Below are 57,671 nucleotides of genomic sequence, written 5' to 3'. Positions count from 1 at the left end.
CTGGAAGAATGGGGGAGTGAAGTAGAAGTTAGTTACGGTTATGATATTGAAGCTTATGAGATTAAAATAATTGCTGGTTCCAAATAAAGAAGGAGGAATTTTAAATGTTTAAGTTTTTCAAACGTGTTAAAACAGTAGTAGGTTCAGAGTTGAATTCGATGCTTGATAAAGCAGAAGATCCTGTGAAGATGCTGGACCAATTTATGAGAGATATGGAAAACGACATCCGCGAAGCTGAAAGTGCGGTTGCTAAACAAATTGCCAATGAGAAAATGCTGAAGCGCAAGTATGATGATTCCCAAGCAATTGTAGATAAACGTATGCAGCAGGCGGAGCAAGCCATAGAAGCAGGAAACGAGGATTTAGCCCGTCGTGCTCTTGAAGATAAAAAGAATCATCAGGATCAAGCAGATCAACTTAAAGCGTCCTGGGAGCGTGCCCAAACTGATTCCAGTAATCTACGCCAAAAATTGGACGAAATGAAGAAAGAATATCAGGAAATGAAACTGAAAAAAGATTCACTAAAAGCGCGTGCTGAATCCGCGAAGACTCGTACGAAGATGAATCGTACAATGTCCAATATCGGCGGGGATGAGTCGCGTCAGGGCTTTGAGCGCATGGAAGAGAAGGTGATGCAGCATGAAGCAGAAGCTGAAACAAGCGAAGATATGTCCTCTGAAAGCCGTTCACTTGATGACGAGTTTGAAGAATTGAATAATAATGACAGTGTTGATAATGAACTAGAAGAATTAAAAAAGAAGATGAATAAAGAATAACCAGTTTGCAAATGATACTCCGTGCCTGACACTGCGTCAGGCACGGATATTTTAGAGAAGAGGGGAGGAGCTGCATTGAGAGAATATGGAGGCATATTTGTCGTTGGTATAATTGCTATCGTTCTTTTGTTTAACGTGTTTGGAAATGGGAATCCAATGAGAGGTATTTCAGGATCAAATATAGAAGATACATATGGAGAACTGCCCAGTGAACCTGATCGTTCTGAAATTTTAAATAAAATAGAAAATTCGGAAGCAGATTCAATTGAAAATTTGATTCAACAAAACTTCCCTTTGTTAGACACTGTGCGATCTGACCAGGGAACTACTTCACGTATATACATGACCAGAGAATTGACTCTTACGGAAGTAGCTGACGCTTTAGCTGGTGCTATAACTCCCGAAGAAATCAGTGAAAGACAGGAGGATAAACAAGCACTCGTTTATCCGGACAACTTTGTAATTATTCAGGAAAGTGAAGAAGAGCCAGACGTTATCACTATTGAACTGGCTTCTGATCAGTTTGTTAGAAATCACTATTCACCAGGTTTCTTTAATGGGATGTTTACGGCTATCCTGTTAAACCGAATGCTGGGTTCAAACGACTGGTATAACCGAAGAAGCAATACATGCAGGCAATCAGGAAACTGCTATGGCGGATACGGGATGTACGGAAATTATAATACAGGAACTTCAGGGTCTCTTCGTGGGTCTTCAACTCGCGGTGGAGGGCCAGGAACAGGAAAATAAAGGAGGTAATCAGCATGGAACCGTTTTTAGCTACATTAGGATATTTTGTCATTGCTGTAATAGTAGTATTGATTGGACTTTTAGTATTTGAATGGTTAACACGACAGTATAAGGACTGGGATGAAGTAAAAAAAGGCAACCAGGCTATAGCCATGTCCATATCAGGGAAGATTATCGGGATTTGTATAGTTCTTTCGTTTGCTATTTATCACAGCTTAACTGTTTGGGATACATTAATTTGGGGAGCTTATGGAGTCATCCTTCAGATGATCGCTTATCTATTATTTGAAATGCTTACTCGTAAATTTTCAGTTGAAACTCAACTTAAAGCTAATAATACGGCAGTAGGAATCATTTCGATGGGTGTGTCCATAGGCCTTGCTTTTGTAATTGGGGCTTCAATTACATAGAGAACAATGGATATCTTAGTAAAGCCACTATGAGTACCAGCATAGTGGCTTTTTTGAGGGATAACAACAGAATCCGAAATTTACGGGTTGGAGTGAACAAATTTGGAAACAAACGGCATGAGAAAAAGTCATCTAATCTATTGGGCTTCGGGAATCGTTTCTATATGCGGAATTATATTTGAGGTTCTGTTCGGGGCACTTGGCTCCTATATCCTTGGAGACGGGGTGAAACAGTACACCCTGACCATCAGTTTATTTCTAACCGGAATGGGTGTAGGGGCTAGTATCAGCGAGCGTGTTATGAAAAACCTGATTATTACGTTTATATGGATTGAATTCATGGTGGCACTTATTGGTGGTTTTTCAAGCTTCACCATGTTTGGGATGACGGCATTCGCTCCCTCAGGAACTGATGCGTTGTTTTTATATCTCATAACTTTTACCATCGGGGGATTGACTGGTCTTGAACTGCCAATATTAATTCGAAAAGCTAATGAAATTGGAGTAGAGCTGAACCGGAGTACAGCCAGAGTGTTGTTTTCTGATTACGCAGGAGGCCTTATAGGAGGGCTGTTATTTGCCTTCTATTTGCGGCCCCAAATGGGTATGGTTAAAAGTGCCTTTTTTGTAGCGTGTATCAATTTATCGGTAGCTTTAGTAGTCTTATATTTATTTCGGTCTGAAATTAATCGCTTAGTTTTTCACACGAGTGCAGCTGTTGTTATTGCGATTCTTTTAATTGGCGGTTTATTCTTTGGGGAGGAACTAGCGTTTTCCTTCGAGCAGAAGCTATACAAGGACCCAATAATTCATATGGAAGAGAGTGCCTACCAAAAAATAGTTGTTACAAAAGAGCAGGGAGACACTCGTTTATTCTTAAATGGTTCGCTTCAATTTAGTTCCTCAGACGAATATCGCTACCATGAAACGCTAATCCACCCAGCCGTTGCAAATGCAGAATCTAAAGAAAATGTACTCGTTCTCGGCGGAGGAGACGGCATTGCCGTAAAGGAATTATTAAAGTATGAGAAAATCAAAAATATTACGGTGGTAGATTTAGACCCGGCTGTAACAACTTTAGCAAAGAATAATTATCATCTATTACAGTTAAACCAAGGATCACTATCAGATGAACGAGTTCAAGTGCGGAATGAGGATGCTTTCGAATTCTTAGAAAAGTCTGGGGATTGGTATGACATTATTATTTCCGACTTGCCAGACCCCAATAATGAGAGTTTAAATAAGCTTTACACCAGAGAATTTTATTCTTTGCTCCGGAACCATCTGGAACCGGGCGGCACATCAATGGTCCAGGCCACCAGTCCTGTTTTTGCTCCCAGTGTCTACTGGACGATAAGTGAAACAATAGAATCGACGGGATTACATACAGCAAATTTTCATGTGGATATCCCAAGTTTTGGAAACTGGGGGTTTGTTATGGCAAGTAGGGAGCCAATTAAAGTTGAAGATATTTCTATTCAAGCCGACACAAAATTTCTAACAGATGAAGTGTTAAAGTCTATGACAGTGTTTGGAAAAGATGAAGACCGGGAAATCGTAAACCGTGAAGGGGAAGTTGTTCCCTTAAAGCCAAATACATTAATAGATCCTCATTTAATACAAAAGTATGAAAGTGCTTGGCAAAACTATTAAACGAGGAATAATAATGATTAAGGAGTGGTAAAGTGAAAGTATCTTATCATGGACATTCTGTAGTAAAGGTAGAAGCGAATGGCAAAACGGTTTTAATTGATCCGTTTATTTCTGAAAATGGAAACACTGATCTTAATGCAGATGAAGTAAATCCTGACGTCATTTTACTTACACATGGTCACAATGATCATGTCGGAGACACCTTTGAGATTGCAAAACGCAATAATTGCCAAATTGTTGCTCCGTTTGAGCTCGCCACTTATCTTGGAAACAAAGAGTTAAACGCCCATCCCATGTATATAGGGGGAGGACATGAATTTGACTTCGGCCATGTGAAATTTACTCAGGCGTTTCATGGTTCATCCTATACAGAAGAAGATGGAACCATTGTTTATACAGGAATGCCAACAGGCATCCTCTTAACGATTGAAGGCAAAACTATTTTCCACGCAGGGGATACAGGGCTGTTCTCTGATATGAAAATGATAGGGGAACGTAATAACATCGACCTTGCTTTCCTGCCAATTGGTGATAATTTTACTATGGGTCCTGAAGATGCCCTCACGGCTGCTGAATGGCTGCAAGCTAAACAGGTAGTTCCCATTCACTACAACACTTTTGAATTGATTAATCAGGACGGGAAAGGTTTCGCTGAGCAAGTGAAGCCTGGTAAAGGGATGGCCCTCGAACCTGGTGACACTTTAGACCTTTAATATCAACTTATCGTAGCCTTCCGTCTATTACAGACGGAAGGCTTTTTAATGAAAAAAATCATATCCCAACAGAAATTGCGAAGTAACTGTATCACTTGTATAATAACAATAATAAGGTTAATAATTAGTACAGTTAGAAAGAATGGTGGGCGTATGGCTACAAAACATGAACAGATTCTGGAATATATTGAAACATTAGAGGTCGGAAGTAAAATTTCCGTTCGTCGTATCGCAAAAGCCTTGAATGTTAGTGAGGGAACAGCTTACCGTGCGATTAAAGAAGCTGAAAACCAAAATTTAGTTAGTACAATGGAGCGAGTTGGAACCATTCGAATTGAAAAGAAAAAGAAGGAGGATATTGAACGACTGACGTTCGCAGAAATCCTGAATATTGTGGATGGTCAGGTGCTTGGTGGAAGAGAAGGGCTTTATAAGACGTTAAGTAAATTCGTTATCGGAGCCATGAAGCTCGATGCAATGATGCGTTATACAGAAGCAGGATCCCTGCTTATTGTGGGGAACAGGACGAATGCACATGAATTAGCTATCAAAGAAGGCGCGGCTGTCCTCATAACTGGAGGTTTTGATACAACCGACCAAGTGAAGCAATTAGCAGATGAGAAAGAACTTCCTGTTATTTCAACCAGCTATGATACATTCACAGTAGCCACAATGATTAACCGTGCGATTTATGATCAATTAATTAAAAAAGAAATTGTTTTAATTGATGATATTTATACTTCTTTTCAAGAAACTAAGTTTTTAGTGGTAGATGATCAAGTGGAAAAATGGCATGAGTTTAATAATGAGACAAAGCATAGCCGTTATCCAGTCGTAGATAAACATAATCGAGTTGTCGGGATTGTAACGTCTAAAGATGTTATCGGAAAAGACAGCTCCATGAGAATTGACAAAGTTATGACTCGGAACCCAATGACCGTCCATGTTAGAACATCCTTAGCAAACGCTGCTCACGTAATGGTTTGGGAAGGAATTGAATTAATGCCTGTTGTGGATCCTTCTCATAAATTGCAGGGAATTATATCCCGCCAGGATGTACTGAAAGCTTTGCAGCAGATTCAAAGACAACCGCAAGTCGGAGAGACGATTGATGATTTAGCCACGAATCAACTTGAAATCGTAAAGAATGAAGAGGATGAACATGTGCTTAAAACTATGGTCACTCCGCAAATGACAAATCAGCTAGGCACTATGTCTTATGGGGTGTTTATTTCTCTAATAACAGAATCCTCAAGCAGACTGTTAAGAAAATATAAAAAGGGAGATCTTGTAGTAGAAAACATTTCTGTCTATTTTATAAAGCCCGTGCAAATTGAAAGTGAAGTCATTATTGCCCCTAATATCTTAGAAGTAGGACGTAAATTCGCTAAAGTAGACATAGAAGTTCACCATGAAGGATCTATTGTAGGGAAGGCCTTACTGATGGCTCAGTTGATTGATCGATAAAAAAAAGTCGCTGCAGTTTAGCAGCGGCTTTTGATTTAAGATTGAACACTAGCCTGATGTTTTTGAAATTCATTACGGTAATGTTTTGCGGCCTTCCATCCTTCTTTAGTTTGGAAAATTCCAAGTGCAAGAAATAGAATACCAATAAATAAAGAAAGTCTGGTTTCATAAAACATGTATTGGTTGATTCCAAAAAAGAAGATGAAACTTCCTAAAAATATTTTTGATTTACTATTCAAATAATCTTGGGTTAAAGGATCTTTGGTCCTCACGATCATAACTTTGTAATAAATATAAAGAACTAAGGACACCAAAATTAGAACAGGAAATATTATCACAATGTATCGACTCCTGAAGTAAAATTTTTTCTCCTTTATTGTAGCTTGTTTTCATTGAAATGGCTACCTGTCAAAAGAAATATATGATTTAATTATAAAAGGCTAAGTATAGAGAGGGTTTTGTTAATGAGTATAAAAGCTATTGCGGAAGCAATAAAAAAATATTCAACCATTATTATCCATCGGCATGTAAGGCCTGATCCGGATGCTTATGGGTCCCAGGCAGGACTAGCAGAGATGATTAAGGCAAGTTTCCCTGATAAGCATATCTTGATTGCAGGGGAAGAAGAACCTTCCTTACACTTTTTTGCGCGAATGGACTCCGTCCCTGATGAAGCTTATAAAGGGGCACTGGTGATTGTTTGTGATACCGCCAATCAGGCACGAATAGATGATCAAAGATACAAAGACGGAGATCTTCTCATAAAGATTGACCACCATCCAGAGGTGGATCGATATGGAGATATCCAGTGGGTAGATACATCGGCAAGCTCCACTTGTGAAATGATTTATCATTTGTACACTCAGTGGAGTGAGGAATTATTTACTTTAAATGAACCAGCTGCTCGATTAATCTATGGAGGAATTGTCGGTGATACTGGGCGTTTTTTATTTCCGAGTACTACAAACAGAACACTTACGTATGCTGCCGAGTTAGTAAATTATGGGTTTGACCGTCCAGCCCTCTATAATGAACTATATAAGACTCCTGTTAAAGTCGCTAAACTTAAAGGGTATGTACTACAGAACTTCACAGTCACCAAAGCTGGGTGCTCTACGGTAGCATTACCTAAGCGAGTGTTGGAAGATTTTGAGGTGACGGCTTCAGAAACTAGTATGCTTGTTGGGTTGTTAGGTGATATTGAGGGGGTAATTGCCTGGGCGTTCTTTGTAGAGGAAGACAATATTATAAGAGTTAGACTTCGTTCTAAAGGACCTATTATTAATGAAATAGCAGTGAACCATGACGGAGGAGGACATCCTATGGCCGCCGGAGCCTCAGCTTCCTCATGGGAGGAAACTGAAGATATTGCCAGAGAGCTTGAAGAGGTTTGTATGAACTATAAAAACTAGCAGGGTTCCCCCTGCTGGTTTTTGTTTAACGTACAAGTTTAATTTCCAGATGAATTTGTATGACCTCGGAGGCAATTAGCTTTGCTACTTTTAGTTCATAAGTGAAATCGTCAACTACATAATTTTTGTTTTCTATCGTTGATATCATTAGATCGACTTGATCAGCCACTACCGTCAAGTCTTTACCAGGTACTGATGTAAGCTGTTCCTTTACGAGTGTAGTCAGCTGATGTTGAGTCAGAAGGTCTATCTCTAATTTTTTTGCGTTTGTGTAAGAAACGGAAATATCCACTACTGTAAGTGGATGGTTTTCCGTTTCTTCTTTCTGATTATTAAGCATTCCTTCGTATTTAGCTTCCATTTCGCTTAATTTTGAATTAAGTTCGATATGTTCCTCTGTATATTTCTCTTGCAGTTGTCCATATATGAATAGAAAAAACAAGTATCCAATAACGGCTCCAAATACCATCCCTGCAAAAAAACGCCTCCACTCTTTCTTCCTATACAGTGGCGGGATATGCATCAGGTCACTTCCTCTCCAAGCAGCCACTCAAATAATAATAGTGCTGCTTTGACACCTCCCATAGCTGCTACGATGATCATTACTTGCTTGAATAAATCAAAAGTAGATCCATCAAAAATTCCTTTTTCAAAGTTGCTTATCGCATCGAACGTTCCACCTATAGCTGCAACAATCGCCCAGATTCTAAGCCCTTTTGCAATACGGAACATGGCAGTTAAGGGGGCTTCTCCTGTCACATAACTTCCAATACTTCCGATAATCGTACCTCCTACAATAACTCCAAAAGCAATAAAGAAGCATTGAGTCATGGATATAATTAAGCGGTCGTCCATCTTGTCCCTCATTTCGCCAGCTTGTTTTTATGTTGTTATTATGAAAATATGGTGTGTACACAGTAAATATGCAGGAGGCTTTTAAGTCGCCCCCCATCCCGCTATAATTGAGAAAGAAAGAAGGTGAAGACGGTGACTTTTACTCATCTAAATGTTCAAAGTGGATATAGTTTAATGAAGAGTACTGTGAAAATTGACTCACTGGCAGAGAGAGCAAGCGAGCTGGGGTTTCAAGCATTAGCTCTGACAGATGAAGAAGTGATGAGCGGAAGTGTGGCATTTTATCAAGCTTGTCAAAAGCGAGGTATTAAGCCACTTATAGGCATGAAGACCAGTCTGTTCTCGGACGGAGGAGATTTCCCTGTACTTTTTCTGGCTAAAAACTATAAGGGTTATCAGAATTTAATGAGATTGAGTTCTTACATACAAACACAAAAAGAGTCTCTGCCTTTATCCTATATGAATTCATATAAAGATGGTCTGGTCGCAATAATTTTGACCTCTTCTTCTCCCTGGGCTGAACCACTTTCCAGACGTGAGTTCAGTCAACTGGAACATGGACTGGAGCGCTGGATATCCATTTTTTCTTCAGATGACCTTTATCTAAGTATAAAAGACCGTGATCTTCATTCGGAAAGGCAAATTCACCAGCCATTAAAGGAGTGGACATCAAATAAACGGCTCTCAGTGGTTGCTGTAGGTGAAGTTAAATATTTACAACAAGAAGATGCAGTAGCTTATCAAGCGCTTCAGGCTATAGAAGAAGGGAAACGGCTATCATCGGAGGCAGAAGAAAGAGTTCAGCATGAATATTTAAAATCAAGTGATGAAATGGAAAATCTATTTAAAGACTGGTGGCCTGAAGTCATTGAGCAGTCTGCAAAGATTACTGAAAAATGTGATCTTCAAATGTCACTGGATCAGCAATTAATTCCTTCTTATCCAGTTCCTGAAGGTGAAAGCGCGGACGACTATCTAATGAAGCTGTGTTATGAGGCATTAGATGAAAAGTACCAACAATGGAGGGTAGAGGCCGAGGAGCGATTAAAGCATGAGCTAAATGTTATCACTTCGATGGATTTTAGTGATTATTTTCTAATTGTCTGGGATTTTATAGCTTATGCACGGCGTCAGGGAATTCATGCAGGGCCGGGCAGGGGATCGGCTGCAGGTTCTATCGTCGCTTATCTTCTGAATATTACTCAAATTGATCCTCTACAATATAACCTTTTATTTGAGAGGTTTTTAAACCCTGAACGGGTAACCATGCCGGACATAGATATTGACTTTCCCGATCATAGAAGAGATGAAGTGATAGAGTATGTTAGCCGTAAATATGGAGAAAAACATGTAGCTCAAATCTGCACGTTTGGTACATTCGCTGCAAGGAGTGTTTTAAGAGAGTTGTTTAAAGTGATGGCAGTAGATGAAAGCGACTCGGCTTATATACTGAAGCATATTCCGAAGGGCACGAATGACGGGCTCGTGCAGATTGTGCAAAGATCGGAACCTTTAAAAGAATATATAAGAAGTTCTGTTCCATTAAAAAAATTATTTCACATAGCCGCTAAACTTGAAGGACTCCCTCGTCATGTTTCCACACATGCAGCAGGAGTCGTCATTAGTCAAAAACCTTTAGTGAATTACACGGCCCTTATGAACGGCCAGGGTGAGGTCTATCTTACACAAATGGCTATGGGGGATTTGGAAAAGATAGGTTTATTAAAAATTGATTTTCTAGGGCTGAGAAACCTTACTTTTTTAGAAAAAATGGAAAGTAAAATAAGAAAATATGAAAATCATGACTTTTCTCTTTCTCATATTCCATTAACAGATGCACCTACTTTTCACTTATTAAAAGAAGGAAGAACGAATGGCGTTTTTCAACTTGAATCACAGGGCATGAAAAGTGTTTTGAGAAGGCTAAAGCCTTCCCATTTTGAAGATGTTGTTGCTGTTAATGCTCTTTATCGACCAGGTCCTATGGATTATATACCTGTTTATATTAATCGAAAGCATCATAAAGAAGAAATACAATACCCTCATCCTGATTTAAAACCGATTTTAGCCTCTACTTTTGGGGTATTGGTTTATCAAGAGCAGATCATGCAAGTAGCACAAAAAGTTGCTGGCTATAGTCTTGGTCAGGCGGATTTATTAAGAAGGGCAGTAAGTAAGAAACAGTCTCAGGTGCTGCAGCAGCAAAGAAATGAATTTATAGCAGGGGCTTTAAAGAATGGGTATGAAGAAAAAGTGGCTTACGAACTTTTTGATTGGATCGTAAAATTTTCTAATTATGGGTTTAATCGAAGTCATGCTGTTGCGTACAGCTTTATCTCCTATCACCTGGCCTACCTTAAGGCTCATTATCCCTCTTACTTCATGGCAGAATTAATTAATGCAAATAGCGGGGATCGTGATAAGCTGGATGCTTATATTCGTGAAGCTCGTGAGCTTAAGGTTTCCGTGAAGGCTCCTTCTATTAATAGAAGCTACATGTCTACCCAGAGTGAAGGCAGTGGGCTGCGGATTGGTTTGACGGCGATAAAAGGAGTGGGATATCAGGCTGCCCAGGCTATTCTCGAGGAAAGAAGAAATGGTGCTTATAAACATTTGAATGATTTTTGTTTACGTGTTATTTCCAGTTCAGTCAGCCGTTCTGTTATTGAATCACTCATTATAGCTGGGGCGTTTGATGAACTCAATACAAACCGGGCCAGCCTGCTTGCAAGTATTGACCAAGCCCTTGAGCAAGGAGAGCTTTTTAAAGAGTTTCAGGATCAGCCAGGGATGTTCAGTGAAGATATAGATATGAAGGAACCGGTAAGTGTAGCCCCATTTCCAATTTTAAAAAAATTAGCCATGGAAAAAGAGGTGCTTGGAACGTATCTATCCGAGCACCCGCTGGAATATCATCGCAAATCTCTTCGTGAAAAAGGGGTTCTGTCCTTACAGCAGTCATTATTGATAAGCAGGTCCCGGAAAATCGTAACAGCCGCCGTAGTAGAAGCTATAAAAGAAATTAGAACAAAACGGGGAGATCCGATGGCTTTTATGACGATTAGTGATGAAACAGCGGAAATGGAAACTGTACTCTTTCCAGAAGTCTACAGAGGTGCAAAAAATTGGCTAGCTGAACAAATGCTGATCCTCGTCTCAGGAAAAGTTGAAGAAAGAAATGAGCGTAAGCAGCTGCTCATTTCTGAAATTTCCAAGTTTGAGATAGAAAGTCTGCCCTCGGAAACAAAGGATCGCTTGTTTATTAAATTGGATAAATCCAAGGAATACCAGGCATTGGAGCACTTAATAGAAGCTGCAAAGTATTTCCCGGGTAATACCCCTGTGTTGTTATTCAGGGCAGAAGATAGAAAAACCTATCAGCTGGATGAAAATTATTCCTTGAATCCATCCAGAGAATGTCTTCAAATGCTGGAGCAATATTTTGGTTCCTCCTCAGTGGCTCTGCGTCGTAACAAGACATGAACATGTCTCAGTCCATGCTTTTGTATTTCCTTTACACTAGCAAGTCATCTGTTATAATTAAGAAGTTAATGGTGGTCTGACCACCTGGAGCGGTTTATACTAATTGGTTAAAGGAGCGTGTAGTCGTGTCGAATTTGCGAGATGAAGCACTGCATATACATCGTGTCAATAAAGGAAAACTGGAAACCCATTCCAAGGTCCCTGTAAGGAATGCTAAGGATTTAAGTCTGGCTTATTCACCAGGTGTTGCTGAACCATGTAAGGAAATTTATGACCATCAGGAAACTGTCTATGACTACACCATGAAAGGAAACATGGTTGCCGTTGTGAGTGATGGATCGGCTGTACTTGGTCTTGGTAATATTGGACCGGAAGCTGCTCTTCCTGTAATGGAAGGCAAAGCAGCGTTATTTAAAAGTTTCGCCGGGGTAGATGCTTTTCCAATCTGTTTAAACACAAGAGATGTCGATCAGATTGTTCAGACTGTTAAGCTTATGGAACCAACGTTTGGGGGCGTGAATCTAGAAGATATCGCTGCTCCAAACTGCTTTATCATAGAAGACCGACTTAAGAAAGAAACGAATATTCCTATCTTTCATGATGATCAGCATGGTACAGCGATTGTGACAGTTGCCGGTTTAATGAATGCCTTAAAAGTAACTGGAAAATCATTCTCTGATATTAAAGTAGTGGCAAATGGTGCTGGTGCAGCAGGGATTGCCATTATTAAGCTTCTTTACCATTTCGGTGTACGGGACATAATCATGTGTGATTCTAAAGGCGCGATCTTTGAGGGACGCGATTACGGCATGAATGATGTGAAAGACGAAATAGCTAAGATCACAAATAAAGATCGGTTAGAAGGCAAGCTTTCTGAAGTAATGGAAGGGGCAGACGTGTTTATAGGTGTTTCAGTAGGAGGACTTTTGTCTAAAGAAATGGTTTCTCGCATGAATGATGACTCTATTATTTTCGCTATGGCTAATCCGGAACCAGAAATTATGCCGGAAGACGCAAAAGCAGCTGGAGCGCGTGTGATTGGGACAGGTCGCTCAGACTTTCCTAATCAGGTAAATAATGTGTTAGCGTTTCCGGGTATATTCCGTGGAGCACTCGATGTACGTGCGACTCGAATTAATGAAAAAATGAAAATAGCTGCGGCTGAGGCAATTGCTTCCCTTGTAAGCGAAGAAGAATTGAACGCAGACTACGTCATTCCTGCGCCGTTTGATACTCGTGTAGCTCCCGCAGTAGCAGCAAGTGTTGCCAAAGCTGCCATGGAATCTGGAGTTGCCAGACATCATGTAGACCCTGAAGAAGTTGCAGAAAAAACTAGACAAATGACTTTGATTGAAGAGCAATAATACGTTTGGAGAAAGGCATCCGCTTTTCTCTTGTTACATATATTTGAATTGCTCTTTAACTGAAAAAGGGGTGTACAAAGTTCGTGACCCGATCGCATCAAGGGAAAGTATATGAAGGTGTTTTATATCAATTAAAGTCCTATATTGACGAAAATCAATTAACACCAGGAGATAAATTACCTTCAGAGCGCGAATTAAGTGAACAGTTAAATGTTGGCAGATCATCGATCAGAGAAGCTTTTCGCGCCATGGAGCTGCTTGGTTTAATAGAGACTAAGCGTGGCGAGGGTACTTATATACGTGCTTATCGCCCCTATCATATGGTTGAATTATTATCGAGTTTCCTTTTAAATGAATCAAGGACCAGGGAAGAATTATCGACGGCTAAGCAAATGCTGGAGAAGGAAGCCTTGTTTATCCTTGTTGGAAAGGTCGCGGAAGGGCAAAGGTTGAAACTGGAGCAAATAATAGTCAAAGAAAAGGCAAAAGAAAGATATCAGTCTTTCTTTACCTTCTTATTTGAACTTTGTGACCGCCCACTGCTATTATCAATGTGGCAATTCATATCCGGATTCGCACTTGCAAGAGAGGATATCCAATATGAAGCTGGCTGGTATAAACAAGTGATAGAGATAATAAAAAATGGAAGTAAAAAAGATATACTTATGCTTTATCCTTAAGTATGGTTTGTCGTAATGGATCGGCAAATAAAGAGTGATTATAGCAGTGCTATTTTGTATATTAGATAGAAAGGAAGCTTTGTCCCAAAGGAGGAATCACCTTGCTAAGAGATTTTTTCAGCAAGAAAAAACGCTATGCATCCATCCCGCGACAAGAAGCGAAAAAGGATGTACCTGAAGGTCTTATGCAAAAGTGTCCAAATTGTCAAAAGATCTTTTATAGAAAAGAATTAAATCGTAACATGAATGTTTGCCCTCATTGTGATCATCATCACCGTTTGAATGCTTATGAAAGATTGGAGCATATATTTGATGAGGATACTTTTGAAGAATGGGACAAGCATATGATTTCAAGCAATCCATTAGGCTTTCCTGATTATGATGAAAAGCTTGAAAAAGATCGTTTGAAATCAGACTTAAACGAAGCCGTGGTTACTGGCAGAGCTCAATTGAACGGCTTGGATACAGCGGTAGCTGTTATGGATGCCCGTTTTCGTATGGGAAGTATGGGGTCTGTGGTTGGTGAGAAAATTACGAATGCCATTGAGAAAGCCAGGAAAGAAAAAATTCCTTTCATCATTTTTACTGCTTCAGGCGGTGCTAGAATGCAGGAAGGTGTGCTGAGTTTAATGCAGATGGGTAAAACTTCTGTAGCTCTGCAGCGGCTGCACGCAGATGGTGGATTGTTCATTTCGGTTATGACCCATCCTACCACAGGAGGGGTTTCAGCGAGCTTTGCTTCACTAGGGGATTATAATTTCGCGGAGCCTGGTGCATTAATTGGTTTTGCCGGGAGAAGAATCATTGAGCAGACTATTCGTGAGAAATTACCAGATGACTTTCAGACCTCTGAATTCTTGTTGGAACATGGACAACTGGATCGTGTGCTGCACCGTCATGAATTGAAAAAAACACTTGGAATGGTCTTAGAAATTCACCATCCAGGAGGTGAAAAAACGTGAAGCATATACTTGAGTTTGAGAAACCGGTAATTGAGCTGCGCGAGAAAATTGCAGAATTGAGACGCATGACTGAAAACAGCGAAATGGATCTGAGTGAAGAAATTGTAACCTTAGAGAAACGATTGGAAAAGCTGGAAGTCGATGTATATGATCGTATGCAGCCCTGGGACCGAGTTCAAATGGCTAGGCATCCTGAGCGTCCGACAACTCTTGACTATATTGAATACATCTTCTCCGACTTTCTGGAGCTTCACGGTGACCGCTTATACGGAGATGACGCTGCGCTAGTGGCGGGCATTGCTAAATTTCAGGGAACTCCTGTTACTGTAATTGGACATCAGCGCGGAAAAGATACAAAAGAAAATATTAGAAGGAATTTTGGTATGCCTCATCCTGAAGGGTACCGAAAAGCTCTGCGTTTAATGAAACAAGCTGATAAATTCAAACGTCCAATTATTACCTTCATTGACACGAAGGGAGCTTATCCGGGAAAGGCAGCAGAAGAGCGGGGACAAAGCGAAGCTATTGCGCGTAACCTTATGGAAATGGCAGGCCTTAATGTTCCCATCATTTGTGTTGTGATCGGAGAAGGAGGAAGCGGGGGAGCGCTTGGTCTTGGAATAGGGGACCGTATTTATATGCTTGAGAACTCCACTTACTCTGTTATTTCTCCAGAAGGAGCGTCGTCTATACTTTGGAAAGACGCAGGACTAGCCCAGCAGGCTGCTGAATCTATGAAGATTACGTCCTATGATTTAAAAGAATTAAATGTAATTGATGAAGTCATTCCTGAAGTCAGAGGTGGAGCTCACCGTGATGTAGAATATCAAGCAAGTGAAATTGAAAAAGTTATTGAGTCATCACTAAAAGAGCTCTCATCCTTGGAAAACAGCCAATTATTAGAAGAACGATTTAATAAATATAAAAGTATTGGCGATTATGCGTTTCTTGATTTATAATGAACACGGTATAAATGAATATCAGCTAATATGAAGAAGTCGCACATCGAGAAGTGCGACTTTTCCCATCTTAGGAGGATGGTAACGCTATCAAACCGAATTTTTAAGACTTGTGCCACTTGTCTTTTACATTTTACTTATTTGTACAAACTAGATGTAAGAGAGGGTCTTGTGGCTTCAGAAGGTTTCAAAAGTTCCATGATTGGGCACAAACCAATTAGTAAATAATTTGAGGTGATTCTAATGAAAAAAATTGGTGTACTTACAAGTGGCGGCGACGCTCCAGGTATGAATGCTGCTATTCGTGCCGTTGTGCGTAAAGCAATCTACCATAATGTAGAAGTCTACGGAATTAAGTATGGATACCAGGGGTTAATCGATGGCAGTATTGATAAAATGGAACTAGGCTCCGTCGGCGATATTATTCAGCGCGGCGGTACGAAGTTGTATTCAGCCCGCTGTGAAGAATTTAAGACAGAAGAAGGTCAGCTGAAGGGCATCGAACAGATGAAGAAGCACGGCATAGAAGGACTGATCGCCATTGGTGGTGACGGGACCTTTATGGGGGCTAAGAAACTGACTGAAAAAGGTTATCCTTGTATTGGTGTACCTGGAACAATAGATAATGATATTCCAGGAACCGATTTTACAATTGGATTTGATACTGCTTTAAACACGATCATTGATGCTATTGACAAAATCCGTGATACGGCTACTTCTCATGAGCGCACTTACGTTATTGAAGTTATGGGACGTAATGCAGGAGACTTGGCTTTATGGGCTGGACTGGCCGATGGAGCGGAGAGCGTATTAATACCGGAATTTGAAGATGAATTCAGTGATGTTATTGACCGCTTAAAGCGTGGACATGAACGCGGAAAGCGTCACAGCATAATAATCGTTGCAGAAGGAGTCGGAAGTGGTGTTGATTTTGGGCGCAAGATTAAAGAAGCTACAGATTTAGAGACGCGCGTTACCGTTTTAGGACATACTCAGCGAGGCGGCTCTCCGTCAGCCTCAGACCGCGTCCTTGCCAGCCGTTTGGGTGCTCATGCTGTAGACCTTCTATTGAACGGGAAATCAGGGCGCATGGTTGGTATACAACAAAACAAATTAGTCGATCATGATATAGTGGAAATCCTCAACACCAAACATCAAGTGGATCTAGATATGTATCGTCTTTCTAAAGAATTATCTATATAATATGAATTATGTATCAGAGGAGGAAATAAGTATGTTTAGAAAAACAAAAATCGTTAGTACGATTGGCCCGGCTTCTGAAACAGTTGAGAAATTAAGTCAACTAATTGAAGCAGGAATGAATGTTGCTCGATTGAATTTCTCTCATGGAGATTTCGAAGAACATGGAGCTCGTATTAAAAACATTCGTGAGGCATCTGCCTCAACAGGTAAAACAGTAGCTATATTGTTAGACACGAAAGGTCCTGAAATACGGACAGGTACTCTAAAAGAAGAAGAAGTTTATTTGGAAAAAGGCTCTACTGTCTATGTTTCAATGGATGATATTCAAGGGGATGCAGAGCGCATCTCAGTCACGTACCCTGGGTTGATTAATGATGTCCAGCCAGGCTCAAAAATATTACTGGATGATGGTTTGGTAGAGTTACTTGTAGAGGAAATCGACAACAAAAATAACGAAATCAAAACTACTGTCTTAAACAATGGTCCTTTGAAAAATAAAAAAGGTGTCAACGTACCTAATGTAAGTGTAAACTTACCAGGGATTACGGATAAAGATGCGAAGGATATTGAGTTTGGAATTGAACAGGGAGTAGACTTTATCGCCGCTTCTTTCGTACGTCGTGCTTCAGACGTTCTTGAAATTAAAGAACTATTAGAAAAGCACGGAGCGTTGGATATTCAAATTATCCCTAAAATTGAAAATCAGGAAGGCGTTGATAACATCGACGAAATCCTGGAAGTAAGTGACGGACTAATGGTAGCCCGTGGAGATTTAGGTGTTGAGATTCCAGCGGAAGATGTCCCACTTGTTCAGAAAAAGCTGATTCACAAATGCAATAAGGCCGGTAAACCGGTTATTACAGCTACTCAGATGCTGGATTCTATGCAAAGAAATCCTCGTCCAACACGTGCAGAGGCCTCAGACGTTGCGAACGCCATCTTTGATGGAACAGATGCGATTATGCTTTCTGGTGAAACTGCAGCAGGTGATTACCCTGTTGAATCCGTTCAAACGATGCACAATATTGCCAGCAAAACGGAGACAGGCTTAAATTATAAAGCGATTCTTGATGAGCGTTCTAAACACAGTGATATGACGATTACAGATGCAATTAGTCAATCTGTTACTCATACGGCTATCAATCTAGATGTAAATGCTGTAGTGACTCCAACGGAAAGCGGTCATACCGCTCGTATGATTTCGAAATATCGTCCTAGAGCGCCAATTGTAGCCATCACTTCCAGTGAATCCGTAAACCGTAAGCTTTCCCTTGTATGGGGAGTCTATGCCGTGATGGGACCGCGCGCTCATTCTACAGATGATATGCTGGACGTAGCAGTTGAACGCAGCTTAGCATCCGGAGTTGCTACCCGCGGAGACCGTGTGATTATCACCGGGGGAGTGCCAGTAGGAGAAAGTGGCACAACAAACCTTATGAAAGTTCATGTTATAGGAGATGTACTTGTCAAAGGTCAAGGCGTGGGTCAAAAGAGCGCTTATGGACGAGCTGTGGTAGCTAAAGATTCTCAAGAAGCAATCCATCGTGTAGTGGATGGAGATATTCTTGTGACACACGGAACAGATCGTGACATGATGCCTGCCATAGAAAAAGCCGCTGGTCTGATTACAGTAGAAGGCGGATTAACTTCGCACGCTGCAGTAGTAGGCTTAAGTCTAGGTATTCCTGTTATCGTAGGGGTAAAAGATGCTCTTTCTATAATTTCTGATGGGAACGATATAACTATTGACAGTTCACGCGGAGATATTTATGAAGGGCATGCAAGTGTCCTCTAAAGATTAAAAGAAGGGGAGTTTTTACACTTCCCTTCTTTTTTATTTTAGCTCAATTTAATGTTGAAGAGGGGTTCAACTATTTAGGCTTGAAGTGGAAAATTCAAATTCTGAACTGCTGAAAATATTCTAATTAAATCCAGTTTGTGTAAACTGGGTCCTTTTTGACAGCCAGAGTCAGGACAACAGAGAGTATGGGGGTATTCCCTATAATGTACTTAACTTTAAAAGTACTGGAACTCCAAGTATAATAGAAGAAAAGATCTGGAAAGGGACGATGATATGTTTCGCTGGTTATTACTGTTTATTCTGATTGTCCCGGCACTTGAGATCGGTTTACTCATTTGGGCTGGAAACTGGATTGGGCCCTGGTGGGTCATATTACTGATTATCCTTACAGGAGTTATAGGAGCGTGGCTTGCGAAACAGCAAGGTTTAGAAACGATCAGAAACTTCCAAAATTCGATGTCGAGCGGGCAAATGCCTCAGGATACTCTATTGGATGGTGCCTGTATATTAGTAGGAGGAGCAGTTTTACTAACTCCTGGATTTATTACTGATGCCATAGGGTTTTTATTATTAATTCCTCCAACTAGAGAGCCCATCAAACGTCTTATTAAAAAAGTAATTTCAAAAATGATGGATAAAGGCACCGTCACTATTTATAGAAGGTAAAATATTTCCCCCCTGTTTTTAAGAAATAGGGGGGTTAGTTTCCTTTAATAAAATACCACGTGTAATTAATAATTCCAGTAGTATGAAGAACCTTGATAAACACAATAACTAAAGGGCTAAGTATCATTCCATATAACCCGAAAGTTTGAAAACCCAGAAACATACCTGCTAATAATAAGATTGGTGGTACACCGAAATGGTTAGCGAGTAGTTTAGGCTCCAGTGCCTGTCGAACGATTAGGACAACCATGTATATGATCGAAAGACCGATGGTCATCTGGAATTGTCCTGTAAGAAATTGATAAAAAATCCACGGAATAAAAATGCTTCCAGTCCCAATATAGGGAATGATATCTACCACAGAAGCAGCCAAAGTAATCGTAAGTGCATTAGGGGCTTGAATAATGAATAAGCCGATCCCGATGATAACAGTAGATATACCTACAAGAATAAACTGGGCCCTAACGATACCTTGTAAGGTGGACTTGAGTTCCATTGGAAATCTCCTGGTTTTTTCAAGATAATGGACGGGTATAATACGATTAAGGCTATGAATAATCAATTCCCAATCCTTACATATAAAAAATATAGCCAGCATTAAAATTAGCACAGTGGTAATAGAGGAGGGCAGGCTGGTCAGTCCACGAATTAAGCTTTGAAACAAGGTTTCTAACACCTGAATGGCTGTAGCTGCTACCTTTACTTTAATTATATTTATATAATCAAATATAGAACTTTGCTGCTCAGGAGATAATTTAAGGATAACTTGTTCGATTTTATTGAGTATAGGGGTGAACCAAATGGTGAACTGGTCGATGGAATGGTTCACCAGTTTACCAAAGTTTACAGGCGCTGCTAATGCCAAGCGCTGTATACCTTTAATTAGTTCAGCAATGACTAATATAAGTAAAGAAGCGGTAAGAAGGGTTAGTAAGAACAACAGCGATAGTACGGCCAGGGTTCTGGGGAAATGTAATCTTTTCTCTAAAAGTTGAATAAATGGTTGAAGAGCACCTGAAATCAAAAAGGCAAGGAGAAAAGGATATAAATATTTCCAAGCTCCAATAATTAAAAATATAATGGATAGCATAAGAGTGACTACAAATAGGAAGCGGAAAAACTGGTGAAAAACGGGGTTGTCCATTTGAACCTCACTTTCTAGTGAATTTTTCACTCAGGGTCAGCTTTTTAGTGAAAGAGTTATTTTAAAAAAGGAATTCCCTATGAAATTTCGATAAATTCCCTTAAATTAAACGGTTTCAATTCACATTCAACTCAGAATACTTTATAATTGTCTTTGGGGTTCATTTCCTAATTATTTCATATAAGTACATTAAGCGTTTTCTTGCCGCTTGGGCCGAAAACATCGGAAATTTTTAAAAGGAGAGATTGTATGTCATCAACCAAAGGTCTTGAAGGAATTACAGCAACTGAATCATCGATTAGTTCAATTATTGACGATAAATTAACCTACGTTGGTTACGATATCGATGATCTAGCAAATAACTCAAGCTTTGAAGAAGTTATCTATCTTCTTTGGAATCAGAAACTTCCAAACAAAGATGAACTGAATCAATTTAAATCTGATTTAATCTCAAACATGGACATCCCTCAGGAAGTAGTAGAGCATCTCAAATCTTATGATCTATCTACTGTACATCCAATGGCTGCTTTACGTACTGCAGTTTCCATGCTGGGCATTCATGATCCTGAGTCAGATGTAATGGAAGATCAAGCAAATAAAGACAAAGCTCTTCGAATTCAAGCAAAAATGCCTACAGTTGTTACGGCCTTTGCTCGTATCCGTAAGGGAGAGGAGCCAGTTTCTCCTAAAAAAGAATTAAGTTTTGCAGCTAACTTTTTGTATATGCTGAATGGCAAAGATCCTGAAAATATTGAAGTCGAGGCATTTAATAAAGCATTAGTATTACATGCAGACCATGAATTAAATGCATCAACGTTTACGGCACGTGTATGCGTGGCGACACTATCTGACATATACTCAGGAGTGACCGCAGCCATCGGTGCTCTAAAAGGACCTCTTCATGGCGGAGCCAATGAGCGTGTTATGAAGATGCTTACGGAAATTGGCAGCGTTGAAAATGCGATTCCTGCTATCGAGAAGAAGCTTGAAAACAAAGAAAAAATCATGGGTATGGGGCATAGGGTTTATCAGTACGGCGATCCTCGTGCCAAGCACTTAAAAGAAATGTCCCGCGAGCTGACTAAGCTCACAGGTCACTCTAAATACTACGAAATGTCTATCAAAATTGAAGATTACATTAAAGAAAATAAAGGACTTCCAGCAAATGTGGACTTCTATTCTGCATCGGTATATCACAGTCTTGGAATTGACCATGACATTTTCACACCGATCTTTGCGGTCAGCCGAGTTTCTGGATGGTTAGCTCACATTCTTGAGCAGTATTCAGATAACCGCCTGATTCGTCCCCGTGCTGAGTATGTAGGACCTAAGGGTCAGACTTACACACCAATTGACGAACGATAAGAGAGGGGACGCTAGTCTTCCTCTTTGCTTTTGCTTCTATATAATTTAACGTATGATAGAAGAGGATATTACATCCCATTTTATGAAATAAATTTAGGAGGGTATATTTTGACACAATCTGAGAAAATCACAGTAGAACAAAACGGAGAATTGAACGTACCTAATCGTCCAATTATCCCTTACATTGAAGGTGACGGTATTGGTCCGGATATTTGGGCAGCTGCCAGCCGTGTAATTGAAGCGGCAGTAGATAAAGCTTACAACGGAGAAAAATCTATTGAGTGGAAGGAAGTATACGCTGGTCAGAAATCTTATGACAAAAGCGGTGAATGGCTCCCAGACGCTACATTGGATACCATTCGTGATTACAAGATTGCAATAAAAGGACCTCTGACGACTCCGATCGGCGGTGGAATCCGTTCACTTAACGTAGCTTTACGTCAAGAACTTGACTTATTTACCTGCCTGCGTCCGGTACGCTATGTAGAAGGTGTACCATCACCTGTTAAACGTCCAGAAGATACAGACATGGTCATCTTCCGTGAAAACACTGAGGACATTTATGCAGGTATCGAATGGCAGAAAGGTACACCTGAAGTTAAAAAGGTTATTGACTTCCTTCAAAATGAAATGGGTGTACATAATATCCGTTTCCCTGAAACTTCTGGAATTGGTATCAAGCCGGTTTCTGAAGAGGGTACGAAGCGTCTAGTTCGTGCATCTATTGATTATGCTTTGAATGAAGGTCGTAAGAACGTAACGCTAGTTCATAAAGGAAATATCATGAAATTTACTGAAGGTTCCTTTAAAGCATGGGGTTACGAAGTAGCTGAAGAGGAATACGGAGATAAAGTATTCACATGGCTGGAATACGACCGAATCGTTGAAAAAGAAGGAAAAGAAGCAGCTAATAAGGCACAGGACGCTGCAGAAGCAGAAGGTAAAATCATTGTAAAAGATGCGATTGCAGACATCTTCCTACAGCAGATTTTAACTCGTCCAAAAGAATTTGATGTAGTTGCTACCATGAACCTGAATGGGGACTATGTTTCAGATGCGCTTGCAGCTCAGGTTGGCGGAATAGGAATTGCACCTGGTGCGAACATTAACTTTGAAACAGGTCATGCTATTTTTGAAGCTACGCATGGTACAGCACCGAAATATGCAGGTATGGATAAAGTAAATCCGTCCTCTGTAATCCTGTCTGGCGTACTTATGCTTGAGCACCTTGGGTGGAGAGAAGCGGCAGATTTAATTTCTAAATCCATGGATAAAACCATCGGTAGCAAAGTGGTAACTTATGACTTTGCACGAATGATGGATGGTGCTAAAGAAGTGAAGTGTTCTCAGTTCGGTGACGAACTAATTAAAAATATGGACTAATCGCTGATTAAAAAGGAGCTGGGTAATATGGCTATTCGCAGAAATAAAATATCCGTAATCGGTGCCGGCTTTACTGGTGCTACTACTGCACTTATGGCAGCCCAGAAAGAATTGGGAGATGTTGTGCTGGTCGATGTCCCTGATATGGAAGACCCTACTAAGGGAAAAGCTTTAGATATGTTAGAAGCGAGTCCTGTACAAGGGTTTGATGCCAAAGTAAAAGGAACTTCTAATTATGAAGATACTAAAGGCTCTGATCTGGTGATTATTACAGCGGGAATTGCTCGAAAGCCTGGCATGAGCCGTGATGATCTTGTTGCGACGAACTCAAAGATTATGAAAAGTGTAACAAAAGAGATCGTAAAGCATTCTCCAGACTGCTACATTATTGTATTAACTAATCCAGTTGATGCGATGACGTACTCTGTATTCCAGGAATCCGGACTACCGAAAAACCGTGTTATTGGCCAATCTGGTGTTTTGGATACATCGCGCTTCCGCACCTTTGTAGCGGAGGAACTGAATGTTTCCATAAAAGATGTCACCGGTTTTGTCCTGGGTGGTCATGGAGATGACATGGTGCCATTAACTCGCTATTCTTTTGCAGGCGGCATTCCGCTTGAAAAATTAATTTCTAAAGAACGTCTTGATGCGATAGTAGAACGTACAAGAAAGGGAGGCGGAGAAATTGTAGGGCTGCTTGGTAACGGCAGCGCCTACTACGCTCCAGCTGCTTCACTTGTGCAAATGGCAGAAGCGATCTTAAAAGACCAGCGTCGTATATTGCCAGCTATTGCATATCTGGAAGGTGAATATGGATACGATGGCATTTATCTTGGAGTTCCTACCATCCTTGGTGGAAATGGAATCGAAGAAGTCATTGAGCTTGAATTAACGGAAGATGAAAAGCAGCAGCTCGATCAATCAGCAGACTCTGTTAAAAATGTGTTAAATGTATTAAAATAAGAGTGAAAAGGATTCGGGGCTATCCTCGAATCCTTTTTTACACAACTAACAGAAAACGCTTTCAAAGAGGTGGTTTAATGTTAAGTAAAAAGAGAAAATTAGGAAAAAAAATGAACGACTTACGAGTAGGGGATCTCTTCACAACTTCTGCAACAGTTGAAGATCGTGATCTACTCATGTATTTAGGACTTACAGATGATGCAAACCCTCTGTATATTCAGCACGACTATGCCTCGCAAACTCCATTCAAACGTCCGATTGTGCCCACGGTTATGGTGTTTGGGATGGTATCTTCCATAATATCGATGCACCTTCCTGGGCCGGGCAGTCATATTGTTTCTCAAGAAATCTCATACCCGAAACCCGTTTATCACTACGCTGAAGTACGGTTTAGAGCTGAGGTTACCTCTGTGAATAAAGATAAGCATCTTGTTACGATTCAAGTCACTGGCTATGATGAGGAGGGAGATGAAGTAGTCCAGGGTACATTAGAGGTGAAGCCGCCATATGAACCCAACTCCATGAATGCTCACTCTCTTGAAAACTTTTATTAAAATCCTGACCGAGGCCTTCCTGTGAGGCCTCTTTCTTATTTTGAATCCTTTAGAAAAAGATCTGATTGTCGATAGTTAGTATAGATATGTTTCTTAAATTAGAGCTTCTGCCACTTTTCATGATGCGAAACGCGAATATGGGGAGCCTCCCTTTTTAAATATCATCGTGCCGTGATAAAAAAGCTTATGGTGCGTTAAAGTCCCTAAATTAAGCAAATGAATGATTTATTAAGTTTAAGTAAAAATTATTAACATCCATATCCAAATTGTAAAGTTCATTGTATTATGAAATTAACTTGTAGGTTGGGGTGATGAGAAGTGGATCAGAAGATTTTGATTGTTGACGATGAAGAATCCATCGTTACGTTACTTAAATATAATATAGAACAGGCCGGTTTTGAAACAGACATTGCTTATACGGGTACGAACGCTTTAGAGAAAGCATCTGTTACTTCTTTCGATTTGATTGTACTGGACGTTATGCTGCCAGGAATGGATGGAATGGAAGTTTGTAAGAAATTGCGGCAAATGCAGGTAGATACGCCTATTTTAATGCTTACTGCAAAAGATGATGAATTTGATAAAGTTCTTGGCTTAGAATTAGGGGCTGACGATTATTTAACTAAACCATTTAGTCCAAGGGAAGTTGTAGCCAGGATTAAAGCTATTTTACGCCGTATGCTTCGTGAACCTGCAGAAGTCGATGAGACTCATATAAAAGTTGCGGGTCTCTCTATTTACCCGGAACAATATGAAGCAACGATTAATGAAGAACCTCTGACTTTTACGCCTAAAGAATTTGAACTTCTTCTCTATTTAGCGAATAACCTTGGACGAGTGCTTTCAAGGGATCAACTTCTTCGAGCCGTCTGGAATTATGATTTTGCAGGTGATACAAGGATTGTGGATGTACACGTAAGTCATTTACGGGAAAAAATAGAACCAGAGACCAAAAAGCCGGTCTATATTAAAACCATCCGTGGACTTGGATACAAAATGGAGGAACCGAAATAGATGTCATCTAATACGAGACCGTTAATTACCTACACAATTTTAGTAGTCATTGTGATGGTGGGTCTTGGAATCCTTTTAGCTCAGCTGACACGAACCTATTTCATCAATATATTTGAAGACCGTGTAGCCGTTGAGAGTCAGTACTTTTCTACTTATCTTGAGAAATATGCGAAGAATAATGATATTAGTCAGGAAGAGCTCTTTAATTTCAGTGAACAGCTGAATACAGGTATGGTGTTTGAATCTGATAATGGTGAAATACTAGTGGATACTGTCGAAGCGATCCCCATCATATCCGAAAATGAAAAACAGCGAGTCTTAAACAGCGTCGACAGCAATGGCTCACAAGAGGGGCAATTAATCGGAGATTTGTTTTACTATACCACCAGTATAGAAGTGAACAATACGGAGGGAACTTTGACTCTTCTCTCTCCTGTTAAATCGTTAACTAATATCACAAAGAACATTTGGTTGTTAATAGGGGTCACTTTATTCTTAGGTCTCTTAGTTATATTTGTTATTGGATTTAATGTGTTTTCTAAATACATCCGTCCGATTCGTTCAGCTGCCAACGTGGCAACCGAGCTCGCAAAAGGGAATTATAAAGCCCGGACTTATGAGGGTCACTTTGGTGAAGCCGGTCAGCTCAGCCGCTCCATTAACATTTTAGCTAGAAATCTTCAGGAGATGACCAGTACTCAAGGGATGCAGGAAAATCAGCTTGAAGCCGTTATTAACAATATGGGAAATGGGCTTGTTCTGATTGATGAGAAAGGATATATTCTCCTTGTAAACCGCGCCTTTTTGGAAACGTTTAAAGGAGAGTCTGCCGAATATGTTAGTTATTTATACCATGATGCAATACCATATACAGCGATTCACGAAACTGTGAAGAAGATCTACATGTTTGAGGAAACCGTTAGTGAAACGTTTGTTTTGCCGGTAAAAATAGATCGTAAACACCTTGAAGTGACCGGAGCTCCAATTTTTAGTGAAGATCGTAAGTGGAAAGGTGTTGTACTGGTATTTCACGACATAACAGAACTTAAACAACTAGAGCAAATGAGAAAAGATTTTGTAGCCAACGTTTCCCATGAGTTGAAAACGCCTATTACTTCTATAAGGGGTTTTTCTGAAACGCTTTTAGATGGAGCAATGAAAGATGAGGTTATGCTTGACCAGTTCCTTCATATCATTTTAAAAGAAAGCGGAAGGCTTCAATCACTCATTCAAGATCTTCTTGAACTCTCTAAATTAGAAAGAGAAGATTTTAACTTAAATATTGAACAAGTTAATATTCAACGTCTGTTGTCCGATCTTCTTCCTATAGTTCAGCAGCATGCTGACCAAAAGGAAGTTCATTTAACAACAGAGGTAGAAGGAAACACGATTATCGAAGGAGATTCAAGTCGTTTAAAACAAGTCTTTATGAATTTATTGACCAATGCGATTAATTACACCAAAGTAGATGGAAACGTCTCGTTGACCTATAAGGATTTCGACGATCGAGTGCTAGTCTCAGTAGCAGATAATGGTGTAGGGATCCCGCAGGAAGAGGTTTCCCGCATTTTTGAACGTTTTTACCGTGTAGACAAAGCAAGAAGCAGAAATTCAGGAGGGACTGGCCTGGGTCTTGCTATTGTGAAGCACATTGTCGAAGCTCACCACGGAAATGTCCATGTAGATAGTGTCGTAGATGAAGGCACAACCTTTCACATGGAAATTCCTAAGCAATTTACACAATCTTAATAATGACTTAAATGAATATTTATATTTCTTTGGTAAGATTACTATGAAACCCTTTCATCCAAGGTGTTTTCTCTTTTAGGCAGAAGCTTCCCTCGCTTCTGCCTCTTTTTTGTTACAGAATTTCTATTTAATTTAACCATTCTATAAATTGTAAGAATAACGAGGTCTTTTTTTCTTCTCAGTACTAAACATGGTAGAATGAACAAAAAGGCTTTTTTTATTATTGAAGGAGTGAGTTCATGGCTGAAAAGGTTGTATTAATTGATGGAAACAGCATAGCGTATCGTGCATTTTTTGCACTGCCTTTATTAAATAATGATAAAGGTGTATATACGAACGCGGTATATGGCTTTACTACGATGCTATTGAAGATTTTAGAAGAAGATCAGCCGGACCATTTATTAGTGGCGTTCGATGCTGGGAAAACAACTTTCAGGCACGAAACTTATAGTGAATATAAAGGCGGACGGCAGAAGACTCCTCCGGAATTATCCGAACAGTTTCCAGTTCTAAAAGAACTTCTTGATGCTTTCGGAGCTAAGTATTATCAGCTTAACCAATATGAGGCTGATGATATTATTGGTACAATCGCTGATCAGGCGGGGCAGGATGGATATGAAGTAAAGGTAATTTCCGGAGATAAAGACTTACTTCAATTGGTGACGGATCGGGTAAGTGTGAGCCTGACGAAGAAGGGCATTACGAATGTGGATACATACGACCCTTCTTTCATGGAAGAAAAAATGGGGGTTCGTCCTGACCAGATTATCGATTTGAAAGCACTTATGGGAGATAGTTCTGATAATATTCCAGGGGTTCCCGGCGTAGGAGAGAAAACTGCCGTAAAACTGCTCAAGCAATTTGATACCATTGACCGTCTATATGATAATCTGGACCAGGTAAGCGGTAAAAAATTAAAAGAGAAGCTGGAAAACCATAAAGAAGATGCATACATGAGCCGTAAGCTTGTAACGATTGAGAGACAGGCTCCAATAGAAATAGAATTAAAAGATTTAGGTTATCAAGGTTATCAATCCACTCAGGTCAGCCACCTATTCAAAGATCTGGGTTTTCAGTCGCTATTGTCCAGAGTCCAAGAAGGCGGTATAGAGCAGGAAGGTGAAACTGCTGAACCTTTTCCGGATATTAAAGTGGAAGTTGTAGAAGATTTTGAAGACGACATGTTTACCGGTAAGGAAGCCTTAGTTGTTGAGATGCTGTATGACAACTATCACCAGGCTGCAGTAGAAGGAATTGCAATTGTTAATGAATCGAATAAGTATGTGATTTCAATGGACAATGCAAAAATTTCAAAAGGATTTAAGAAATGGGCCGAAGATGGTGAAAAAGAAAAATGGGTGTTTGACGCTAAACGTACAGTGGTAGCTCTTATGCGTCATGATGTAAATATTAAAGGCATTCAATTTGATCTCTTATTGGCTTCTTATTTGATTAATCCAGCTGAAAACCACCATGACATTCCAGCTATCAGTCATCGGATGGGGGAAAGCAAAGTTAAATATGATGAAGAGGTTTATGGAAAAGGCGCTAAAATGAAGCGTCCTGAAAATGATGACGACTTCTACGAACATATTAGCAGGAAAGCTGACATGGTGTATAAGCTTAAAGACACAGTGGAAAATGAACTGAAAAATAAAGAACAGTACAATTTGTATATGGACTTAGAGATGCCCCTTGCTTTAATTCTGGGGAGAATGGAGCATAGAGGAGTTCTTGTAGACCAAAAACGTCTAGAGGAAATGGGCGCTGAATTGGAAAGCAGACTGACTGCTATAGAAAAAGATATTTTCGAGCTTGCCGGAGAATCTTTTAATTTGAATTCTCCGAAACAACTTGGTCCTATTTTGTTCGAAAAGTTGAACTTGCCAGTTATTAAGAAAACGAAGACCGGGTATTCGACCTCCGCTGATGTACTTGAACAATTAGAAGATCATCACGAAATCATTTCCAAGATTTTAATGTATCGTCAATTGGGTAAACTGAAGTCTACTTATATTGAAGGACTGCTTAAAGTGATTAACGAGGATACTCATAAGATTCATACGCGATTTAATCAAGCCTTAACACAAACTGGACGTCTAAGTTCAACTGAACCAAATCTTCAAAATATCCCGATTCGGTTAGAGGAAGGACGCAAAATTCGTCAGGCCTTTATTCCTTCAAAAGAAAACTGGGTTATTTTTGCTAGTGACTATTCTCAAATTGAACTTCGTGTACTCGCGCATATTGCACAAGATGAGAAACTGATTGAGGCTTTCCGCGAAGGGCAGGACATTCATACACAGACAGCGAGTGAAGTGTTTGGTGTTGCCAAAGAAGACGTTACGAGTGAAATGAGAAGACAGGCTAAAGCGGTAAACTTTGGAATTGTTTATGGAATCAGTGATTACGGATTATCCCAAAGTCTCGATATTTCGCGTAAAGAGGCTCAAGCATTCATAGATAAGTACCTGGAGAGTTATCCAGGGGTTAAAACCTATATGGAGGAGACGGTTCAGGAAGCAAAACAGGTTGGTTACGTTACTACCTTTATGAATAGAAGGAGATATCTTCCTGAGCTGACCAGCCGTAATTTTAATCGACGTAATGCAGCTGAGCGTACGGCTATGAACACTCCCATTCAAGGAAGTGCTGCTGACGTGATCAAAAAAGCGATGATTGATCTTGAACAGCGGCTAGCTGAAGAAAAGCTGGAAGCTAAGATGCTGCTGCAAGTCCATGATGAATTGATTTTAGAAGCACCAAAAGAAGAAGTAGAAAAGTTGAAAGAAGTCGTTGCATCAGTAATGGAACAAACGGTGAAACTAGACGTTCCATTGAAAGTGGATTATTCTTATGGATCTACCTGGTATGATGCAAAGTAAGTGAGGAGAATGACACCATGCCTGAACTTCCAGAAGTCGAAACAGTTAGACAAACATTAAAAACCTTAATTTTAAATAAAACCATAGATGATGTTTCCGTTTATTGGGGAAATATTATTAAGAATCCAAAAGATCCTGATGAGTTCAAGCGCCTGCTTAAGAATCAATCCTTTCTGGATATTGAACGTAAAGGCAAATTTATGATCTTCCACATGGAAGATTTGGTGCTTGTCTCACATCTTCGGATGGAGGGGAAATTCGGGCTATATGAGGCAGAGGTTGAAAAGCCCAAGCACACTCATATCGTATTTCATTTTACAGATGGCACAGAATTGAGATACGACGATGTACGTAAGTTTGGCACGATGCACGTGTTTCCAAAAGGGGAAGAAAAGGACCGGAAACCTCTCAATCAACTAGGCCCTGATCCATTTGATAAAGCCTTTACACTTGATTACTTTTTTCATAAATTACAAAAAACATCCCGAAATATTAAGGCGGTTCTTTTAGATCAGTCCATTGTAGCTGGACTTGGAAACATTTATGTGGACGAAGCCTTATACAGAGCGCGTATCCACCCGGAACGATTGGCGAACCAGCTTTTAAAAGAAGAAGCAGATCGAATTAGAAAGTCAAGTGTGCAGATCATAGAAGAAGCTATTAGTCTGGGCGGAAGTACAATAAGATCTTACCTAAACAGCCAGGGTAAAATTGGAAGTTTTCAACAGAATTTAAAGGTTTATGGCAAACAGGATACAATTTGCATGGAATGCGGGGATTTAATCATAAAAACGAAGGTCAGTGGAAGAGGTACTCATATTTGTCCAACTTGCCAATCGTATCAAAATTTTTAGAGTCCCATATACTATTTACACCTTAGCGAACAGGGGTGGAATAGATGGGGATTACGACTTTCACTTTTTTATTTGTTATTGCACTTAGTATAGATAGTTTCGGCATAGGATGCGTTCTGGGGATGAAAAAGATCAGTCTTTCACTGAGAGGAATTTTAACGATTGCCTTTTTATCAGGTGCAGGATTCATGGTCTCTTCTTACATGGGCGCTCTTATATTGCCGATGGTTCATCCGGATTATGCGGAAAGACTTGGGGCGCTAGCTTTAATTGGAATTGGATTGTATTTTTTATATCAATACTTTCGTAAACATGATCATAGTCAGAAGAAAGAGCCATGGTCCCAGCCTGCCCGCGTACTTAACGATCCTGTAGCAGCAGACGTTGATCAGTCCGGCGGTATTAAGGGAAAAGAAGTATGGTTATTGGGAGCCGCCCTCTCACTGGATACACTCGGTGCCGGCATCAGCGGAGCTTTTATGGGGGTTGAACCTTTTGTAACAGCTTTATGGATCTCGATAATCACATTTTTTATGCTCTATGCCGGGATTTTGAGCGGAGCCAAATTAAGTGAAAAAGCAGAAAGTGTCTCGATTGTACCTGCTGTATTATTAATTACAATAGGGATAATGAAATTAACGTAAGGAGGTTTCAGTTTGACCGTTGTTATTGGATTGACTGGAAGTATTGCAAGCGGTAAAAGTACGGTTTCTCAAATGTTTTCAAAGTTTAACATCCCTGTTGTGGATGCCGATCAACTTTCCAGAAAGGTTGTTGAACCAGGAGAGCCTGCCTACAACAAAATTGTCGAGGCTTTTGGTTTTCAAATTCTTAAGGAAGACCGGACGATTGACAGAAAGCGACTTGGAAAAATTATTTTTTCAGATGAAGAAAAGAGGCAACAGTTAAACTCCATTGTCCATCCGCAAGTGAGACAGGAAATGCTGGAAAGGAGAGATGCATACAAGGCTGAGGACTATCCAGCCGTGGTACTTGATATCCCTTTGCTTTTTGAGAGTAGACTTACCAGTTATGTGGACCGGGTAATGGTGGTTTATGTAGATGAAGAAACACAGCTGAACCGGTTAATGGAAAGGGATCAATCAGAACGTGAAGAAGCCGAAGAAAGAATCCACGCACAATTATCGATCGCGGAAAAAGCAAAAATGGCGGATGCTGTAATCGATAATAATGGAGCTGTAGAGGAAAGTTTTCAACAATTAAAAGACATACTTCATCAGTGGAACATCGTATAGTAACACGTCAGAACTTTTTTAGTTTTGGCGTGTTTCTTATTTTATAATTTTGTGAGTAGCCTACTTTTAAAAAAAATCTTAGTTTAACTGAAAAAGCGCTTACAATATGTTATACTATTTCTGAAAAATCGATTTTAAAGTATATCATATATATAGGGGGCTGGAGCATGGGGAAAACAAAGATCGCTATAAATGGCTTAGGTAGAATTGGGAGAATGGTTTTTAGAAAAGCTGCAGCAGATGATTCAATTGAACTGGTAGCAGTTAATGCCAGTTACCCTCCTGAAACTATAGCTCATATGTTGAAATATGATAGTGTACACGGCCGTTTTGATGGAGAAATTAGAGTGGCAGCAAATGGTTTGGAAGTGAATGGGAAAAAAATAGAGATGTGTTCCACTCGTAATCCTCTGGAATTGCCCTGGGATCGTCTCGGAGTAGACATTGTTATTGAAGCTACTGGTAAGTTCAGAACTAAGGATGAAGCCTCTTTGCATATTGAAGCAGGTGCAAAGAAAGTAATCATCACAGCTCCTGGTAAGCAAGTTGATGCAACGATCGTTATGGGAGTAAACGAAGAAACCTATCTTCCGAAACAGCACCATGTGATTTCCAATGCTTCCTGCACGACCAATTGTCTCGCTCCAGTAGTTAAAGTTCTGGAAGATGAATTTGGAATAGAAAATGGTCTGATGACCACGGTCCATTCTTTTACAAATGATCAAAAAAACTTAGATAACCCCCATAAAGATTTACGAAGAGCTCGTGGATGTACTCAGTCCATTATACCAACTTCAACAGGAGCTGCCAGAGCGCTTGGGGAAGTCATTCCCAGCTTGAATGGGAAGTTAAATGGTATGGCTTTGAGAGTTCCTACACCAAACGTATCATTAGTTGATTTAGTCGTGGATCTAAAAAGAGATGTAACAGCTGAAGAAGTGAATCAATCATTTTCTAGGAAGGCTTCAAGAGAGATGAAAGGTATAATAGAGTATAATGAAGAACCGTTGGTATCTATTGATTATACAACTTCGCCTTCTTCCGCAATTATTGATGCTCTTTCTACTCAGGTAATTGAGAACCGCAAAGTAAAAATATTAGCCTGGTACGATAATGAGTGGGGATATTCCTGCCGTGTCGTTGATCTTGCGAAATATGTAGGAAATGTAATGAAGCAAGAAAAAGAAGCCCGTGTTTCTTAGTAGCCAATCAACCCATAAGTATCTTATAATAGGACCATCGTGTAAGGTATTATTTTACAGGAACTCTCATCATTAAAAAATATATAGAGAGAGCCATGTGAAAATAAATCTTGCAAAATGGGGGTATAACGTATATACTTCTTTTTGACCTTCTGAATTTCAATCCATTTCATCTCTACTCAAAGGGTTAGGACCTCTCAGGACTAACTTTCCCCCGTGGTAGTGCATGACTGTTTTTTAGAAGGGGAAGAAGTTAATGTACAAAAGGGGGATCCTAATTATGGATACAATGGGAAGACATGTAATAGCTGAACTTTGGGATTGTAATGAAGGAAAATTGAATGATATGTCGTATATAGAACAAGTTTTTGTCGACGCCGCTTTAAAAGCAGGGGCAGAAGTAAGAGAAGTTGCTTTTCATAAATTCGCTCCTCACGGTGTTAGCGGAGTAGTCATTATTTCTGAATCCCATTTGACGATTCACAGCTTTCCTGAACATGGGTACGCAAGCATTGATGTTTATACATGTGGAGATCGTATAGATCCTAATGTTGCAGCTCATTTTATTGTGGAAGCTTTAGAGGCAGGGCGTAATGAAACAGTTGAAGTTCCAAGAGGAATGGGCCCTGTAGAAGTTGAACAGTCACGAGCTTTATAATTGTTAAAGGTAAAAGCCACACAGAATATTCTGTGTGGCTTTTTTGAATCGGTTAGTGTTCTTCAAATTCTCATCACACTCACCTGATTCATCCATTTGAGTTCCCATTTCTTATTTTGTTGAATCGTGTTAAAATGTAGGAAGCCAATGTCGAATGGAATGAAGGGGTTAGGTAAGTGAAAGCATTTATATCCAGATATTTTAGTAATCATTCGGAAACTAGTGAGCAGCATAAAGATGAGAAGCTTATTACCCATTACTACAATGCTAAGCATGAGGAACTTATTCGTGCAGTGGAGTCCCTTTTTCCATCCCCTTCAGAAATTGTTGCCGTGTCTAAAGAGCGTGGGGAAATCACAGTAAAGTATAAAGGGAAGAGACGTGCATTTGTAGTGGCAACGATTATTATGGTGCGTCCTTTTAGGATAGCTGTAGATTTTTCTGTCACAACAGATTCAGGAGGCCCTGTAGATTTGGGGTTTAGTCGTAATCTAATTATTAATCTCTATGACGAATTAGATGGACAATTTACAAGAGTGGATCCATCGTAAGGATGCCAATGAAATGAAGACTATGTGGAGTTGATCGAATTTGAAATGTCCGAATTGCCACTATAAAAGTACCAAAGTCCTTGATTCTAGACCAATTGAAGAAGGGCAGTCTATTCGAAGAAGAAGAGAATGTGAGCAATGTGATTTCCGCTTTACTACTTTTGAACGTATTGAAGAGGTGCCGTTGATTGTTGTAAAGAAAGAAGGCACAAGGGAAGAGTTCAGCCGTGAAAAACTAATGCGCGGATTAATCAGGGCTTGCGAAAAACGTCCGGTGGCCGTTGAAGAATTAGAAAATGTGACTCTGGATATTGAGAAAGAATTAAGAAATCGCGGGGTTTCTGAAGTAATGAGTAAAGATATCGGTGAAATGGTTATGGAACGTTTAGCCAATATTGATGAAGTTGCTTATGTTCGATTTGCCTCAGTTTACAGACAGTTTAAAGATATTAATGTATTTATAGATGAACTGAAAGATTTAATTAAACACGAGGATGGAGAATGAGCCTGACGTGGCTCATTTTCTATTTTAATGAAAGATCGGAGGTGTTGTTGTGAATCATTCTGTAGGAAAGCTTCTTCCAGTGGATGGGTTTCGGTTATCTAAGTGCGGAGAACTTCCTGTAAGTGCATATCGATCACTAACTCATCTTTACCAGCCAATTATCGGTCAATTAGCTGTATCTTTATATCAAGTCTTAGTGTCCGAGTATGACATGGCTTCTTCTGGAGAAATTCAAACTCATCACACCTTGATGTCGTATTTGTCAGTTCCTTTGGATAAGATTTACGAAGCCAGAAAAAAGCTGGAGGCTATCGGCCTCCTGCAAACATACTGTTTTTCAACGAGTGAAAAACAGACGGAATATTTATACAGACTTCACCCGCCTTTTGCACCTGAGGGCTTTTTTCTTGATAATATGCTGGCTATGCTGTTATATCATGAGCTGGGGTCAGAAAAATATGAGCAGCTCAAGAGGCGTCTTGTTAAGCAGGAGTATGCGGTGGAGGGTCTTGAGGAAGTGACCGCTACATTCGGAGAAGTTTTTCATTCCCAAACGATTGAAGCGGCGAGGTCTGAAGCCAATGATCAGCAAACAGAAAACTATTCTCGTAAGAGCGGAGGCCCTTTTCTGCAAGAGGACTTTGTGGATTTTGAATGGCTTCAAGATGCCTTAAAGAAACGAATGTATCCAAGCGACAAAATACTAACTGGAGCCAATAAGCGTTTGATCACCCAGCTCGCTTCTCTCTACAATTTAAGTTTGCTGGATATCGAAAAAGCTGTTACCTGGGCAATTGATGAAAATCACCGCTTAGTAGCCGATGAGTTAAAAGCAGCTTGTCACGATTTTATGAAAGAAAAGCCTTCAAGCCGAAATTTCAGTCAAATTGACCAAAGAGAAAAAGCCGTAGCAGGATCGAGCAAATCAAAAAGTAAAGGGGACCAGTTTATTGATATGCTGGAGCAGATTTCCCCGCGTGAATTACTTGAGGATCTCTCAGGCGGGAATAAAGCCTCCGATCAGGATTTAAAGTTGATTCGTGATGTTATGACAGAACAGGGACTTTCTCCTGGAGTCATGAATGTCCTTGTTCATTACGTAATGCTAAAGACTGATATGAAGTTATCCAAAGCCTACATGGAGAAAATTGCCGGTCACTGGACGAGAAAGAATGTTACTACTGTAAGACAAGCCATGAATTTAGCGAAAGCTGAACATCAGAAATATCAGCAGTGGGGCAATCAAAATCATTATAAACGGAAAAGTAAGCAGGATGAAGTTATTCCTGCCTGGTTCAACCAGAAGGAAAAGAATAATGAGCAGACCCATCAGGATTCAGCTGTAAATACGGATGAGATTGCAGAAAGAATTAAGAGGCTGACGAATAAAGGAAACTGATAATAAGGTGTGAGAAGAGCCATGGAACCGATTCAAAGATCATTAAAGAAATGGATGCGCGATCATAAACAGTTCCAGGAACGAATGAATCGTATGAAAGAAGAGGTTGTCCAGTCTGAGGAAGTGTCACAATTAATCAGAAATCATCCTTCTCTTACAGAAGATGCAGTAGAAAAACAGTTAATTAAATTATATGAATATCAATCTCAATCTAAAGACTGTGAGAAGTGTCCTTCCCGGGAAGAGTGTATTAATATACTTCCGGGTTATGTGCCTCGCGCTGAAGTTGAAGGCAGCGAAGTTAAATTAGCTTACGATAAGTGCCGCCGTCAGAGGAAAGTAGAAGAACAGCAAAAGCAGAAGTCTCTGGTAAAAAGTTTACACATGCCAAGGGAGATTTTAGAAGCAAGCTTATCCAGACTTGATCTAAAGGATCCGGACCGTGGCAGTGCGGTGGAAAAGACAGTCCGCTATATTGAAAATCTAAATGAAGAGCTGCCAAGCAAGGGCTTATACTTTCATGGACCTTTTGGAGTTGGTAAGACGTACTTCCTTGGAGCTATTGCCAATGAATTGAGTGATAAGAATATTCCGTCAATGATTATTTATATGCCTGAATTTGTACGAGAAATTAAAGCATCTATTAAAGATGATTCGATGAATGAGAAGATAGAGGCATTTAAAGAAACGCCTGTACTCATGCTTGACGATATCGGTGCAGAGTCTCAGTCTGCCTGGTTCAGAGATGAAGTACTAGGCTCTATATTACATTACCGTATGATGGAGCGTCTGCCGGTATTCTTTACTTCTAATTATAGTCTGGCAGAGTTGGAGAAAGTACTCATGCTAAGCAATCGCGGTGATGTAGAACAGGTGAAAGCGAAAAGAATTACAGAAAGAATAAAGCAGCTTAGCCAGGCGGTCAATGTAGACGGTCGCAACCGCCGAGAATAGCCCCCTCTAATTTTTAAGGATCTGTATCATGATTTATGACACTGACACATAAATATAAGATGGAATAGGACAAACTCATACTTGGAATCTCGCCTTTTATGCTTAGTCCACTTCATACTTTTTATAGGCGTGAAGCCACATGATATAGTTTGGAAGGAAGCCGGGAATTAGGGGGAATACTATTGTTTTGTGTACATTTTTCTAAACGGGCTGAGGCCATTAGTTTTTTAAAAGCCGTCGATCATACACAGGGGAATTGGTATCTGAAAGAGTATAATAACCATTTTGCGGTATTAGGAGAAACAGGTTCCTCACTCGATTGGTTGTATTATCAGGAAGCGGTTGACGGACTTTTAATGGTCATAAGAGATAGGAAATGGCTGGGCTGGATAGAAGGGGTTTTAAAACATCGCTATTATTATGTCGATCAGCAGGAAGTCCAGCGGATCTTGGAGATCGGGCATGAATTCGAGGATAAACCTCCAAAGAGCCTGAACCTGCCCGATGTAAACTTGAAATTAAGAGCTGCTATTCAGAAGTATTTAAGTGGAGACAGGAACGTGGATTTTGATGGATTGAGTGTTTATTGTTTAGAGGACCTTCATAGCACGGTAATCGAATATACGGGGCTATTGATTGATGAATATAAACAAGAAGAATCCTTTCAGCTACTTTTGGATTCTTGGAGGTGCCGTGTACACCACAAGGATACTGGTATCCAACTGTTACATCTGCTGGAAAATGGTTCACTTCACTATTATCATGATGAGGGCAATCCATTAAGTGAATCCGAGACCCTGCTTTATAGAAGACAGTATCCTGATGATTCCATTAAAGATCTGCCGCTTCGCTGGAATATCACGCCGGCTCTTGTACACGCTCCTGATGAGCTTATCATTTATTCAGATAAAAGAAATGATTCAGAACTGGAATTATTGATGAGTATCTTTGAGGAGAAGGCTAGCTGGAAACCTCTATCAGAATTTCCTTTTGAAATCTCTTGATTTCCATTGGAATAATGGATATAATACCTACATATTTAAATAACCAGCGATGATAAGGACAACAATACGAAATGACGCTTGATTAGAGAAGGGAGCCACCGGCTGAAAGCTCCTGCCTGACGACTTCGATATTTACCACCTTTGAGCTTTGCTTACGAACTTTTTTAGTAGTGAGCAGCGTCTAATCCTCGTTAAGGATGAATGAAGCCGCATCGAATGCGGGAATTTTGGGTGGAACCACGAGTAATAACGCTCGTCCCTTAGCTGAGGAAGCTACGGGACGGGCGTTTTTTTAGTACAGAAAAAAGGAGTGTTTATGATGGCCAATGCAATTAATATTAAATTTCCAGATGGAAACGTGAAAGAATATGAGCGCGGTACCACAGGTGAAGAAATTGCCCATTCCATCTCACCAGGGTTAAAGAAACAAGCACTGGCAGTAAAATTGGATGGGGAGCCTTTTGATTTAAGACGTCCAATTGAAGTAGATGGGACAATTGAAATACTTACGTATAAAAACCCGGAAGGTTTAGAAGTGCTCAGACACTCTTCAGCCCACCTGATGGCTCAAGCTGTGAAGCGCCTTTATGGTAATGTCAAACTAGGTGTAGGTCCCGTGATTGAAAATGGGTTTTATTATGATATCGATATGGAAGAATCCATCACTCCAGAAGATCTGCCGAAAATCGAAAAAGAAATGCAGAAGATTGTGGATGAAAACCTCGAAGTAGAGCGAATTGAGCTTTCCCGCGAGGAAGCTAAAGAGAAGTTCCGCCAAATTGGTGATGATCTAAAACTCGAATTAATAGATGATATTCCAGAAGGCGAACAGGTTACTATTTATAAGCAAGGAGAGTTTTTCGATCTTTGCCGGGGAGTTCATGTGCCTCAAACTAGTAAAATTAAAATTTTCAAACTGCTGAGTATTTCAGGAGCATACTGGCGCGGAGATAGTGATAATAAAATGCTTCAGCGTATCTATGGTACAGCTTTTGAGAAGAAAGATCAGCTGGAAGAATACTTGCATTTATTAGAAGAAGCTAAAGAGCGTGACCACCGTAAGCTGGGGAAAGAGCTTGAAATATTTACGGTTAATCAAAAAGTGGGACAGGGACTGCCTATGTGGCTGCCAAAAGGAGCTACAATCAGACGTACCATTGAAAGATACATTGTAGATACAGAAGAGCGACTAGGTTACGATCACGTATATACACCTGTTCTTGGAAGTGTTGATTTATATAAGACAAGTGGTCATTGGGATCACTATCAGGATGATATGTTCCCAGTCATGGAAATGGATAATGAGGACCTTGTACTTCGTCCCATGAACTGCCCGCACCATATGATGGTATATAAAAATCAATTATACAGTTATCGTAATCTGCCGGTAAGGATTGCGGAGCTCGGAACTATGCACCGCCATGAAATGTCAGGAGCTCTAGCTGGTTTACAGCGCGTTAGGGCCATGACTTTAAATGATGCCCATATATTTGCCCGCCCTGATCAGTTGAAAGATGAATTTAAGCGAGTTGTTCGACTTGTACAAGAGGTTTACCATGACTTTGGAATTAATGATTATTATTTCCGACTTTCTTATCGGGATCCTGAGGACAAAGAAAAGTATGTGGATAATGATGAAATGTGGCATAAAGCCCAGGACATGCTTAAAGAAACAATGGAAGATATGCAGCTTGAATACGTAGAAGCTGAAGGCGAGGCCGCTTTTTACGGTCCTAAACTTGACGTCCAAGTGAAAACAGCACTAGGGAAGGATGAAACGTTATCGACAATCCAGCTCGACTTCCATTTACCTGAACGCTTCGATCTAACTTACGTTGGAGAAGATGGAAATGACCATCGCCCTGTAGTTATTCACCGTGGCGTCGTATCAACGATGGAGCGTTTTGTCGCTTTTCTAATAGAAGAATATAAAGGGGTATTCCCTACATGGCTGGCGCCCGTACAGGCGAAAATTATTCCCGTTTCAGCTGATGCCCATCTGGACTATGCTAAAGAATTAGAAGATGAATTAAGACAGGCTGGTATTCGTGTTGAAGTAGATGAACGAAATGAGAAAATTGGCTATAAAATAAGAGAAGCACAAATTCAGAAAGTACCGTTCCAATTGGTCGTCGGAGATCGGGAAATCGAAGACCATGCTGTTAATGTACGCAGATACGGAGAGCAGGATTCAGCTACAAAATCCGTGGACAAATTTAAAGAAGAAATCAGAAATGAAATTGACCAGAAGCTGCTAAGGAAATAAGTTGTGAACACGGGGATGCGTCCCCGTGTTCATAAATCATAAGTTTATAATTCAGACCTTGATTTTTAATCCAGGATCCTTTAAGCTATTAAAAGTGTAGTTAAAAGAACAAGAGACTTGTTGACATTACTCTATAGGCATGCTATTATAGTTTAGGTAACTTAATGAACGGATCTAGAGACAAGTAGAAGCACCCGCTTCTCACCTGATCGACGCTTCAAGCAGTTGGCAGGTTATTATTTCCTTTGTTTTCTTAGGAGACGTGTGGGTGCAGTATGTGTACCGACACTTTTTTTATGCTGAAAATTCTTGTCGATGACAGATCTAATAGAAGTTTTCTAAATATGTTGGAGGTGGCTCAATATTAGCAAGGATAACATGAATGTTAATGAGAAAATTCGTGCCCGTGAAGTTCGTCTAATCGATGTAAATGGTGAGCAGCTTGGAGTTAAATCCCGTAATGAAGCATTAGATATTGCGGCTAACGCAAATCTTGATCTAGTTATGGTGGCTCCTAACGCTAAGCCTCCGGTTTGCCGAGTGATGGACTACGGAAAGTACCGCTTTGAGCAGCAGAAGAAAGAAAAAGAAGCTCGCAAAAAGCAAACTATTATTAAGGTAAAAGAAATTCGCCTGAGTCCGAATATCGAAGAGCATGATTTCAATACGAAGCTTCGTAATGCTCGTAAATTCTTGAGTAAAGGCGATAAAGTGAAAGCATCTGTCCGTTTCCGCGGCCGTGCGATCACACACAAAGAACTTGGCCAGAATGTACTTGAGCGTGTAGCTGAAGAGTGCAAAGATATTGCCCAAGTTGAGACCAAGCCTAAAATGGAAGGTCGGAGTATGTTTCTAATGCTTGCTCCTCTAAACGAGAAGTAAGAAACTGTAAAAAGTAAAAGGAGGAAATTCACATGCCAAAAATGAAAACCCATAAAGGTTCTCAAAAACGTTTCAAAAAAACAGGTACAGGTAAAGTGAAACGTTCTCACGCATTCACTAGCCACTTGTTCGCAAATAAATCTACAAAACAGAAGCGTAAACTACGTAAAGATACACTAGTTTCTGCTGGAGACTACCGTCGTATCAAGCACATGCTTCCAAAAGACTAATAACAGAACGAATAAATAGGAGGGATTCCCATGCCACGAGTAAAAGGTGGAACAGTGACACGTCAGCGTCGTAATCGTGTCCTTAAACTAGCAAAAGGTTATTATGGTTCAAAACATGCTTTATTCAAGCAAGCAAAACAACAAGTAATGAAATCAGGTCAGTATGCGTACCGTGACCGTCGTCAGAAAAAACGTGATTTCCGCAGACTATGGATCGCACGTATTAACGCGGCAGCACGTACGAACGACATTTCTTACAGCCGTCTAATGCACGGATTAAAGCTTGCTGGTATTGAAGTAAACCGTAAGATGCTTGCTGATCTTGCTGTTAGTGATGAGCAAGGATTCGCGAATCTTGCGGAGCAGGCTAAATCTGCACTTAAATAAAGACTTTAAAGCGTAAATACGCTGGAGTCACACAAATAAAATTATTATAAAAAAGCCATTTCCGAACGCCTGGAAATGGCTTTTTTATATGAGACGGGGAAAGCAATGAAAATACTATTTGGATTTATAGTAATAAGCGTAATCGTTATGTCCCTGATCTGTTTTTATCTTATGGGAAGGGACAAAAGAAAAGCCGTAAAAAGTCAGTGGAGAGTCTCTGAAAAAACCATATGGCTTGCAGCTATTCTGGGAGGCGCGTTAGGAGGCTGGGCAGGGATGCATTTATTCCACCATAAAACCAAACATCGTACTTTTTCCCTTGGGCTGCCTCTACTTGCTGTGATTCAAGCAGGCCTCATTGGATACGGATACGTTCAGTTCTACCTCTCCTGATTTTCTCATAAGATGTAGCTAGGGAGGGGGATTGAATGGGCGACACATCTTCTGCAATCCTTACGTGGATCGAACATCAAGAAGCCTGGGCACCGCTCTTATTCATAGGTATTCATTTATTACGACCTTTTCTGTTTTTACCCGTGATGCTTGTGTGCATCACGGGAGGGGTGTGGTTTGGTCCCATTGCGGGTACTGCTTATTCAGTTATTGGTACTATGTTATCCAGCCTTCTTTTCTATCGTACGATTCGGCTGGTTCCCTCCGGGTTAAAAAGGCTTCGAGGACTGAAGGAAAAGTGGATGAAAAAGAATGCTCACTTAACTGTTAAACAAGTGGCTGTTCTTCGTTTGATTCCTTTTATTCATTTCCATTTACTATCCTACTGTTTATTGGAAATCAGCGCGGATTTCAAAGAGTATGCAAAATCTTCCCTTTTTGCAAACTTTCCCTTAGCTGTAGTCTACACATCCATGGGGCAGTGGATTTCTTTATTGTCCATCCCTATGATGATAATTTTTTCAATTTTTTTAGTTGTTCTAAGTTTTACAATCCGAAAGAAAATTGAAGTCTTTGTTTGGAAAGATTTCTTTCATACTGCTCCATAAAAAAGGCTGATCCACATACGTGTGGGTCAGCCTTTTTTTAATAATTGTCATCTAAAGGATGAATAATCAAGCGATTAATAGGATATTTCCATTCAATGGAGGCATAAGGATACCTTATAAGGATTTCCTGCTCTAGAAAATAAATGTCTTCTCGATCCAGTCCTTGAAGCCTTTCGGGCTCATGGGTGCTCACATTAATCGTAACCACTTCAAAGGAATGCTCTGTAGTACCTAAATATTTCTCTCCTTCAAATACAAACCCCTTGTAAGTCATGAGAAAGTTCTCTTTTGTATTTTCTTTATTATCATGAAAATAGAATTCTTTTTTGTCACGTGCTAGTTCCAGTTTCCTCCGTGGATTAACAGCAAATTTGTAAGCTGTATATAAGATGAATACAATAGCAATTAGTAATAATATACGGAAAAGGATTATTATCATACTTATCGTCTCCCTATTTTTGGGTTAGTAGTTTATATACGTGTTGAAGTGTCGTTTTGTTTCAAAAAATGATACATTTATTGAGGATACGCTTTTTGAAAGGAGTCAGATCTTATGAATTGGGAAACCTTATACCTTATGCAGGAAAAGCTCGATCACTATATTGAAACACATCACCAACTGAATAGCTCAGAAAACATAAAAGAAAAGATCCTCGCTCTTCAAGTGGAATTAGGTGAATTAGCAAACGAAACGCGCTGCTTTAAATTCTGGAGTACCAAGCAAGCCAGTGCGAAAGAAGTGATTTTGGAGGAATATGTAGATGGTCTTCATTTTATTCTATCCCTAGGGTTGGATCTGGATCACCGGTATGAGTCGCAGCCTGTTACACCTTTTGCTTCACAAACAGAAGCTTTTCTAGCGGTGTATTCCCTCATAGAACAGTTACGTAACCATACAAATGAGCAAAATTATAAGAAATTGTTTGCCAGCTACCTTAGCCTAGGGGAGACTCTGGGATTTAGTGAAGCTGAACTGGTTCGTGCGTATCATGCTAAAAATGAAGTGAATTACGAGAGGCAGGATCAGGGGTATTAAGAGGAAAGAGACGCAATTTTTTGTGAAATCCCCTAAAAAGATATATAATAACACTTGGAAATAAAAAGGAGGAATTATTACATATGGCTAAAAAAGATGAAACACTGACCATGCTAAAAGACCTTACCGATGCTAAGGGTGTCCCGGGAAACGAGAGGGAAGCTCGCGAAGTAATGAAAAGGTATATTACACCTTTCGCTGATGAGGTGTTTACAGATAACCTTGGCAGCTTGATTGCTAAGAAAACAGGAGATAAAAAAGGTCCGAGTGTTATGGTTGCAGGGCACTTGGATGAGGTTGGCTTCATGGTTACCCGTATCGATGATCACGGCTACATTTATTTCCAAACGGTCGGCGGCTGGTGGAGTCAGGTAATGCTTGCCCAGCGTGTAACGCTTATGACAAGAAAGGGAGACCTGACGGGCGTTATTGGCTCGAAGCCTCCGCATATTCTTCCTGCTGAGCAGCGTAAGAAACCAGTGGAAATCAAAGATATGTTTATCGATATCGGTGCTTCAAGCAGGGAAGAGGCTGAAGAATTTGGAGTGAAACCGGGGGACTCTGTGGTTCCATACTTCGAATTTACTCAGATGAAAAATGAAAAAATGCTTCTTGCTAAAGCATGGGATAACCGAATTGGCTGTGCTATCGCTATTGAGGTTTTAAAACGTCTAAAAGGTGAAAAGCATCCGAACGTGGTTTATGGCGTAGGTACGGTACAGGAAGAGGTAGGCCTTCGTGGTGCCCGTACATCTGCGAACCTAATTAATCCAGATATCGCTTTTGGTGTAGACGTAGGAATTGCAGGTGATACCCCTGGCGTGTCCGATAAGGATGCCTCCAGTAAAATGGGAGATGGGCCGCAGATCATTTTGTATGATGCGTCTATGATTTCTCATAAGGGCTTGCGTGACTTTGTCACGGATACGGCTGATAAGAATCAAATACCTTATCAATTTGATTCTCTTGCAGGCGGTGGCACAGACTCTGGGGCGATCCACTTAAGTCATGACGGAGTACCTGCTCTGTCCATTACGATTGCTACCCGCTATATCCATTCTCATGCAGCTATGCTTCACCGTGATGACTTCGAAAACGCAGTAAGTTTGATTGTAGAAGTGATTAAGGAACTGGATGCAGATAAAGTTCAGGAGATTACTTTCCAATAAAAAAGAAGACCAGTCCCATTGGGGCTGGTCTTTGTTATGCATGCAGCCAATAATTTAAGCGGTAGGTTCTTTTAAGCTCTGCTCTAATGTATTTAATATTTCTTGTTTCTCCTGATCATCTGACTCTTTCCAAAGCATCTCAAAGAAAACACCTAAGCCAGGTAGCATCTTTTCTTCGCCTTTTTGCATCGCATCATCAATGGTTGCCTCCAACTGCTCTGAGTTATGCCCAGTTACATTGGAAAGAATGGCTTGTCTTAAGTTAAGATTCATTTTAACGGAATCCTCCTTTATATTGAATTGTTTCTTATGAAAGTTTCCTCCTTAGTTTGACCAAACAGGTAAAACCTATGTATGATTAGTTAGAAATAGACGAACAAATGAGGGAAGACAATGATTACATCCATTCAAAATTCACAGGTTAAAGAGTGGAAAAAACTACATAAAAGAAAATACCGCAACAGAGAAGAGCGTTTTCTTATCGAAGGTTATCACTTAGTTGAAGAAGCGCTGAAAAGCGACTGGCCCGTTATTGAATTTATCATTAGTGAAAACGCAAGCTTTTCAGTACCTGAGCATACAAAATGTACAACCGTAAGCAGACAGGTGTTTTCAGCCATTTCAGAAACAGAAACACCTCAAGGGATTGCGGCAGTAGTTGGGCTGAAAGAATGGGAGTATTCGCCAGCTCCCCTGACATTGTTAGTGGATGCTGTTCAGGATCCAGGCAACTTAGGAACATTGATCCGGACGGCAGATGCAGCTGGGTTTGATCATATTGTCCTGGGAACGGGGACGGTGGATCCTTATAATGATAAAGTTATTCGCGCAACTCAGGGATCAATTTTCCATATTCCTCATTTCACGGGGGATTTAGAGGAGTATATAGAAAAATTGAAAAGCAGCGGTGCATCCATATGGGCCTCCACGTTGCAGAATTCTACTCCTTTTCAAGAACTGCAGCCACAACAGAAAGCAGCTCTAATTGTAGGCAACGAAGGACAGGGGATTTCTCAAAACCATGTGGATTTAGCAGACCAGCTTGTTTATATTCCAATTTATGGGGAAGCAGAATCATTGAATGTTTCCATAGCAGCGGCAGTGTTAATGTACCATATGAAAGGATAGGGTTGCATCCTGCTTTTTCATTCTCTATAATAAATAAGCAGTTATATAATAAAAAGCGTAGAAAGAGGCAAGTAAGTATTTGGGAATCGATCTCAGGGAGGAAGCACCTTAGACTGGAAGTGCTTCTATCGTGACAACTACTGAAATTTCACTCTGGAGCTGACCATTCTTTAAATGGTCCGGAATTCATTCCGTTATTCAATCTGAGGTGGGCACTACAGGTGTCAACAAGGGTGGTACCGCGAAACGACCATGACAAGTCTCGTCCCTTTTTTTGGGGACGGGACTTTTTTATTTTTTTTATTAAAGGAGGATATATTCGATGAAAGAGCGTTTAGAAGAGTTGAAGCAGGAAGCTCTGGAAAAAGTTAGTAAATCCGAAAATGTTCAAAGTTTGAAAGATGTGCGGGTAGAATACTTAGGAAAAAAAGGACCTATTACAGAGGTGCTTCGCGGCATGGGGAAATTATCCAAGGAAGAGAGGCCGGTAATCGGTCAGTTGGCAAATGAGGTAAGAGAAAGTATTGCCGCTGCGATTGATACGAAACAGACTCGCCTTGAAGATGAAGAACTCGAAAAACAATTAGAAGCAGAAAGCATTGACGTGACTCTGCCAGGACGCCCTGTACGTGTTGGCGGTCCTCACTTGCTTACAAGTATTGTTGAAGAGATTGAAGATCTATTTATAGGTATGGGCTTTGAAATAAAGGAAGGTCCTGAAGTGGAAACCGATTATTATAACTTTGAAGCGTTGAACTTGCCTAAAGGGCATCCGGCTCGCGATATGCAGGACTCTTTCTATATTACGGAAGAATTGCTTCTTCGTACTCATACCTCACCAGTGCAAGCACGTACAATGGGGCAGAAAGATGGAAATGAACCCGTTAAGATGATCTGCCCAGGTAAAGTTTACCGTAGAGATACTGACGATGCGACCCACTCTCATCAGTTCACTCAGTTAGAGGGGCTATTAGTTGATAAACATGTGCGCATGAGTGATCTGAAAGGGGTCCTAAACGCCTTTGCGAAGCAAATGTTTGGAGCAGAACGTGATATAAGACTTCGCCCAAGTTTCTTCCCATTTACTGAACCGTCTGTTGAGATGGATATTTCGTGTAAAGTATGTGAAGGAAAAGGTTGCTCTGTCTGTAAAGGAACTGGATGGATTGAGATATTAGGAGCGGGTATGGTTCATCCTAATGTATTGGAAATGGCAGGATATGATCCAAAAGAATATTCCGGTTTCGCATTTGGAATGGGACCTGAGCGAATTGCTATGTTGAAATATGGTGTCGATGATATTAGAAACTTCTATACCAATGACATCCGATTCTTAGAACAATATCACAAAGCGTAAAGGAGGAGAAAATCAATGCTTGTATCATCAAATTGGTTGCAAGAATTAATCGATATCAGCAGCTACTCCCCTGAAGAGTTAGCTGAAATTATTACGAAAACAGGAATTGAAGTCGAGAGTGTGACCCCTGTTGCAGAAGGTGTGTCCGGTGTAGTGGTGGGATATGTCGAGTCCTGTGTACAACACCCAAACGCTGATAAATTATCCCTTTGTCAGGTTGACGTAGGAGAAGAAACCTTGCAAATAGTCTGTGGAGCTCCGAATATTGCAGAAGGACAGCAAGTAGCTGTGGCTAAACCTGGAGCTGTTCTTCCAGGTAATTTCAAAATTAAAAAAACCAAGCTTCGTGGAGAAGAGTCCAATGGCATGATCTGTTCTCTTCAGGAGCTGGGTATAGACGAAAAGGATGTTCCTAAAGAATTTGCGGATGGGATCTTCGTTTTCCCCGAAGATGTTAAAGCTGGAGCCGACGCTCTTTCTCTGTTAAATTTAGACGATAAGATTATAGAACTTGGTTTAACACCTAACCGATCTGATGCCCTGAGCATGGCAGGCGTTGCATATGAGGTGGCCGCTGCTATCGATGGAGACTATGAACTGCAGGAAGAAGATGTACCGTATTCTAATAAAGCAGCTGGGGATCTTATTTCTGTAGAAGTAGAAGACAAGCAGGCCAATCCTTATTACGGGGCTTTCATCATTAAAGATATTAAAGTAGGTGCCTCTCCACTATGGATGAGGAACCGATTAACGGCTGCGGGTATTCGCCCGATCAATAATGTAGTAGACATTACTAACTACGTATTACTTGAATATGGTCAGCCGCTTCATGCTTTTGACTACGATCGTTTTGACTCGGACAAGGTTGTAACAAGAAGAGCTAAAGACGGAGAAATGATTACAACATTAGATAATCAGAAGCGGGAACTGAAGAATCATCATTTGGTGATAACAAACGGTGATGAAGCGCATGCGATTGCCGGGGTTATGGGCGGTGCGAAGTCGGAAGTTCAAGAAGATACGAAAACATTGATTCTAGAAGCAGCTTATTTCGATCCATCGGTAGTACGGCAAGCTTCGAAGGATCATGGTTTAAGAAGTGAGTCAAGTAACCGCTTTGAGAAAGGCGTCGATCCTAACCGCGTTGAGCGCGCAGGAAAGCGAGCCTGTGAGCTCCTGGCTAAGTATGCGGGCGGTACGGTTTTATCCGGTGCAGTAAGCGTGGATCAACTGGATCGTTCTGAAAAAACGGTGTCAATTAAAACTTCTGTCATTAATGATCGTCTTGGAACTTCCATTACAAATGAAGAGATTGCTGATATCCTGCGCCGTCTCCAATTCACCTATGAACAAAGCGGAGAACATTTTGATGTGAAAATCCCGACCCGTCGAGGAGATATAGAGCTTTTTGAAGATATGCTTGAAGAAGTGGCGCGTATTTTTGGATATGATAATCTTCCGTACACGCTTCCGCAAGGATCCTCTCAAGCTGGTGGGTTAACACTTGAGCAGCAGCTCAAACGAAAAGTGAAATCATATTTCGAAGGGGCCGGGCTGCATGAAACGATTACGTATTCGTTAACACCAAAAGAACGTTCTCAAATGCTTGTTAGTCCGGAAATTAAACGGCAGGCGCAATCTCCAGTTGGACTTGCCATGCCAATGAGTGAAGACCACAGCCATCTGCGGCTCAGTATGCTGCCCGAATTATTGCAATCCTTATCTTATAATGTAGCACGAAAGCAGAAGGATCTTTCCTATTATGAAGTGGGGACCGTATTTGTAAGTAATGAGGAACAAGTAACGAAACAGCCAAAAGAAATTCTGAGAGCATCCGGGGCCTTAACCGGTACATGGATATCCCATGCCTGGCAGCAGGAGAAGAAAGAAGTGGACTTCTATGTAGTGAAAGGAATTGTGGAAGGGTTAAGTGCACAGCTTGATCTGTCATTCACTTATGAAAAAACAAAACTTCCTCATATGCACCCAGGACGTACCGCGCTAGTAAAATCAGGTGATAAAGAAATCGGGTTTATCGGACAAGTTCATCCTAAACTTCAAAAAGAATTGGGTCTGAAAGATACGTATGTATTCGATTTAAATGCTGAAGAATTATTTGCTCAATATACGAAAGAGGAAGCGTTCCAGGCCATTCCACGCTATCCATCCGTATCAAGAGACATTGCGCTAGTGGTAGACGAACAGATAACCTCTGCCGCGATCGCCCATACCATCTCTGAAGCAGGGGCTCCACTGGTTAAAGATGTACAGGTGTTTGATGTGTATCAAGGCGATCATTTACCTGAAGGGAAAAAATCCCTGGCTTTCAATCTTTTATATTTAGATCCTCATCGTACTTTGAAAGATCAAGAAGTTGAAGAAGCGCACGACAAAATATTAACAGCAGTTAAAGATGAGCACGAAGCGGAACTTCGTGGATAAAATAAACAGGTGTCCCGGAGCTGCCGGGACACCTGTTTTATGCTTTTAAAATTTTTTAGCTTTTTGGGTATTGGCAAAGTGCACTTTCGCTATTTCTTCAAGCTTATCTTCACCATAATGTTTGATAACTTGAGCCGCTGCTTGATCTACTTTTGCGGATGCACCTTTGGGGATGGAAAGACCGGTATCCATTTCTATTTGATCCATAGCTTTAACAAAAGCCGAGCGGGCAATAATGGACCCTGCGGCAACAGCGATCGAGTAACTCTCAGCTTTGGTCATGAAATAAACATTGGGTTGTAAATGTAATTTTTCACTACGTAAATGTTTTTGATAAACTTCCGGCTGTGAAAATTGATCAATCACAATCCCATCCGGCTTCTCAGGTGATATCTTTTGTAACAATTTGTCGAGCGCTTGATGATGCAGAATCGTTTTCATTTTTCCTTGGGACCAGCCCTTGCGCTGCCATTGATTATATTTTTTATTCGGAAGCCGCAATAAACTGTAAGGAATTTTTAATTCGACAATGCTTTTAGCCAGATCTCTGATTTGCCTGTCACTTAAATGCTTAGAATCCTTAACTCCAATGGCTTTTAGCGTATGTACTTGCTCTTTAGTAACATAAGCAGCAGCAACCGTGATTGGTCCGAAATAATCACCCGTACCAGCTTCATCGGAACCAATGTGCGAGCTTGTAAATATACTCTCCGGGGGATGAAAGGCGTGTGGCTGTTTAGAATTGCTATTAGATTTAAGGGAAGCGGAATCTGGTTTCCCCCATTGTTCGGACTCAGACTCAGGGCTTTTACCTTGAAAAAGAACTTTACCGGAACGATAGGCTGTTATTGTGCAAGCATTGGTTTTTGCAGCAAAAATGGCATTTTGCGGCGGATTTTTAAGTTGAGAATGATAATGATTCTTCATCTTTTCCAGTGTTGAAGCTGGTAATTTAAGGACGACTTGTGGCATGTTTAATTCCTTTCTGTGAACAAAAATGGTAAGAACAGTATAGCAAAATTGATTGGAAAATAGAACATTTGCAATTTAAATCCATATTGGTTTCCTAATTCAATATCTTCATGTTACTATTAAATTTAGGATTGAGAAACTAGGGGGTATGGACGTGGCACAATCGGACCAAGACAAAAAAAGAATTACAGTGGAGATCAACAAGCGGTCTTACACTATAGTTGGTCATGAAGAACCCCATCATATCCGTATGGTATCCAGCTTAGTGGATCAGAAAATGCGTGAAATTCATGAAGCAAATCCAAGTCTGGATACGGCTAAGCTTGCTGTTTTGACTGCTGTTAATACGATGAATGAATATATAAAGTTAAAAGAAGAATGCACGGAACTGATGGATTATATAGAAAAGAAAGAGGAAAAGGACGACAACAACCATGATTGACTTACTATTGTTTTTCATATTAATAATTGGAATTCTAATCGGCCTGAAGAGAGGGTTTATTCTGCAGCTCTTCCATCTTATCGGGTTTATTGTTTCTTTCGTAGTAGCGGCTATGTACTACGATGACTTATCTCCCAAGCTTACTCTTTGGGTTCCATATCCTGAATTGCCAGCAGATTCATCCTGGGCCGTTTTCGCAGAGAATATGCCATTGGAACAAGCGTTCTATAATGCGGCAGCTTTTGCTATTCTGTTTTTTGGGGTAAAAATCATTATACATATCATCGCATCCATGTTAGATTTTGTCGCCGAGCTTCCAATACTGAGTTCATTGAATACACTACTGGGAGGTATTCTTGGCTTCATAGAGAACTATATTCTGCTTTTTGTCTTACTGTATATAGCAGCACTAGTTCCCCTGGAAATGGTACAGAACGCACTGGATCGTTCATTCTTAGCTCAGCTTATCATTGAACACACTCCAGTGTTTTCCGAACAATTGAAAACATTATGGATCGAACACGTGGCTGACTGATGATAATGTAGATAAGGGTAGACTAAGCCGCTGTGATTGTGATCATAGCGGCTTTTTTCTTATGTATATGAGGAAACTGTACAGTATAATTATCAATTAGAGGAGACGATAACGTATGACCGTTGATAAAAAGCAAGTAATCAAATTACTGGATAAGATTGCTGTATATCTTGAGTTGAAAGGTGAGAATCCTTTTAAAATATCTGCTTATCGTAAAGCTGCCCAAGCTTTGGAAAGTGATGATCACTCTTTGAGTGAAATAGAAGACTTTACAAAAATGAAGGGTATCGGAAAATCTACAGCATCTGTCATACACGAATTTATTGAATATGGTGAATCTGATACATTAAAGCAATTACAAGCTGAAGTACCTGAAGGACTGGTTCCATTGCTTGACCTGCCAGGACTCGGTGGAAAGAAACTGGCAAAGTTATACCAGGAGTTAGGTATTATTGATGCTGAAACATTGAAGGTAGCAGTAGAAAAAGGGAAAGTAGAAGAATTGGAAGGGTTTGGGAAGAAGTCGGCTGAGAAGATTAAGAAGGCTTTAGAAGAAGCAAATACCCGTCCGGAACGTCTGCCTATTGCTTTAATGCTGCCTTTAGCTGATAAAATAGAAAGTTTTCTTCAAAATGCAAAGACAGTAAAACGCTATTCACGAGCTGGCAGTCTTAGGCGCATGAGGGAGACAATAAAAGATATTGATTTTATCCTCGTTTCAGAAAACCCAGTGGATACCAGAGACGAACTTCTTAATTATCCGGATATTAAAGAGGTAGTGGCTTCTGGAGAGACAAAAGTTTCCATCGTTGTTAATGAAGGCTACGATATTGGAATTGATTTTCGTATTGTTGCTCCTGAGGAGTTTGCAACCACTCTCCATCATTTTACAGGCTCTAAGGACCATAATGTGTCGATGAGACAGCTTGCCAAACAGCAAGGTGAAAAAATAAATGAATATGGCATTGAAAACGCTGAAACTGGTGAAGTTAAAACTTTTGAAACGGAAGAGGACTTCTTTAATCATTTCGGACTTCACTACATTCCACCTGAGGTCAGGGAGAATTATGGGGAAGTAGAGAAGTATAAGGAACCGGTAGAATTAGTCGAATTAAGTGATATACGCGGGGACCTGCATATGCACTCAACTTGGAGTGATGGGGCCCAGTCGATCAAGGAAATGGCCGAACGCGCAAAAGATAAAGGCTATGATTTCATCGCTATCACCGATCACTCCAAATATTTACGAGTAGCTAATGGTCTTAATGAGGAGCGTTTGCGCAAGCAGCGGGAAGAAATTAATAAAGTTAATGAATCGATGAAAGACTTCCATATATTTGCCGGTATTGAAATGGATATTCTTCCAGATGGATCCCTGGATTTTAGCGATGAATTTCTTAAAGAGATGGACTTTGTCATTGCTTCCATTCATTCCAGTTTCAACCAGTCTGAAGAAAAGATTATGATGAGACTGAATACAGCTTTGGAAAATCCACACGTGGATATGATTGCTCATCCAACAGGCCGCTTAATAGGAAAGAGAAAGGGCTACAACGTAAATCTAGATGAATTGATTAGCGGAGCCAAGCGAACGGGAACTATTCTAGAATTGAATGCTAACCCTAACCGGTTGGATTTGAATTGGGAATGGTTAATGAAAGCCCAGGAAGAAGGCGTTGATATAGCTATAAATACAGATGCTCACAGTTATCCTATGTTAGAACACATGGAAGTGGGAATTGGCGCTGCGCGTAAAGGATGGCTCAGGAAAGAAACGGTAGTAAATACTTGGACCAAAAAGCAGCTTATGAATAAGTTCGGTATTTGACAGTTGTTATAAAGGAGACGGATGTACATGAACCAGCGAATCCTACATGTTTTAGAATATAAAAAAATTATCGATCAATTAGGGGAGCATGCAGCCTCCTCACTTGGTAAAGAAAAGGCAGCTGCTTTAAAACCATCTTCCAAACTGGAGGAAGTAAAAGAATGGCAGTTGGAAACAGACGAAGCTGCTCAAGTGCTCCGTTTAAAAGGACATGTACCGCTTGGTGGTATTTTTGATATCAAACCGAGCCTGAAAAGAACAACTATCGGTGGGATATTAAGTGCATTAGAGTGTCTGGATGTGGCGAGTACTATTTATGGCGGACGTCAGCTGAAACGGTTTATCGAAGAGGCAGAAGAACCTGACATGCCTAAGCTCAGGGAAATAGTGACAGGTATTTTGCCCCTCAAGGAACTGGAGCAGTCGATCCGGAGTTGTATTGATGAGCATGGAAATGTTATGGACGGAGCATCGGACAAGTTGAGAACCATTCGTTCCAGGGTCCGTACTTATGAAAGTCGTGTACGTGATAAAATGGATTCATTTACTAAGTCTAAGACTAAAATGTTATCTGATGCGATAGTAACCATAAGAAATGAACGGTATGTATTACCAGTGAAGCAGGAATACCGTGGGTCGATCGGCGGTATTGTACATGATCAGTCCTCGTCAGGAGCTACACTCTTCATTGAACCTCAATCAGTTGTAGATTTGAATAATCAGCTTCAAGAAGCACGGGTTCAAGAAAAGCACGAGATTGAGAAGATTTTGAAAGAGTTGTCTGAGGAGATTGCGGATCATCATTCTGCTTTATACGAGAATGTAACCCGCTTAGGAAACGTGGATTTTATGTTTGCCCGTGCGAAGCTCGGTAAGCAAATGAAAGCTTCTATGCCATTCATGAACGATGAAGGGCGTATTAAAATGCTTCAGGCCAGACATCCCTTAATTGGGGAGGAGGAAGTGGTTCCCAATGACATAGAAATTGGGGAGGACTATACCTCTATCGTTATTACCGGCCCTAATACCGGCGGGAAGACCGTCACTTTGAAATTGGTCGGTTTATGTACACTTATGGCTCAGTCAGGCCTTCAGATTCCTGCACTAGATGGATGTGAAATGGCTGTATTTGAAGAGGTCTATGCTGATATTGGTGACGAGCAATCTATTGAACAGAGCTTATCTACTTTCTCTTCCCATATGACTAATATTGTAGATATTCTAAAGCACGTCGATGACAAAACACTTGTCTTATTTGATGAGTTAGGAGCGGGTACCGATCCACAGGAAGGTGCGGCACTTGCCATGTCTATATTGGATGAAGTTGTAAATCGGAATGCGCGTGTAATCGCCACGACTCACTATCCTGAATTAAAAGCGTATGGTTATAACCGGGAGGGTGTAATCAATGCATCCGTTGAATTTGACATCCAGACTTTAAAGCCTACCTACCGATTATTAATAGGTGTGCCAGGGCGCAGTAATGCATTTGAAATTTCGCGTAAGCTTGGTTTAAGTGAGTCCGTAATCACCTCTGCCCAGCAGAAAATTGGTGTTGACTCTCAAAGTGTAGAGAATATGATTGCCTCACTTGAAGAATCAAAGCGGGGGGCAGAACAAGATTATGAAGAAGCTGAGCGACTGCTGCAGGAAGCGGAAGAGCTGCGCAATGAACTGAAGAAAAAATGGAATCAGTTTGAACAAAAACGCGAAGATCTCTATGAAAAAGCTGAAGAAAAAGCAGAAAAAGCTATTCGTCAGGCAAGAGAAGAAGCTGAGGCTATCGTCGGAGAGATTAGAAATATGAAGTCCCAGGCTGGTATGAAAGAACATGAATGGATTGAAGCACGGAAGATGTTTGACGAGGCTCAACCCGAACTGGCTAAAAAGAAAAAAGAACCAAAATCTGAACCTCCACAAAAATCGCGCGAGCTCAAATCTGGAGATGAAGTAAAACTTCTTACTTTAAATCAAAATGGGACGATTGTTGAACAGACTGGCAAAAACGAATACCAGGTTCAAGTAGGCGTAATGAAAGTGAAAGCCAAAAGAAAGGACCTGGAGTTCATTAAGGCAGAGCAGCCTTATAAAGAAAAACCGATGGCTACGGTAAAAGGGAAAGGGTATCATGTGAAAACAGAACTTGATTTGCGGGGTGAGCGATATGAGGACGCGCTCAATCGACTTGAAAAGTATATTGATGACGCATTACTTGCCGGTTACCCAACCGTCTCTATTATACATGGAAAAGGGACGGGAGCATTGAGAACCGCGGTACAAAATTATGCTAAGAACCACCGGAATATAACCAGTCACCGTGCGGGTGGAATGAATGAAGGCGGTAGTGGGGTTACCGTCCTGGAACTCAGCTAGTAGATAATAAAGGGAGCGTTAAGATATGACTGACTTTTGGGAATATACGTTAATTGAGACAGCCGCTCGCTACAGTGTTGTCATCTTATGTCTAGTCGTCTTTATGGCTGTTTTTGAAATCGTCACTTCTTATAATAACTGGAAAGAAATAAAAAACGGAAACCTTGCTGTAGCCATGGCTACGGGCGGTAAAATATTCGGTATTGCTAATATTTTCCGGTTTTCCATTGAACATAATGATTCTCTTCTCCAGACTATGGGGTGGGGGCTGTTTGGGTTTATTCTCCTTTTATCCGGTTATTTTATTTATGAGTTCTTAACGCCTTCTTTTAAAATTGACGAAGAAATAGCAATGGACAATCGTGCCGTTGGTTTTATATCATTCATCATCTCGGTAGGTCTTTCGTATGTGATTGGAGCGAATATCATTTAAGGGGCGACATCATGGAAACCTTAGCAAAAGTATTAATGGTTGTTGCAGCTGTTTTTCTACTGATCGGAATATTATTTTTTATTGTTTATTAGAAGGAAGCCTTCTTCACACACGTGAAGAAGGCTCTTTGATTTTTCATAAAAGGCTTATTACGCAAAAGGGCCGAATAGTTGAAGACTCAGTTTCAAGATATCTTGGGTCCGTTGCTCTATGTGGAAGAGGGCTGGTGGGGAAATAACTCGCTTTCCTATGGGGGAACGGTGAGCTTCCTCGCTCGTTTTACTCTCTGTGGGATCTCACCTAATTCCTTCTCCCATGGGAGTCTCGCCATTTCCCCACCAGCCCAACTTTATTAGGAAGAACGGACCCTTTGGAAAGAGAGTGTCCTCTCCTTCTTAACCTGCCTGAAATGCTTATATAACAGACTATCTCGCATCGTTCAGCTTGAATAAAGAAAATACACCCGTGTGATTATTTTTCTTCAAGTGGGAGAAGGATAAACGCGTTTCGAGTTTCTGATTCGGCCAGGTCCGGAGGGGAACGGGGAGACTCCTGTGGGATAAACATGATCGGTGAGACCCCGGAAAGCTTTA

Annotated in this window: 56 protein-coding genes and 2 other annotated features (1 of these 58 running past the window's edge); of the genes, 49 read left to right on the top strand and 7 right to left on the bottom strand. The window is 40.5% G+C overall.

Annotated elements, in window-relative coordinates:
- From BMZ06_RS12500 to BMZ06_RS12470, 7 genes are all read left to right on the top strand, one after another.
- Window positions 1–87: the end of a DUF4178 domain-containing protein gene (locus BMZ06_RS12500; protein ID WP_089752354.1), read on the top strand. 426 nt of this gene lie to the left of the window's left edge; 87 of the gene's 513 nt are visible here — the last part of the coding sequence; its start codon lies off the left edge, out of view; the stop codon is at window positions 85–87.
- Window positions 88–104: 17 nt separating this feature from the next.
- The gene (locus BMZ06_RS12495) at window positions 105–776 is read left to right on the top strand and encodes a PspA/IM30 family protein (RefSeq protein ID WP_089752353.1); all 672 of its coding nucleotides are present in this window, start codon (window positions 105–107) and stop codon (window positions 774–776) included.
- 75 nt (window positions 777–851) lie between these two features.
- The gene (locus BMZ06_RS12490) at window positions 852–1,526 is read left to right on the top strand and encodes a DUF4247 domain-containing protein (protein WP_089752352.1); all 675 of its coding nucleotides are present in this window, start codon (window positions 852–854) and stop codon (window positions 1,524–1,526) included.
- Between the two features lie 14 nt (window positions 1,527–1,540).
- Complete coding sequence (locus tag BMZ06_RS12485) at window positions 1,541–1,936, top strand: DUF350 domain-containing protein (RefSeq protein ID WP_089752351.1); 396 nt, start codon at window positions 1,541–1,543, stop codon at window positions 1,934–1,936.
- Between the two features lie 117 nt (window positions 1,937–2,053).
- Window positions 2,054–3,589, top strand: coding sequence for a polyamine aminopropyltransferase (locus BMZ06_RS12480; RefSeq protein ID WP_089752356.1), 1,536 nt, complete (start codon window positions 2,054–2,056; stop codon window positions 3,587–3,589).
- 32 nt (window positions 3,590–3,621) lie between these two features.
- Entirely contained in the window at window positions 3,622–4,302 is a 681-nt protein-coding gene (locus BMZ06_RS12475) for a metal-dependent hydrolase (RefSeq protein ID WP_089752350.1), read from the top strand.
- 153 nt (window positions 4,303–4,455) lie between these two features.
- Window positions 4,456–5,769, top strand: a complete 1,314-nt coding sequence (locus BMZ06_RS12470; protein WP_089752349.1) for a DRTGG domain-containing protein — start codon at window positions 4,456–4,458, stop codon at window positions 5,767–5,769.
- Window positions 5,770–5,804: 35 nt separating this feature from the next.
- On the opposite strand, the gene BMZ06_RS12465 is transcribed toward BMZ06_RS12470, so the two are convergent.
- Complete coding sequence (locus tag BMZ06_RS12465; RefSeq protein WP_425431768.1) at window positions 5,805–6,080, bottom strand: YtpI family protein; 276 nt, start codon at window positions 6,078–6,080, stop codon at window positions 5,805–5,807.
- Window positions 6,081–6,233: 153 nt separating this feature from the next.
- On the opposite strand from BMZ06_RS12465, the gene BMZ06_RS12460 reads away from it, so the two are divergent.
- Window positions 6,234–7,181: a DHH family phosphoesterase gene (locus tag BMZ06_RS12460; protein ID WP_089752347.1), complete on the top strand. Its 948-nt coding sequence runs from the start codon at window positions 6,234–6,236 to the stop codon at window positions 7,179–7,181.
- Between the two features lie 25 nt (window positions 7,182–7,206).
- Here the strand turns inward: BMZ06_RS12460 and ytrI are convergent, their stop codons facing one another.
- Both ytrI and ytrH read right to left on the bottom strand, forming a co-directional pair.
- Complete coding sequence (gene ytrI, locus BMZ06_RS12455) at window positions 7,207–7,704, bottom strand: sporulation membrane protein YtrI (protein ID WP_089752346.1); 498 nt, start codon at window positions 7,702–7,704, stop codon at window positions 7,207–7,209.
- A complete protein-coding gene (ytrH, locus tag BMZ06_RS12450; RefSeq protein ID WP_014644003.1) occupies window positions 7,704–8,036 on the bottom strand; it encodes a sporulation membrane protein YtrH in 333 nt (110 codons plus the stop codon). Before ytrH ends, ytrI begins: the two co-directional genes overlap by 1 nt.
- Before the next feature lie 132 nt (window positions 8,037–8,168).
- Here ytrH and dnaE point away from each other — a divergent pair, with 132 nt between their 5' ends.
- The 8 genes from dnaE (at window position 8,169) to BMZ06_RS12410 (ending at window position 19,154) form a co-directional block, all read left to right on the top strand.
- Entirely contained in the window at window positions 8,169–11,519 is a 3,351-nt protein-coding gene (gene dnaE, locus BMZ06_RS12445) for a DNA polymerase III subunit alpha (RefSeq protein WP_089752345.1), read from the top strand.
- 125 nt (window positions 11,520–11,644) lie between these two features.
- The gene (ystJ, locus tag BMZ06_RS12440) at window positions 11,645–12,883 is read left to right on the top strand and encodes an NADP-dependent malic enzyme (protein WP_089752344.1); all 1,239 of its coding nucleotides are present in this window, start codon (window positions 11,645–11,647) and stop codon (window positions 12,881–12,883) included.
- An 83-nt stretch (window positions 12,884–12,966) separates the two neighbouring features.
- Window positions 12,967–13,563 carry a FadR/GntR family transcriptional regulator gene (locus BMZ06_RS12435; protein WP_089752343.1) on the top strand — a complete coding sequence of 199 codons (597 nt, stop codon included), beginning with the start codon at window positions 12,967–12,969 and terminating at the stop codon, window positions 13,561–13,563.
- Between the two features lie 101 nt (window positions 13,564–13,664).
- A complete protein-coding gene (gene accD / locus BMZ06_RS12430) occupies window positions 13,665–14,525 on the top strand; it encodes an acetyl-CoA carboxylase, carboxyltransferase subunit beta (protein ID WP_089752342.1) in 861 nt (286 codons plus the stop codon).
- Window positions 14,522–15,484, top strand: coding sequence for an acetyl-CoA carboxylase carboxyl transferase subunit alpha (gene accA, locus BMZ06_RS12425; protein WP_089752341.1), 963 nt, complete (start codon window positions 14,522–14,524; stop codon window positions 15,482–15,484). Before accD ends, accA begins: the two co-directional genes overlap by 4 nt.
- 243 nt (window positions 15,485–15,727) lie before the next feature.
- Entirely contained in the window at window positions 15,728–16,687 is a 960-nt protein-coding gene (pfkA, locus tag BMZ06_RS12420; RefSeq protein WP_089752340.1) for a 6-phosphofructokinase, read from the top strand.
- A 31-nt stretch (window positions 16,688–16,718) separates the two neighbouring features.
- The gene (gene pyk, locus BMZ06_RS12415) at window positions 16,719–18,482 is read left to right on the top strand and encodes a pyruvate kinase (RefSeq protein WP_089752339.1); all 1,764 of its coding nucleotides are present in this window, start codon (window positions 16,719–16,721) and stop codon (window positions 18,480–18,482) included.
- A 279-nt stretch (window positions 18,483–18,761) separates the two neighbouring features.
- Window positions 18,762–19,154 (top strand): FxsA family protein, encoded by a 393-nt coding sequence (locus BMZ06_RS12410; RefSeq protein ID WP_089752338.1) that lies wholly within the window; start codon window positions 18,762–18,764, stop codon window positions 19,152–19,154.
- 34 nt (window positions 19,155–19,188) lie between these two features.
- Here BMZ06_RS12410 and ytvI read toward each other — a convergent pair whose 3' ends face one another.
- The gene (gene ytvI / locus BMZ06_RS12405) at window positions 19,189–20,328 is read right to left on the bottom strand and encodes a sporulation integral membrane protein YtvI (RefSeq protein ID WP_139205830.1); all 1,140 of its coding nucleotides are present in this window, start codon (window positions 20,326–20,328) and stop codon (window positions 19,189–19,191) included.
- Between the two features lie 219 nt (window positions 20,329–20,547).
- Here ytvI and citZ point away from each other — a divergent pair, with 219 nt between their 5' ends.
- From citZ to BMZ06_RS12290, 23 genes are all read left to right on the top strand, one after another.
- Window positions 20,548–21,663, top strand: a complete 1,116-nt coding sequence (gene citZ / locus BMZ06_RS12400; protein WP_089752336.1) for a citrate synthase — start codon at window positions 20,548–20,550, stop codon at window positions 21,661–21,663.
- Window positions 21,664–21,771: 108 nt separating this feature from the next.
- A complete protein-coding gene (gene icd / locus BMZ06_RS12395; RefSeq protein WP_014643992.1) occupies window positions 21,772–23,046 on the top strand; it encodes an NADP-dependent isocitrate dehydrogenase in 1,275 nt (424 codons plus the stop codon).
- Window positions 23,047–23,073: 27 nt separating this feature from the next.
- Window positions 23,074–24,012: a malate dehydrogenase gene (gene mdh, locus BMZ06_RS12390; RefSeq protein WP_089752335.1), complete on the top strand. Its 939-nt coding sequence runs from the start codon at window positions 23,074–23,076 to the stop codon at window positions 24,010–24,012.
- Window positions 24,013–24,089: 77 nt separating this feature from the next.
- Window positions 24,090–24,566, top strand: a complete 477-nt coding sequence (locus tag BMZ06_RS12385; RefSeq protein ID WP_089752334.1) for a MaoC family dehydratase — start codon at window positions 24,090–24,092, stop codon at window positions 24,564–24,566.
- Window positions 24,567–24,884: 318 nt separating this feature from the next.
- A complete protein-coding gene (locus tag BMZ06_RS12380) occupies window positions 24,885–25,580 on the top strand; it encodes a response regulator transcription factor (RefSeq protein WP_089752333.1) in 696 nt (231 codons plus the stop codon).
- The gene (gene pnpS, locus BMZ06_RS12375; RefSeq protein ID WP_089752332.1) at window positions 25,581–27,329 is read left to right on the top strand and encodes a two-component system histidine kinase PnpS; all 1,749 of its coding nucleotides are present in this window, start codon (window positions 25,581–25,583) and stop codon (window positions 27,327–27,329) included.
- A 239-nt stretch (window positions 27,330–27,568) separates the two neighbouring features.
- Window positions 27,569–30,214 carry a DNA polymerase I gene (gene polA / locus BMZ06_RS12370; protein ID WP_089752331.1) on the top strand — a complete coding sequence of 882 codons (2,646 nt, stop codon included), beginning with the start codon at window positions 27,569–27,571 and terminating at the stop codon, window positions 30,212–30,214.
- A gap of 17 nt (window positions 30,215–30,231) precedes the next feature.
- Window positions 30,232–31,068 carry a DNA-formamidopyrimidine glycosylase gene (gene mutM, locus BMZ06_RS12365; protein ID WP_089752330.1) on the top strand — a complete coding sequence of 279 codons (837 nt, stop codon included), beginning with the start codon at window positions 30,232–30,234 and terminating at the stop codon, window positions 31,066–31,068.
- A 44-nt stretch (window positions 31,069–31,112) separates the two neighbouring features.
- On the top strand, window positions 31,113–31,712 hold the full coding sequence (locus BMZ06_RS12360) for a manganese efflux pump (RefSeq protein WP_089752329.1): 600 nt from the start codon (window positions 31,113–31,115) through the stop codon (window positions 31,710–31,712).
- 12 nt (window positions 31,713–31,724) lie between these two features.
- Window positions 31,725–32,324 (top strand): dephospho-CoA kinase, encoded by a 600-nt coding sequence (gene coaE, locus BMZ06_RS12355; protein WP_089752328.1) that lies wholly within the window; start codon window positions 31,725–31,727, stop codon window positions 32,322–32,324.
- A 167-nt stretch (window positions 32,325–32,491) separates the two neighbouring features.
- A complete protein-coding gene (locus BMZ06_RS12350) occupies window positions 32,492–33,526 on the top strand; it encodes a glyceraldehyde-3-phosphate dehydrogenase (protein WP_089752327.1) in 1,035 nt (344 codons plus the stop codon).
- A 280-nt stretch (window positions 33,527–33,806) separates the two neighbouring features.
- Entirely contained in the window at window positions 33,807–34,184 is a 378-nt protein-coding gene (gene speD / locus BMZ06_RS12345) for an adenosylmethionine decarboxylase (RefSeq protein WP_014643982.1), read from the top strand.
- Between the two features lie 176 nt (window positions 34,185–34,360).
- Window positions 34,361–34,735: a cytosolic protein gene (locus BMZ06_RS12340; protein WP_089752326.1), complete on the top strand. Its 375-nt coding sequence runs from the start codon at window positions 34,361–34,363 to the stop codon at window positions 34,733–34,735.
- A 40-nt stretch (window positions 34,736–34,775) separates the two neighbouring features.
- Entirely contained in the window at window positions 34,776–35,240 is a 465-nt protein-coding gene (gene nrdR, locus BMZ06_RS12335) for a transcriptional regulator NrdR (RefSeq protein ID WP_089752325.1), read from the top strand.
- 49 nt (window positions 35,241–35,289) lie between these two features.
- On the top strand, window positions 35,290–36,639 hold the full coding sequence (locus tag BMZ06_RS12330; RefSeq protein ID WP_089752324.1) for a replication initiation and membrane attachment family protein: 1,350 nt from the start codon (window positions 35,290–35,292) through the stop codon (window positions 36,637–36,639).
- 21 nt (window positions 36,640–36,660) lie between these two features.
- A complete protein-coding gene (dnaI, locus tag BMZ06_RS12325; RefSeq protein WP_089752323.1) occupies window positions 36,661–37,593 on the top strand; it encodes a primosomal protein DnaI in 933 nt (310 codons plus the stop codon).
- A gap of 182 nt (window positions 37,594–37,775) precedes the next feature.
- The gene (ytxC, locus tag BMZ06_RS12320) at window positions 37,776–38,597 is read left to right on the top strand and encodes a sporulation protein YtxC (protein ID WP_089752322.1); all 822 of its coding nucleotides are present in this window, start codon (window positions 37,776–37,778) and stop codon (window positions 38,595–38,597) included.
- A gap of 319 nt (window positions 38,598–38,916) precedes the next feature.
- The gene (gene thrS, locus BMZ06_RS12315; protein WP_089752321.1) at window positions 38,917–40,863 is read left to right on the top strand and encodes a threonine--tRNA ligase; all 1,947 of its coding nucleotides are present in this window, start codon (window positions 38,917–38,919) and stop codon (window positions 40,861–40,863) included.
- 176 nt (window positions 40,864–41,039) lie between these two features.
- Window positions 41,040–41,164, top strand: a sequence feature (ribosomal protein L20 leader region).
- A 77-nt stretch (window positions 41,165–41,241) separates the two neighbouring features.
- Window positions 41,242–41,745 carry a translation initiation factor IF-3 gene (infC, locus tag BMZ06_RS12310; protein ID WP_089752320.1) on the top strand — a complete coding sequence of 168 codons (504 nt, stop codon included), beginning with the start codon at window positions 41,242–41,244 and terminating at the stop codon, window positions 41,743–41,745.
- A gap of 32 nt (window positions 41,746–41,777) precedes the next feature.
- Complete coding sequence (rpmI, locus tag BMZ06_RS12305) at window positions 41,778–41,975, top strand: 50S ribosomal protein L35 (RefSeq protein ID WP_014643973.1); 198 nt, start codon at window positions 41,778–41,780, stop codon at window positions 41,973–41,975.
- A gap of 30 nt (window positions 41,976–42,005) precedes the next feature.
- Window positions 42,006–42,362 carry a 50S ribosomal protein L20 gene (gene rplT / locus BMZ06_RS12300; protein WP_089752319.1) on the top strand — a complete coding sequence of 119 codons (357 nt, stop codon included), beginning with the start codon at window positions 42,006–42,008 and terminating at the stop codon, window positions 42,360–42,362.
- A 105-nt stretch (window positions 42,363–42,467) separates the two neighbouring features.
- Complete coding sequence (locus BMZ06_RS12295) at window positions 42,468–42,755, top strand: DUF1294 domain-containing protein (protein ID WP_089752318.1); 288 nt, start codon at window positions 42,468–42,470, stop codon at window positions 42,753–42,755.
- Between the two features lie 35 nt (window positions 42,756–42,790).
- The gene (locus BMZ06_RS12290; RefSeq protein ID WP_089752317.1) at window positions 42,791–43,363 is read left to right on the top strand and encodes a TVP38/TMEM64 family protein; all 573 of its coding nucleotides are present in this window, start codon (window positions 42,791–42,793) and stop codon (window positions 43,361–43,363) included.
- A 37-nt stretch (window positions 43,364–43,400) separates the two neighbouring features.
- On the opposite strand, the gene BMZ06_RS12285 is transcribed toward BMZ06_RS12290, so the two are convergent.
- Window positions 43,401–43,802: a sigma-w pathway protein ysdB gene (locus BMZ06_RS12285; protein WP_089752316.1), complete on the bottom strand. Its 402-nt coding sequence runs from the start codon at window positions 43,800–43,802 to the stop codon at window positions 43,401–43,403.
- Between the two features lie 114 nt (window positions 43,803–43,916).
- Between BMZ06_RS12285 and BMZ06_RS12280 the strand changes: the two genes are divergently transcribed.
- Window positions 43,917–44,399 (top strand): dUTP diphosphatase, encoded by a 483-nt coding sequence (locus BMZ06_RS12280; RefSeq protein WP_089752315.1) that lies wholly within the window; start codon window positions 43,917–43,919, stop codon window positions 44,397–44,399.
- Between the two features lie 83 nt (window positions 44,400–44,482).
- On the top strand, window positions 44,483–45,568 hold the full coding sequence (locus BMZ06_RS12275; RefSeq protein ID WP_089752314.1) for a M42 family metallopeptidase: 1,086 nt from the start codon (window positions 44,483–44,485) through the stop codon (window positions 45,566–45,568).
- Window positions 45,569–45,622: 54 nt separating this feature from the next.
- On the opposite strand, the gene sspI is transcribed toward BMZ06_RS12275, so the two are convergent.
- Window positions 45,623–45,841, bottom strand: a complete 219-nt coding sequence (gene sspI, locus BMZ06_RS12270; protein WP_014643965.1) for a small acid-soluble spore protein SspI — start codon at window positions 45,839–45,841, stop codon at window positions 45,623–45,625.
- A gap of 120 nt (window positions 45,842–45,961) precedes the next feature.
- Between sspI and BMZ06_RS12265 the strand changes: the two genes are divergently transcribed.
- The 3 genes from BMZ06_RS12265 (at window position 45,962) to pheT (ending at window position 50,495) form a co-directional block, all read left to right on the top strand.
- A complete protein-coding gene (locus BMZ06_RS12265; RefSeq protein WP_089752313.1) occupies window positions 45,962–46,696 on the top strand; it encodes a TrmH family RNA methyltransferase in 735 nt (244 codons plus the stop codon).
- 49 nt (window positions 46,697–46,745) lie between these two features.
- Window positions 46,746–46,969 (top strand) — a binding site (T-box leader).
- Between the two features lie 49 nt (window positions 46,970–47,018).
- Complete coding sequence (gene pheS / locus BMZ06_RS12260; RefSeq protein WP_089752312.1) at window positions 47,019–48,053, top strand: phenylalanine--tRNA ligase subunit alpha; 1,035 nt, start codon at window positions 47,019–47,021, stop codon at window positions 48,051–48,053.
- A gap of 15 nt (window positions 48,054–48,068) precedes the next feature.
- Window positions 48,069–50,495, top strand: coding sequence for a phenylalanine--tRNA ligase subunit beta (gene pheT, locus BMZ06_RS12255; RefSeq protein WP_089752311.1), 2,427 nt, complete (start codon window positions 48,069–48,071; stop codon window positions 50,493–50,495).
- 45 nt (window positions 50,496–50,540) lie between these two features.
- Here pheT and rnhC read toward each other — a convergent pair whose 3' ends face one another.
- The gene (gene rnhC, locus BMZ06_RS12250) at window positions 50,541–51,467 is read right to left on the bottom strand and encodes a ribonuclease HIII (RefSeq protein WP_089752310.1); all 927 of its coding nucleotides are present in this window, start codon (window positions 51,465–51,467) and stop codon (window positions 50,541–50,543) included.
- Between the two features lie 148 nt (window positions 51,468–51,615).
- Here rnhC and zapA point away from each other — a divergent pair, with 148 nt between their 5' ends.
- From zapA to BMZ06_RS12225, 5 genes are all read left to right on the top strand, one after another.
- Window positions 51,616–51,909: a cell division protein ZapA gene (gene zapA, locus BMZ06_RS12245; protein ID WP_089752309.1), complete on the top strand. Its 294-nt coding sequence runs from the start codon at window positions 51,616–51,618 to the stop codon at window positions 51,907–51,909.
- On the top strand, window positions 51,902–52,444 hold the full coding sequence (locus BMZ06_RS12240) for a CvpA family protein (protein ID WP_089752308.1): 543 nt from the start codon (window positions 51,902–51,904) through the stop codon (window positions 52,442–52,444). Before zapA ends, BMZ06_RS12240 begins: the two co-directional genes overlap by 8 nt.
- A gap of 115 nt (window positions 52,445–52,559) precedes the next feature.
- Window positions 52,560–54,272, top strand: coding sequence for a DNA polymerase/3'-5' exonuclease PolX (gene polX / locus BMZ06_RS12235; RefSeq protein ID WP_089752307.1), 1,713 nt, complete (start codon window positions 52,560–52,562; stop codon window positions 54,270–54,272).
- Window positions 54,273–54,299: 27 nt separating this feature from the next.
- Window positions 54,300–56,645: an endonuclease MutS2 gene (locus tag BMZ06_RS12230; RefSeq protein WP_089752306.1), complete on the top strand. Its 2,346-nt coding sequence runs from the start codon at window positions 54,300–54,302 to the stop codon at window positions 56,643–56,645.
- A 25-nt stretch (window positions 56,646–56,670) separates the two neighbouring features.
- The gene (locus BMZ06_RS12225; RefSeq protein WP_089752305.1) at window positions 56,671–57,078 is read left to right on the top strand and encodes a DUF350 domain-containing protein; all 408 of its coding nucleotides are present in this window, start codon (window positions 56,671–56,673) and stop codon (window positions 57,076–57,078) included.
- Window positions 57,079–57,671: the final 593 nt, after the last annotated feature.

Origin of the sequence: Halobacillus alkaliphilus (assembly GCF_900113125.1) — a bacterium.
GTDB classification, from domain to species: Bacteria; Bacillota; Bacilli; order Bacillales; family Halobacillaceae; genus Halobacillus; species Halobacillus alkaliphilus.
The sequence above is the reverse complement of the archived record's forward strand: the minus strand, read 5'-3'. Positions and strand labels throughout refer to the sequence as shown.

Bases quoted from the DNA above. Each gene is read 5' to 3' on its own strand.
- BMZ06_RS12240 (WP_089752308.1), top strand. From the start codon at position 51,902: ATGATTGACTTACTATTGTTTTTCATATTAATAATTGGAATTCTAATC.
- pfkA (WP_089752340.1), top strand. From the start codon at position 15,728: ATGAAAAAAATTGGTGTACTTACAAGTGGCGGCGACGCTCCAGGTATG.
- BMZ06_RS12265 (WP_089752313.1), top strand. From the start codon at position 45,962: ATGATTACATCCATTCAAAATTCACAGGTTAAAGAGTGGAAAAAACTA.
- polX (WP_089752307.1), top strand. From the start codon at position 52,560: ATGACCGTTGATAAAAAGCAAGTAATCAAATTACTGGATAAGATTGCT.
- ytrI (WP_089752346.1), bottom strand. From the start codon at position 7,704: ATGCATATCCCGCCACTGTATAGGAAGAAAGAGTGGAGGCGTTTTTTT.
- pheS (WP_089752312.1), top strand. From the start codon at position 47,019: ATGAAAGAGCGTTTAGAAGAGTTGAAGCAGGAAGCTCTGGAAAAAGTT.
- citZ (WP_089752336.1), top strand. From the start codon at position 20,548: ATGTCATCAACCAAAGGTCTTGAAGGAATTACAGCAACTGAATCATCG.
- pyk (WP_089752339.1), top strand. From the start codon at position 16,719: ATGTTTAGAAAAACAAAAATCGTTAGTACGATTGGCCCGGCTTCTGAA.
- BMZ06_RS12350 (WP_089752327.1), top strand. From the start codon at position 32,492: ATGGGGAAAACAAAGATCGCTATAAATGGCTTAGGTAGAATTGGGAGA.
- BMZ06_RS12290 (WP_089752317.1), top strand. From the start codon at position 42,791: ATGGGCGACACATCTTCTGCAATCCTTACGTGGATCGAACATCAAGAA.
- rnhC (WP_089752310.1), bottom strand. From the start codon at position 51,467: ATGCCACAAGTCGTCCTTAAATTACCAGCTTCAACACTGGAAAAGATG.
- mutM (WP_089752330.1), top strand. From the start codon at position 30,232: ATGCCTGAACTTCCAGAAGTCGAAACAGTTAGACAAACATTAAAAACC.
- BMZ06_RS12295 (WP_089752318.1), top strand. From the start codon at position 42,468: ATGAAAATACTATTTGGATTTATAGTAATAAGCGTAATCGTTATGTCC.
- BMZ06_RS12280 (WP_089752315.1), top strand. From the start codon at position 43,917: ATGAATTGGGAAACCTTATACCTTATGCAGGAAAAGCTCGATCACTAT.
- rplT (WP_089752319.1), top strand. From the start codon at position 42,006: ATGCCACGAGTAAAAGGTGGAACAGTGACACGTCAGCGTCGTAATCGT.
- BMZ06_RS12275 (WP_089752314.1), top strand. From the start codon at position 44,483: ATGGCTAAAAAAGATGAAACACTGACCATGCTAAAAGACCTTACCGAT.
- BMZ06_RS12385 (WP_089752334.1), top strand. From the start codon at position 24,090: ATGTTAAGTAAAAAGAGAAAATTAGGAAAAAAAATGAACGACTTACGA.
- BMZ06_RS12285 (WP_089752316.1), bottom strand. From the start codon at position 43,802: ATGATAATAATCCTTTTCCGTATATTATTACTAATTGCTATTGTATTC.
- BMZ06_RS12460 (WP_089752347.1), top strand. From the start codon at position 6,234: ATGAGTATAAAAGCTATTGCGGAAGCAATAAAAAAATATTCAACCATT.
- BMZ06_RS12495 (WP_089752353.1), top strand. From the start codon at position 105: ATGTTTAAGTTTTTCAAACGTGTTAAAACAGTAGTAGGTTCAGAGTTG.
- zapA (WP_089752309.1), top strand. From the start codon at position 51,616: ATGGACGTGGCACAATCGGACCAAGACAAAAAAAGAATTACAGTGGAG.
- sspI (WP_014643965.1), bottom strand. From the start codon at position 45,841: ATGAATCTTAACTTAAGACAAGCCATTCTTTCCAATGTAACTGGGCAT.
- BMZ06_RS12360 (WP_089752329.1), top strand. From the start codon at position 31,113: ATGGGGATTACGACTTTCACTTTTTTATTTGTTATTGCACTTAGTATA.
- BMZ06_RS12230 (WP_089752306.1), top strand. From the start codon at position 54,300: ATGAACCAGCGAATCCTACATGTTTTAGAATATAAAAAAATTATCGAT.
- thrS (WP_089752321.1), top strand. From the start codon at position 38,917: ATGGCCAATGCAATTAATATTAAATTTCCAGATGGAAACGTGAAAGAA.
- BMZ06_RS12225 (WP_089752305.1), top strand. From the start codon at position 56,671: ATGACTGACTTTTGGGAATATACGTTAATTGAGACAGCCGCTCGCTAC.
- pnpS (WP_089752332.1), top strand. From the start codon at position 25,581: ATGTCATCTAATACGAGACCGTTAATTACCTACACAATTTTAGTAGTC.
- mdh (WP_089752335.1), top strand. From the start codon at position 23,074: ATGGCTATTCGCAGAAATAAAATATCCGTAATCGGTGCCGGCTTTACT.
- BMZ06_RS12485 (WP_089752351.1), top strand. From the start codon at position 1,541: ATGGAACCGTTTTTAGCTACATTAGGATATTTTGTCATTGCTGTAATA.
- rpmI (WP_014643973.1), top strand. From the start codon at position 41,778: ATGCCAAAAATGAAAACCCATAAAGGTTCTCAAAAACGTTTCAAAAAA.
- BMZ06_RS12480 (WP_089752356.1), top strand. From the start codon at position 2,054: ATGAGAAAAAGTCATCTAATCTATTGGGCTTCGGGAATCGTTTCTATA.
- ytrH (WP_014644003.1), bottom strand. From the start codon at position 8,036: ATGGACGACCGCTTAATTATATCCATGACTCAATGCTTCTTTATTGCT.
- polA (WP_089752331.1), top strand. From the start codon at position 27,569: ATGGCTGAAAAGGTTGTATTAATTGATGGAAACAGCATAGCGTATCGT.
- BMZ06_RS12410 (WP_089752338.1), top strand. From the start codon at position 18,762: ATGTTTCGCTGGTTATTACTGTTTATTCTGATTGTCCCGGCACTTGAG.
- speD (WP_014643982.1), top strand. From the start codon at position 33,807: ATGGATACAATGGGAAGACATGTAATAGCTGAACTTTGGGATTGTAAT.
- pheT (WP_089752311.1), top strand. From the start codon at position 48,069: ATGCTTGTATCATCAAATTGGTTGCAAGAATTAATCGATATCAGCAGC.
- BMZ06_RS12470 (WP_089752349.1), top strand. From the start codon at position 4,456: ATGGCTACAAAACATGAACAGATTCTGGAATATATTGAAACATTAGAG.
- dnaI (WP_089752323.1), top strand. From the start codon at position 36,661: ATGGAACCGATTCAAAGATCATTAAAGAAATGGATGCGCGATCATAAA.
- infC (WP_089752320.1), top strand. From the start codon at position 41,242: ATGAATGTTAATGAGAAAATTCGTGCCCGTGAAGTTCGTCTAATCGAT.